This is a genomic window from Flammeovirga aprica JL-4 (assembly GCF_012844305.1).
Lineage (GTDB): Bacteria > Bacteroidota > Bacteroidia > Cytophagales > Flammeovirgaceae > Flammeovirga > Flammeovirga aprica.
On sequence record NZ_JABANE010000014.1, the window covers coordinates 57,672 to 106,486 of the forward strand.

The window sequence follows — 48,815 nt, forward strand, 5'->3', positions numbered from 1 at the left end:
GGCTTTCGACTCCTCTTCCGTCAACAATGCAGTGACGTAAACTGCTGAATCTGCACTTGTAATCACAAAAGTGATCAATAGGATAATTGCCAATAATGAAAGAAGTATAGGGTATTGAAATGAGGTGAAAAAAGTAAATATCCCTTGTGTGTAATCTTCCATGACCACTGCCTGTATCTGAGCATAATTGTTAACAATGCTACTTCCTCCTCCAAAAGCTACAAACCAAATCATAGAGAGTAATGTAGGGACACCGATTACACCCAATAAAAATTCCCTAATCGTTCTTCCTTTGGAAATACGAGCAATAAACAACCCTGTAAAAGGTGCCCAAGCCACCCACCAAAGTAAATAAATGATTGTCCAGCTTCTTGACCATTCGGTATTTTCTGGATTGATTGAAAAAGAAACTTCAGGGAGGATGAATATATAGTCAATAAACTCCTCTAAAAATAAATTCAAAAGAGGAATTACACCTACTGTTAGTATGACAATAAGCAATAAGACTGAAGCTAATAACACATTAAAATTACTCAGTAACTGCACTCCTTTTTTTAAACCTGAAAGTGACGAAAGCGTAAAAATAATCGCGATAAACAGTAGAAGGACAATTCTAAATTTCAGTCCAAACTCTATACTTTCAAAAATAGAATTCAACCCAGTTTGTATTAAAGCAATTGAATTGGCCAATGTTCCAGAAACTCCGAACAAAATTGAAAAAACGGCCAAAACATCTACACTTCTCATTAAAACGCCAACTTTGGGAGTTAAGGTGTAAGAAATTGTCATTTTTCGGCCTTTATTATAAGTAAACCACGCAATGATTAAACCTGAAAATGCATAAATTCCCCAAGCGTGAAGTCCCCAGTGGAAATTGGTTAGGCTCAATGCGGTAATTATGTCACGGTTTGGATTTAAAGGAGATTTCAGATGGAAAACAGGTTCAGCAACACCCCAAAATATCAAACCTGATCCCATTCCAGCAGCAAATAGCATAGAGAACCAAGATAAATTGGAGAATTCTGGACTCGAATTCCCCAATTTTATATTTCCATATGGAGAGATGATTAATAATAGACAAAGCAAAAGGATTGATGTAATTACCAATAAAAAGAAGGAATCAAAGGTTGATAACAACAATCCTACAACATTGTTTACAAACTCAATGCTTTGAGCTGGAAAAATAAAAAACAGCAGTGCTACCGCAATACTTAAAGTCAGACTTAAATGATTAAAAGTAACTTTCATACAATCAGACTAAGTAACTGTTAAAAGCATCAGTATTATAAGCTAGTTTTTCTTTTGTTTTTTGATTAAAATAGAAATCCAATCGTCCTAATTTGATTCCTGCATATCCAACCTGAGTGATTAATACATCCTTATCCACTGCATTTTTCTTTACCACAGGTTCATCTAGGAATGTATGTGAGTGACCTCCAATAATCACATCTATATCTTTTGTTTTCTCTGCTAAAATCAAATCAGAATAGTCTCCTTCATGAAACGCTTTAAAACCTAAATGAGATAGGCAGATTACAAGATCACAGTTCTTTTCCTGCTTCAATAACTTGGTCATTTCCTGTGCTTTTTCGATGGCATCTTGGTAAACCGTTTCTTTATAACATGTTTTAGAAACTAGTCCTTCTAACTTAATACCAACACCGAAAACACCAATTTTAACCCCTCCTTTTTCAAAGATTTTATAAGGTTTTGTCTTTCCATCTGCTGAGGTATTCTTCAAATCGTAATTACTAACCAAAAAATCAAAATCAGCATGAGGCAACATCTCAGAAAAACCATCAATCGTATTATCAAAGTCATGATTTCCCATCGTCGCCGCATCATATTTCATATCAGACATGGCTTTAAACTCTATTTCACCCTTGAAAAAGTTAAAATAAGGCGTTCCTTGAAAAATATCTCCAGCATCCAATAATAATACATTTTCCTCCTCACTCCTCACCTTTTCTACTAAAGTTTTTCGCTTCGCAACACCACCTAAACCACCATATCTTTTATGATTTTCAGGGAAAGGTTCGATCTGACTATGAGTATCATTGGTATGTAAAATAGTAATTTTCACAGGCTTTTGATCTGCCGAAGCCCATGAAACTGGCATCAATAAACCTAAGGCACTTAATGCAGAACCTTTAGCCATTACTTTGATAAATTCTCTTCTATTGTTCTCCATTTTATTCAATAATCCTTGGTTTATTATCTACAATTATGCCGTTGGGTTTTGATTTACAATATTCTAAAAGTACATCTCTGATCATCAACTCATGATCCATAAAACCCGTTCCATTTTCCAAGAAAGTCATATTATCACCTCCATGATAAAGGTAGTCAGAAGTCAAAATTGTATATTCTTTATGAGGATCAAAATCAGTTCCATTGATCTTCGCTTCTACGATTTCATCTTTATTTAGCTTCACTACCAAACCAGAAGTTGCTTCTTTATTCTTCGCTACCATGTTGATTAAGCCCAACATCAACTCTCCTTTTAACTTTATAGTAATCAACTGATTATCAAAAGGCATTAATTTATAAATATGACGTGTAGTGATATCTCCTTTAAAGATATTTGACCGCAAGCCACCATTATTCATCAAGCAGATATCCACCTTGGTATCAGTGTGATTTTCAACATACTCTTTTGTGGCATCACATACAAAATTCCCTAATGTATTGACACCTCCCCAAATCACAAGATCTATAGATGTAGACGAAAGCACTTGATTCATCTTTTTATCCAATTTTTCCTTATAGGGTTTTACTAGATTGGTGAGTGAATCATCAGGAGCAATTGTGTTATCAACAGAAGTTGGTTGATATGTTATTTGTGTAAGGTTTTGCTTCTCGGTTTTGCACCCTGCTAGAAGAAACGTTACGATTAAGAATTGGTAAAATTTGTTCATTTTGAACATTGAGATATTAAAATATTTAACGACCGATAAAAATAGAATAGTTGAACAGGTTTATCAAAATGGATTTGATAATTGATTTAAAAATGAGCAAAATCATTCAATTTTAACATTTATTTGACTTTTCTTCTTCTCTCAATGCAATTTTTACCCAGATTGATATGATTATAGAATCTTAAATAGTATTTTGCGTAACATTCATTTTATAATAATCGTTAACAAAAACGAGCTACAATTTAAATTCATCAGATCATAACTAACATGACGAATAAGATACATTTCTTTTTTATTGCTCTTTTCACGTTTTTATGCTTCAGTGTTAATGCACAAGATGTTATCATAGAAAAACAAAATGGACGGCTGACGGCACCTGCTGGAGAAGAGTCAGCATTTGGAAATAAAATTCTTTACTCCAATTCAGACGACTTGATCATTACGCATAATGACCAAAAAGTTTTCACCTACCAAAGGAACAGTAATGGTGATTTTGAACTTCTAAATACAAGTTCGGATTATACCAAATACAAAGCACAAACTATCACGTTAAGAGTAAATGACGAAGGTGGTTCCACAGATATTAACTTTGTTGAAAGTGACTACAAATACACGGTCAGAGATGAAATGGAAGTCGAATTTTTTGATTATAACGAATCAACAGAATTTCCTGTAATGATAGGTTATGATGGTACAGATTGGTATTACAGGATCTATCATAATTCAATTGGAGAATATATTCACTTCAAATCTCCTGATCAATTCCCTATCTTTTATCAAAAGAGTATCAATGAATTTGGAGAATATGATCCTGATTTTAGTCAGTACCTTCCATTTAATAGTAGAATTGTTTTCGGTACAGAAAATTTATTAATTCACACAGACGGTGGAACAACTTACACTTTAACAAGAGCTAAAGATAAAGATACTGGTGAAGATATATATACAGAGATAGAATCTATTGGAGATGGAGCTATTGATGTCTACCCAAATGCAGACAACCCTGTATATGAAGCATCTTATAATGACGGCGAATCTGATCACTATTTATATTATGTATATGAAAATTGGGAAGAAGAAAGATTTGTGTTGTTTGACACTCCTTTTCCTACTTTCGAAGATTTCATCGCTAGTTCTGCACCTTATCTTCAACAATTTTCAGGCTCATACAAGAGTGAAATACCAACTGAAGAAACAACGTTATCAAGAACAATTTCAGCAATAGAGTTCAATAACGACAATCAACAACTTTTACTAGGTTTTGAAGACCAATATTTTTACCAAGGTGTAATCGAAACTTATAACCTCTCAATGGAGTTATTCGAAGCTGAAGGCACTTTATGGGATAAAAATAAAATTTATACTCCAATTAACCCTGTATCAGGTTTTGGTAGAAGCTTTGACCTAGGAGGTAATATTGCGATTGCAACAGATCAAGGTTTAGAGCTTCAAGATATTTCTACAAATACTCTTATTAACTTTGCTGGTACAAATTCACAATCTGGTGGAGTTAAGTATTTTAGTGACAACAGCTCTGTATTGGTTTGGACAGAAGATGAATTAGCCATTTACCATGAAAACACTTATTCAAAGGAAATGTCTTTGGCAAGTGTGACCACTTTCACAGATGTAATTAATGATGTAGAAATTATAGAAAATGGAGATGATTTTGTTATTCTTGTCACTTATGAAAATGATGAAGTAATACATTCATTCCGTAGTACTTTTCCAGCTTCAACAGGCTCATTTAGTCTACCTATTACACCTTTAGCAACTGTGACAAAACCTAATTCTTCTCCTGGAGCTAATCAAAATTTTATTTTCTCTCCTAGTGATTATGGTTTATTTGGTTTATCAAGAGATCTCCAAACTCTTTTTAAAATAGATTATAACTTCGAATCTGACATCCTCAATTTAAATCAAGTTGATGTTATAGCTGGTATTGAAAATGCTACGCAATTTGGTGCAGACATTGGCTTATATTCTAACTTATTCATCTCGACTTCAAATAATTACATTACTGAATATACTTTCCAATATCAAACTGAAAACGATGGTAATTGGTCCTCTACTACAACTTGGAAAAACGGATTTATACCTTTAGGCCTTGACAGTGATGTCATCAAAATCAATAATATTGTAACTAAAGATGACAACATAAATATACAAGCCTCTAAATTTGAAATTGCAACAACTGGTAATTTAACTATTCCTGAAGGCAGTACAACAACAACCAAGGTTGATGAATTTACTAATAGTGGTACTTTGAATATTGGCAACAAATCTCTATTCGAATTTCAGGCAGGTGCCAATAATACCGGTGCACAAATCTTCATAGGAAGTGATAATCAAACTGATTTCACAGGAGCACTTTTTATCTTCATTCAATATGACAATGACCCTCGAATTTTTGTAAACGATGGACTCATAACAATTAATGAAAGTGGATATTTTAGTATAGGAGGTAATTGGAAAAATAGTGCCGCTAACAATATTACATTTACTTACGATGCTTTAGAAAATGATTATGAGTACGCTACTCTTGAAATTTATGGAGAAGAGCATGATATGAATGTTGATTTAATCGAAGTCTCTATCCCTAATCTTACTTTCTACAATTATTCAGGAGACCTTTCAGTAAATGGCGATCTTCATGTACGCCACCAAATTTCAGCAGATGGTGAAAATGATTATATAAATACTGAAAGTGCAAACCTTTTCATTGACGCACCTATTTATGATAATGATAATGTTTATTTAAGTATATCAGACCTCACATTCAATAATCTTGTAATTAATGATGAAAGACATTATGCTGATTACTATGGTTATATTTCAATTAAAAATCAGCTTATTTTAAATGCTGACTTTAATGCTGATGGTAATATTGATTTAGAGATTAATGAAAATGTAGAACCAATTGTAGGAGATTATGGAATTAAATACTTATCATCTGACTTACAGTTTTATTTAAATTTAAAAAACGAGCCCAGTAGTTTTTCAGTAGATATTCCATTTTTAGTTGGTGTTGGTTACGAAGTAATTAGTAATTACTTCAATCTACCTTTATCTCTTGTCGATGTTACTCCAACCTACCCTAGTGCAGCAGAAGGAGATAGTAAAATAAAAATTTATCCTAATAACTATTTTGGATCAGATGAGGAATTCTTTATCGATGATATAAATTATTATGGTTATAAAAATAGAATTTGGCATATAGACTTTGAAAATTTAGATCAGTTATCAGCCACTGCCAAAACACCATTAGATGGTGCAATTCCTTATTACATTGATGAACTAACAGATTATAACTTTGTGCTCCGTGATAATTTCCTTGAAAATCAATCACTTTTATCTGGTCATAGTTTCGTAAATGATTCAATTTCTATTGACCTTACTCTAACTTCGAATACTATAGATTTAATCTTAACTTCTTTAAAAGACCAAAAACTTTTCCATTCCATCACTGATGGTCAATGGGATTACGATGAGACTTGGGATATTTATGATACTCCATCAAGTAATGATAGTGTTGTTATACGTCATGATGTCTCAGTTCAAACATCTGGTTATCTTGGTGAAGGAGGTGAACCTACTGTAGGTGAGTTTAATGTTGAAATTCAAGAACCAATCATCATTGGCGGTATTACAAGTACTAAAGCTGTAAAAATTACTTCAAGAGATGTTGAAGGTGAAAATGTTTATGGTGACTTAAACCTTGATGATTACAATGGACCAGTATTATTTGTATGTAGTAATTTAATAATTGATGACAACTGTTCGATATCACTTTCAGATTATTCTACAATGATTTTAGATGATGTTGAAAATTATTCTGGAGGTGAAGAGCCTATTTTTGAATTTAAAAATGCATCAAACCCAACGATTAATATCAACGGTGAAATCTATATGTCAGGATCTTCATATTTAGAAATCCATAGAGATATAAATTGGAACGGTACCCTTTTCGATGATGCTAGTAGTCAATTTTCATTTTATGGTGATATTATTTCAGGATCTGAAACGCTATCAGTATCCAACCTGACATTTAATGAATTAGATACTGATGACGACCGTGTTATTAACGTTAATGTCCCAATTTCTATTAGTGATAATGGTTCTATCCAAAGTCAAGGGCAATTAGGAATTAACTTCAACAATGGTTTTTCAATGGCATCGAATGCTGTCATTAACAGCCTAGGCTATGTAACAATAAATGGTAACGCAAATGATGATACTGATATATTAAACATATACACTACTGAATATATCCCTAGTGAAGTTGAACCTGTTGTCGAAGAGCTTTCTACACCTGACAACTTCCTTAGTCTTATCATCAATGATTATGAAACTGTTAATTTCAATAACAGCTTTACTGTAGGTAAGAGTTTAACTTTCAATAATTCAAATGACAATCTAACTACTATCGAACACGATGGAGATTATATAAAAATAAATAAAGACGGTTATTCTCTAGAGTCTCCAGAAAAGATCCTTTCGCTTAATAATGTTACTTCAATTAGAGGTAACCTAGATCAAGTAACTGAATTAGAAGTTAATTGGAAAGAATTTGGTTATAATAAACCTGTATTTGATAATTCTATTTCATTTGGGAACTTTAATAGTATTGGTGATACAATATTTCTAGTTAACCCTGTTTATAATGATTTAATTGGCAACTTTGCTTTATTAGCACAACAGCCAACAGTCTTACACCGAGAAAAACAGTTGCCTGATGATTCTTTTGTTCGTACTAATACAATCAGATCTGATGAAGATTCAATATACCTCTTGATTTCAGTCAATACGCTTTCTGCTACAAGAGATACTATTTATAATGATGAGCAATTGAATGTCTATTTCAATACAGATTCAATAAGTACAGGAACTCAAGTTACATCAGTTGAATTAGATAGAGGAGGTACAAAAGTAAGAGCATATTCTTTCCCTAAGAGTGCTTTTCCAGACCTAAACACAAATCTCTATCAAAATGTGGAATTCTCAATTGCTTTAGAACATGATTCCGTTACAAATTCTGAAACTACAAAAGTACCTATTACTTTCTTGAATATTCCTAGTGGATATATCCATGAAGTGGACAGAGAACCTTTAGTTAATTTCATCAATGAATTAGAATTCATCAATGATGGAAGTGTTTTCACTGAGTTTGGATGGGAAGCTGATAGTATTACTTCACTATTTAATAATGGTACAGTGTCATCTTTGAAAGGTCTTGCTGATTACATTGTTCTAAATGGCGAAGGGCGAGTTCTAAGTATTGATTTTAGTAATAAAAATATCAGCGGTGTAAGCTTTGCACAGCTCTCTCCTGTTATTACACCTAGTTCAGAAGGCGAAGAAATCATCTTAACTGACACTGAGTTATTAAATGTGCCTGTATTAGGCATGGAGTATTTAGATACTGTAACACTAGAAGATAATTATTTAGATTTTTCTGATTTAAGTGTCTATGGTGAGGGTGACTTTGATTATAACTTAGAATACACTACTCCTGCTTCACCGTTTGATTCTTATAGCTTTAACTTTAAGAGAGATCTCTCTCAGGCATTTTATACTTTCAATACTGGAAATACATACTCATTTGATGCTATTTCAGTTGTAAATGTAGATGATCCTGGTGAAGTAATCACGATTAATGCAGAAGAAAGCGGAGAGTATACCTTTACATTTGATTATTCTAGTAAAGCTGAAGGCTCTCATAATTATATCATTACAATTGAAAATACGGGTGGTTTTACCAATCTAAACAGTGTACCTGAATTAGAATTTGCTTTAAGTGCAACCATAGAAGACGGAGAGGTAGAGAAAACAATACTCTTTAATTTCTTAACAGCTCTTGGTGGTTATGAATCAATCTCTATGGCAGATAATATGCGTGATTGGGCTGATCCAAATGATTTTAAAATTGATCAATTTGGATATGTAAAGGAAATTAATATCAGTAATTTAAACCTCACAAGCGTTCCATCTGAGATCCATAATTTCACAGCTCTTGATGAACTAAATGTAAGTACCAACCAACTATTCTTTGATGACATCGATGCCTTAGTTGCTGGTTTTGCAGGTATGGAATCTCCTGTAAATATTACATTAGGAACTTCTCAAACTTATATTTTTACTGCTGAAACATCTAAGATTTATAGAGGTGAAGATTCTACTTTTGTCCAAGACTTTAGTAGTTATACAGGTGAAACAGACCTTATTTATAACTGGTACTATGATGGTAGCCTTGATGCAAGTTTTACAGGCAACTCTTACACAGTTCCTAGTGAAAATGAATCATACAATAACAAGAAGCTTGAGTTAATATTAGCTCACAATAATTATGATGGTTTAGAAATCAAAGTAGCAGATTATACTTTTGAATACTCTCTAGGCCGTGAAGACTCTGTTACACTTTATAACATATTAGTTGAAATTGGTGCTACACCTGACCTTACTCAGAACATGAGACAATGGTTAGATGCAGATACAGAAATAGATGAATATGGTAGAGTTAAAGTATTGGATTTAGCAGGTTATGACCTTGCTTCTATTCCTTCGGATGTTGCTTCTCTTAATTATTTAGAAAATGTAGATATTTCTGATAACAACTTACAGGATATCACATTAAGTACGTACATCAATATCAGAGGTGAAAAAATTCAATTCAAAGTAGATGACAATCAATTATTCTTTGATGACATCTTTAGTAATATTGATTTTATTAGCAGTTACGATATACAAACCTATGATAGTTTCACCACTGAAAATGATATTATTACATATGGTGATTCTTACAGTTTTGATGGCACTATACCTGGTTTAACATTGAATTATACGTGGACCAAAGAAAGTGATAATTCTATATTATCGTCTCCTGCATTGTTTGAAGTGTTATTTATGGATCCGACATTTGCAGACAGTTATATTCTAAATGTAACTTCTAACGATGTTGCTAACCTTTCAATTGAGGTAGCAAGAGTTAACCTTGGATTTACTTTGGGACAGGAAGATTCAGTAGCCTTATATAATCTTTTTGTTGATTTGGGAATTACGCCGGATCAAAGCCTTGAAATGAGAGAATGGCTTGATCCTAATAATGATAGCATTGCAACAAAAATTGATGATTACGGTAGAGTAATTTCATTAGATTTATCAAGCAGAATGTTGTCTAGTATTCCAGCGGATGTTGCGTCATTCAATTATTTAGAGACTGCCAACTTCGCTGATAATCAATTGGAGGATATTGATCTTACAGGATACATTAATAACAATTCTCAAAATACATTATTCAATTTAGACAGTAACTACCTGTTCTTTGATGAAATCACGGCAAATAATGCATTCATCAGCAGTTACGCTATACAAACTTACAGCGGTTATGATACACTAACCGACACAGTTACTTATGGTGCTAGCTTTACTTATGATGGAGACCTCAATGATCAAACCTTAAATTATAGTTGGATTAAAGTCAGTGATTCTTCTCAAGTGAGCCAAACATCTGCTTTAGCAATTCCATTTATGGAAAGTCAAAATGCAGGCAGTTATAGATTAAATGTCACATCAAATAATGTAAGTGACTTGAATATTCTTACTAAACAAGTTGATTTAATTTTCACTTTAGGACAAGAAGATTCATTGCTTTTACATCAGATGTTTACAGAAATTGGTCATACCGCTTATGACCCTTCTACTGAGTTCAGAACATGGATGCCTGACAGAATTGATATTGATAATTATGGTAGAGTTACAGCTTTAAACTTAGCTCAATTCGGTATTAATAACGATGACGCTAACCTACTAAGCAGTCTGCCTTCACAATTAGGTTCTTTTGCTTACTTGACGGCATTAAATATCGAAAACAATCACCTTGACTTTGAGGATTTAGCCACTATTGATGCATTAATTGGTATCACTAGCTATACTCCACAATTGACACCTCCATTTACGGAAAGTCATTTTGTGATTCAGTACGATGAATTCTCTAAGGAATATGCATCAGATAACACAAGAGAGTACGCCTGGGTATTTAAGGGTGATACATTGAGCAAAGCCAATAATGCTTTACTTGAAGTATTCTCATTTGACCCTTCTAAAGAAGGTGTTTATCAATTGGTTGAAAGTGCTCCTTCTACCCCTTGGGATGAGTTGAAACTGACAATCGGTGAAATAACATTAAACTACCAAAGCTTGATCTCTGAAGCGGATTCAATAGCTCTACATCAGCTTTTCACTAGAATGAGTGTTGATTTTGATGACAATGAAAGAATTATTGATTGGCCAAGAATGGAATATAACCTTGACGGTCACATCACTGCTTTGTTCTTGCATGAGTTGAACGGCACGGATTCACTGCCAAACTTGATTGCTCAGTTTGATGACTTAGAAACATTGAAATTATACAACAGTAATATTTCGCATATCAGTGACAGTCTTTGGAACATCAATACACTAGAATACCTTGATTTATCAGATAATAATCTATTTGATGATGATGTTAGTGGATTGAGTAAATTGAGCAACCTGACAACGCTGTGGTTGAGTTTAAATAACCTTTCTAATATTCCAGACATCACAGGCAATTTCAGCTTAAGGTACCTGATTATGGATGACAATAATATCAGTTCAATCGGTGCTGAATTCAACAGTTTATTCAACCTCATTGACCTGTCATTCGCTGGAAATAATATCGAAAGCATTACTACTGATTTCAGTCTGTTGATCTCATTGAAGAAACTAGATTTCTCAAGAAACAACTTAACGGAATGGACAACTCAACTTCCTGAAAGTGTAGAGGAGCTTCTGTTGTATACAAATTCAATTTCTTCATTGGACAGTATTTCGAATACAATCATTCTGAATGTAGCCGATAATAAATTGTTCTATAATGACCTTGTGAATTTCCAAAAAGAGTTCTTGAATTATTCACCACAACGTTATGATGTTGTGTATGAAAACGTAGCGATGATTCAAGGAGAAAATTATAGTTTCTCGCACAACTTTGAAGATGAAGACTTGATTTATATCTGGTTTAAAGATGGTGTAATCATTGACACACTTCAAACTAAAGATATCAATCTTGTAGATATGAAAAATGCAGATGCAGGGGTATATACATGTTTCGTATCTCACCCTTACTGGACAGACCTTTCTATTCAAACTGCACAAATCAGCATTGGTATTAACTGTGGAAATGATTTGAATGTCAGCATTCAGACCAACTCAAACGAATGGTTCTGTGAAGGTGAGGATATTGATGTACAGATTGAAGCATTGAGCAGTACTGCTGACCTTACTTATATATGGTATAAAGGCGACGAACTACTTCCTTTACTTAATACGGCGGTAGTGAGTGTGCATGAAGCAGGTAAATACTCGGTGAAAATTCAGAATTCTGAAGGGTGTACTTCATTCTCTGACAGTATTGAAGTTAGAGTTTCAACGCCTATTGCTTCTCCATCGATCATCAACACAGGTGATTCTTTAACAGTTGAGACTGTTAATAATGATCTTCAATATTTCTGGTATGTAGATGGTCAGCTGATAGAAGAAAGTGGATCAATTATTCCAAAACGTGTGAGTGGTAATTACACTGTTGAGGTAGTCAATGAATCTGGCTGTTCAGAAGTGTCAAATATGATCAATGTTCTTCCTTCTGAAATCATCACCAACCTTGACGAGGAACTGCAAGAGTTGATCAGCTTGTATCCTCAACCTGCAAATCAATTGCTGAATATCTCATTTGATGCCTTTATACAGGTTGATAAAATCAGCTTGATTACAACTTCAGGCACGAAGGTAAATGTTGATTTCACTCAAAATCAAAACAGTTACGAAGTACCTACAAAAACACTGAACAATGGTATTTATTTACTAGAATTAGTGCAGAAAAATGGTCTTACTTCTTATCATAAAGTACTGATTGCCCATTAAAAAAGAAAAGCAGTAGTTCTATCCAAAAGATAGTCCTACTGCTTCAACTTTAGACTAAAAAAGAAGTCCTAGCTGCGAGCCATATGCATCTAGGACTTTAATTATATTACAGAAAACAGTATTGAGTTATGATTCTATTATTTGATAATGGATTATTCTACAGAAATCACATCAATTGATGATTTATTTGCTTTGACAGTAATATCTCTTTCTTCACCACTATGCATCGCATTCAACATTGAGAATAAACCGATTAAGAATATCAATGCTAAAATTTTTATTAATGCTTTCATGGAAAAATTATTTTTTAATTTACTATCAACTTTATAACAATTAGGAACGGGTAAAAGACAAAATAATATAAGTTTTTCTACTAATTAATTGAATAATACAACCATTATCTTCAAATAGTTCAATTCACACCCTTTATCCCAATCTGATAATTCTTCATTTTCTACTCATTTCTATTTTTTGTTCCTATTTCAAGAGTAGAATATTAACTTTCTTAAAAAAGAGAATTATATTTATTATTGAATGAAAATTAAATCACATCATCTACTCTAATATGTTGAGAATTCTCTGTCTTGTTTCATTATTAATCAGTTGCTCTTTATCTGTTTTCAGTCAAAATGATTCTACTTTGACTAAAACCTTTTTTCCAGATAAAGGAAATGCTTTACATACAGCGAAGCAAAATTTCAAAATTGCTGAGAATTGGTTGAATGAATACAACAGCCTAGACAGTGCGATCCTCTATTATGAAAAAGTAAATGCTTTTTGTTCCAATATCAGTGATGTCAATTACAAATTAGGATATTGTAACCTTCAGAAGGGCAACCTTACCTTAGCTGACTCTTTTGCTACAAAAGCTTATCAGTTAAAATCTACTTTGCCTGTTCTTTATCTTAATGCAAGAGTAAATCATTATTTAGAAAACCCCGAAAAAGCTTTAGTCTTCTACCAAAAATATTTGGAGCAGTACACCCCTACTGCTTCACCAGATAAAAAATATGTAGAACAGTTGTTCCAACATGCCAACGTAATGCTTTCTTCAAAAAATGAACAATATCAAATCAACACAATTGACAGTTTGAATTCTGAAGAGGATGAATTCTCCCCGTTATTCATTCCTAATACTTCTCAGCTTTTCTTTTCTTCCAATAAAAAATCAATGAGCAGTATCAATGAAGAAAGTATAAATATTTATTACTCATTTTTTAAAGACGGAGAATTTCAAAAAGGGAAAATTCTGAACAACAGGAGTATTAATATACGAGGTAATAGTGGTATTTCATCTATTTCAAAGTCAGGTAAGACAATGGTCATTTACCATGGTTTCAGTGTGGGCAGACTCTATTATGCTAAAATTGATTTAACGAAAGACACTAAGCTTCCCAATCATAAAAAGAAATTACCCTCTCCCATCAATAATTACTTTTATCAAGTAATTGGAGGGACCTTTACTCCTGATGGAAAAGCATTTTATTTCTCTTCAAAAAGAAAAGATGGAGTGTTCAACCTTTACTATACAAAAAGAAATGGGAAGAAATGGGTGGACCCAATTTTATTAGAGAAAATAAATTCTAAAGGGAATGAAATAGATCCTTATTTTTCAGCGAATGGAGATACGCTGTATTTCTCTTCTGACGGTCCGAATAGTATTGGCGGATATGATATTTTCCAATCTGTCAAAACCGGTGATCATAGCTGGTCAAAACCTTTTGGCTTACCAATGCCTATTAATTCAGCTTATGATGAAAAAACACCAAGTACTAATGACGATGGAAGCTTGATTTTATTTAGCTCGAATAGACCTGGAGGAAAAGGTGGTTTTGATATTTATTCTTCTTCTTATCAAAAAGAAAAAATGGAGGAGGAAGAACCTATGGTCGTATCAGAACCTCAATTCCATACTTTAGATTCTATATTGGATGAAAATTTACTAAATACTCAGTTGCATATTCTTAGCAAAAAAGATTCTAGTCAATTATCAGGTGCCAAGATTACGATTTATACTTTCCCAGAAAATATTGTATTGAGGAGAATAGTATCAGATACAAATGGTGTTGCTAAAATTAATGCAATCCCCAATGACCATACTTTTGGAGTCAATATTGTCAAAAAAGGATACGACCTCTTCTCTCTGAAAGTACATATCGACTCATTAAAGACTGATTATACGCTCTATCTTGACTCTATTGAGTTAAACCACAACATCACATTAAAAAATATCTTTTTCGATACCAACTCAAGTAAAATAAAGAAGTCTTCTTACAACGAACTTGAAAATGTTTTATCCTTCTTAAAGGTAAATTCTAATGTCGTGATTCAAATTGAAGGCTATACTGATAATACTGGAGATTATGACATCAATATGATGCTTTCTCAAAAAAGAGCGGATGCTATTGTTGCCTATCTGATTGATGCTGGTATTTCCAAAGAACGCCTTATTAGTAAAGGGTTTGGAGAGGAAAACCCTGTAGCAGATAATAAAACAGAAGAAGGGAAGGCTCAAAATAGGAGAACGGAATTCAAGGTCATTAAAAACTAATTCTACCTATTTTGTTGATCAAAGAAAATGATCCGTTATCTTCGTGAAAAATTAAAAAAAATAGAACAATGATAGTTGTAACAGGTGCTGCCGGATTTATCGGTAGCTGTATGATTTCTAGATTGAATGAAGATAACTTCAATCATATCGTTGCAGTAGACGATTTTTCATTTCCTGAGAAAAATAAAAACCTTGAAGGAAAAAAAATCTTAGAGAAAGTGGAAAGAGAAGAATTCTTTGAGTGGTTGGATAAAAATCACTTGGAAGTTGAATTTATCTTTCACTTAGGAGCTAGAACAAGTACAGCTGAATTCAATAGAGATATTCTTGCTCATTTGAATACTGATTACACAAAGAAAATGTGGAATGCTACTATTAAGTACGCTATTCCATTAGTTTATGCTTCTTCTGCTGCTACTTATGGTTTAGGTGAGTTAGGATATGAAGACAGCGAAACTATTATTCCTGATTTGAAACCTTTGAATCCTTATGGTGAGTCAAAGAATGAGTTTGATATCTGGGCTTTAGGTCAAGAAAAGAAACCTATGTTCTGGGCTGGCTTGAAGTTCTTCAATGTATATGGACCAAATGAATTCCATAAAGAAAGAATGGCTTCAGTGGTTTTCCACGCTTTCAATCAGATCAGCAAAACGGATGGAATGAAACTTTTCCAATCGCATAACCCTGATTACAAAGATGGCGAGCAACAAAGAGATTTCGTTTACGTGAAAGATGTCGTGGAAATCATGATGTTCTTGATGTACCACCGTCAAGCGAAAAATTCAGGTATTTATAATGTGGGTACTGGTGAGGCTAGAACATTCTTAGATCTTACTAAAGCTACTTTTAAAGCGATGGGTAAAGAAGAAAATATTTCTTATATCCCTACTCCTGAAGATATCAGAGATAAATACCAATACTTTACTGAAGCAACTATGGAAAAGCTCAAAAAGATTGGTTATGACAAGCCTTTCACTTCTTTGGAAGAAGGTGTGGAAGATTATGTGAAAAATTATTTGATGGGTACAACACGTTACTAATCATCAATAGATATACTAAAAATGCCTTCGTTTTCGATATTGAAAGCGAAGGCATTTTTTATTTTATAGAAAGTCGATTAATAACTATGTTCGTCTAACTTCACTTTTCCCCAGAAAACTCTGTATACAATAAAGGTATAAGCCAAAACCAGAGGTGTTCCTATGGCGGCAATTGTTAGCATCAAACCTAACCCCTTTTGAGAAGCTGCTGCATTATAAATTGTAATAGAATTATTAGGGTCATTCGGTGCAATCAATAAATTAGGATAAAGTTGAACTGCTACCAATATCAAAAGTAAACTGAAAGTAAGAGATGAAAATACAAACGCCTGCATGTACTTTTGCTTCCTTGCTAAACGTGGTATGTTCGCAATCCCCAAAATTGCAATCAGAGGTAAGAAAAACAAAGTAGGGTGATCTTTAAAACGCTCAGCAAGATGCGGTTGAAAAATAAGCGTAAATACACTGAGTATACCAAACATGATGATAAAACCAATCATACATTTCTCCAGCATTTTCACCACTTTATCAAATAGCTTTCCTTCTGTTTTCAAAGTGAGATAAATGGCGCCGTGCATCATCATCAATGCCAAACTTGTTAACCCCACAAGAATCGAAAACGGATTTAAGAACATCAATAAATTAGGCTCGATAGCTTCATAATTTGAGTCTAAAGGAAAACCTTTCAAGACATTTCCTAAAACGACACCTAATAGAAAGGCAATCATCCCACTAGAAATACTATAAGAAACATCCCACATTGTTCTCCACCATTTCATCTCCTCTTTACTTCTAAACTCAATAGAAATTGCTCTTAAAATAATAAACATAATAAAGAGCATAAATGGAATATACATGGCTGAAAATAGCGTTGCATAGAAAACTGGAAAACCTGCAAATAAGGTGCCTCCACCAATTACGAGCCATACTTCATTACCATCCCATACTGGACCTACCGCATTTAAGGCAATACGTCTGTTTTGATCTCCTTTTATAAATAAGTGCATTGCACCTGCTCCTAAATCGAAGCCATCCAATATGCCATATCCTGAGAATAAAGCGCCTACTACCAAAAACCAAAGCGTAGGGTAATCTAATCCTAAAAATGTTTCCATGGTTGTATTTATTTATTCTGAGAAAAAGTCATTAATGCCTTGCTGATGAGGGCGGTGATCAATTAAATGCGTATCTGAAGGACCATGTTTGATCTTCTTATTCAATAAGTAAATAAAGAGGATAAACAATAGTGTATAGACAAATGTAAACATGATCAATGAGAATAATACTTGATCCGCTTGAACTGCTTTTGACAAAGCATCTGATGTTCTTAGTAAGCCATACACTACCCAAGGTTGTCTTCCCATTTCAGCCGCAAACCATCCAAACTGATTGGCTAACTGAGGCAATATTACAGCAAAAACGAATACCCATAAAAGCCACTTCTGTTCAAATAACTTTCCTCTAATCCAATAAAAAGTACCTAAAACAGAAAGACCTATCAGCATCATTCCTATACCTACCATTAAATGGTAAAACTGGAAGACTGCATTGATTTGCGTAGGGATTTCATCTTCAGGGAAAGCATCTAATCCGTCTACTTTTCCATCAAAATCAAATTGAGTCAAGAAGGCTAATCCTCCAGGGACTTTCACACCATACACTTCTTTGCTTTCTTGGTCTACCCAACCGAACAGATATAAATCAGCAGAGTGATCAGTATAGTAATGACCTTCAAAAGCGGCCAATTTAGCCGGTTGATTTACTGCCACTCCATCTGCCGACATATGTCCTAAAAACAATTGTACAAATGAGAAAACTGTAGCGGCAATTAAACCTAATTTAATACCTAATTTTGAAATATCTTGATGCCTATCTCTTACCAAATAATAGGCATGCACACTGATAAAAAGGAAGGCTCCTGCTAAGAAAGCTCCTACCCAAACGTGTAAAATTCTTTCTACACTTGATGGATTAAAAACCATCTCCCAAAAGTCTGTGATTTCGGCTCTTGCTTCCATCCCTTCTCCTACTATTTTGTACCCTGCCGGTGTCTGTTGCCAGCTGTTAGCGACTACAATCCAAATTGCTGAAAACATGGAACCAAAGAAGACCCCTACTGTCGACATAAAATGAACTTTAGGGCTTACCTTATTCCAACCAAAAAGTAAAATTCCTAAGAAACTACTTTCCAATGCAAAGGCAAAAATTCCTTCTGCTGCTAATGCTGAACCAAAAATATCACCAACATACCTGGAATAGGTGGCCCAATTGGTACCAAACTCAAACTCCATCACAATACCGGTGGCTACCCCGATACCAAAAGTCAAAGCAAATATTTTCACCCAAAAACGGGTCAAAACTTCATACCTCTGATCTTTTGTCTTTAAAAATAATCCTTCTGAAATTACCAACATCAATCCAATACCAATACTCAAAGGCGGATAGATGTAATGAAATGAAACGGTAAACGCAAACTGAATTCTTGATAGTATTTCTACATCCATAGTTAGGCTATATCATAGTGTTTTTACTTTACTAACTTAATCAACTTTTAGTTTATAACCTTTGTTTTTTGATAGTAAAGTGGAAAATGCTGTTGAACATTTAAAATTGGACAACAGCTTACATGTTTGTGCCGCAAAATTACTGTAATTTATTCAAAGAGGAAGCTTATTATAGAATGTTTGCTTTTATTGATATTTAAGGACAATAGCTGACTAGTTTTCTTTTATTTTGGGGAAATAAAAAATGCGATTTCATGACCTGAAACCGCATTATACTTACTCATTTTGGATTTATGATTTTTACTTACCAAGTTGTAGAGCTTAAATCAACTGCAGCTCTAAGAATATCTCTTCTCGATACTTGACCGATTAATTTTCCATTTTTTGTGATCGGATATCTTCTGAAGGAAGAGTTCTCGAACAACATTGCTACTTCCACTACATCTTTATCTGCGGAAATAGAACTTACAGCTTTTGTCATGTAGTCTTTTACTCTACCTTGACTTGCTGGATAATTGAGATATCTGCTTTCAAGAATGACATGCAAACAATCTTTCTCTGATAACATTCCCACCAAATCTCCATCTTCATTGACAACTGGAGCACCTGAAATTTTCTTTTCAACTAGTACTTCCATTGCTTCTTCGATATGCTGTTCGGGAGTAAATACAATCAGTTGTTTAGTCATATACTTCTCTACACTAGGGTAAGGTTTTACGTCATGCGGATTTTCGAGTACTCTTTTGGGTGTAAAATTCATTTTAGTAATTATTTAGTGGTTATATGATGAGCGATTAATACGATAATAGAAAAAATCTCTACTAATAATCTTATTCAGTCTCATAATATACACATTATCAGCATGAAAAGCTAATTTCAACACCAAATAATACAGATGTATGGGTTTTAGACTATTGTGTAATAATAATGACCGCTTACTCAAAAATCTTTAATAATTCACTTCTGTAACTCTGCCCCACCGGCAACTCCACTTCTCCCAAACCCAATACATTTCCTTCCAATGTTTCTATCTCATCTACATTGACGATATAAGATTTATGAATTCGAATAAAGCCTTTATCAGCTAAAGAATCCTCCAATTTCTTTAAGGAGGCTAAGGCCAAAATCGTTTTATCTTTGGTATGAAAAGCCACATATTCTTTTTTCCCTTCCATATAAATCAACTTCTCAAACTTCACCTTATAAAGTTTATAATCTGCTTTAATGGTGAGGCTATCCGATTTTGTTTCTATATAGGAAGTTGTTTGAGGTTCAGGGTGATGCTCCTCTTCTTTTGTTTGATGATTAGATTTTATCAATTCAAACTGTTCAATTACTTTATTGATCGTTTGTAAGAAACGTGGTAACGTAATAGGTTTCAAGAGATAATCAAATGCGTTCAACTCAAAACCTTTGATTGCATATTCAGAATAAGCTGTTGTAAAAACAATCATAGGTCGCTTGGCTTGCATCGTCTCTACAAACTCAATTCCAGATAAATTAGGCATTTGAATATCCAAGAAGAGCAGATCCACATCATTACTCTGCATAAATGTCATGGCCTCAATCGCATTTTTAAATGTCCCTAGCACTTCCAACTGAGGAACTTTTGAAGCATAATCCTTGATTAAACTTCTTGCTAAATGCTCATCATCAACAATAATTGTTTTTATCTTCATTTTAATTTCAGCTATTTTTGATTTCCAACATTACCTCAAACTCCTTTTCTCCTTCATTAATATCCAATTGATGAGCATCAGGGTAAATGAGATCCAACCGCTTCTGAACATTTTTCAATCCAATCCCCCCCACAGCAATTCTACTTACATTATCAGTAACTGTATTCTTCACTTTCAAAGTAAGTTGTTCCTCTTTCTGTTTTAACTCAATGTTCACAAATCCCTCTGGATTTTCCTCCAACCTACTGTACTTGAAAGCATTCTCTATAAAAGGTTCCAATAGCATCGGGGCTATTTTAAATTGGGGATTTTGAATATCAATAACAAAAGAGATATTCTGAAGAGATTCCGTTTTCAGCTGTTGGAAATCTATATAATTATGTAGATAAGTAATGTCTTTTTCTAAAGCTACAATTTCTTCATTGCAATCATAAAGCAAATAACGTAACATCTCTGAGAGCTTTGCAATATTATCAGTTGCTTGAGGCATTTGCATGTAAGACATACTGTAAATATTATTCAAGGCATTGAACAAGAAATGAGGGTTAATCTGAGATCTTAAAAACTTCAACTCCGCTTCGATCTTTCCTTGCACCAATTCTTTTTTCTTCTGACGCTCTCGTTCATCATAACTACTCAGTTTTAAAACAGTACTTACAAGAATTGAAATTAGAATAAATACACTTCCAAAACCAAAAGGCCAAATCCATTCAAAGGTCAATTGTCCATTTAGTTTTTCTTTCAATTCTAAATGTTCGGCAAAAAACAATTCAGGATCTAATAAATGGAATGTTTCTCTACTAAGAAATAATAATATTTTGATGGCTATGATATATAATACAATAGCGGCTATAACATAGAATAAATTGAGATTTCTCTTGATTAATAATTGAGGAACAAGTAATTCAATATTGGTAACAACTACAAAAAGAAAAATACCTGTTGTGATAGTAGCACGGATCAAGGCAAACTGAACACCCAACCAGAAATCTGTACTTAAAAGAAATATAAACAAAGCAATGGTACATAAGGGGAGTACCGCTTTACTTGGTATAGAAAAGTTAAATCGTTCCTTCATTGAAATATATTTTACTTCAAAAGAATAGATATAAAAATTAAAAAAATAGTTCAATCAACAAAACTTCATTTTTTATCGATAAATAACACGATTTCCTCAACGAACGTGGTCATTGATAGAATATCACATTTCATAGAAAGGTTACAGAGGTTGGTTGATTTAATTATGTGTCTGCATTTTGAATGTTTTACTTCGAGCTTGAAAATAAATCAAAACATTATCAAACTATCTAATTTTTATGTCTCGTAAACATCTTATCACTATTGTAGGCATTATCGTTCTTATAGGCGTCGCTAGCTTCAGTTCGTATACAATGCTCAAGAACAAGCCTGTTCCCGCTAAAGGTATTAAGAAAGAGAAAGTGTTATCTATCAAAGCTGAAAAAGCGAATTTTGTTACAGTAGAAAATAATCAGACCTATCACGGTAGAGTCAATGCAGCGAAAACATACATTCTTTCTACGGAAGTTGCCGGAAGAATTATGAATACTAATGTTGCATTAAAAGAAGGTAATACGTTTAGAAAAGGACAAAAATTAGTACATATTTTCAGCAGTGACATTGAAGCTACATTAAAATCTCAGAAAAGTAGTTTTATGAATACAATTGCTTCCATCCTTCCAGATATTAAAATTGATTATAAAGCTGAATATGAGAAATGGTATGGTTTCTTTAAGCAAGTAAATATTGCTGAACCCCTTCCTGCACTTCCTACTATCAACTCTGATCAAGAGCGTTTATTCTTAGCTTCAAGAAATTTGATTACAGAATATTACTCTATCAAACAATCAGAAATCAACCTTGCTAAATATAATATTTATGCCCCTTTCAACGGTACATTCAAATCAGTTCGTTTAGAAGCGGGTTCTATTGCTTCGCCAGGAGCGGAAATTGGGATCATCAGCCAAACGGATGCATTAGAAGTGATTGTAGAGGTTGAACCTAAAAATGCGAAGTGGATCAAATCAGGTGATAAAGTAAATGTGGTAACCGAATCTGAAGATCATTCTGCTATTACTGGAAAAGTGATTCGTAAAGCGAAAATTGTTGACCCACAATCTCAGACTATTAAAATCTATGTTAGAATCAGTCCTAAAAGCAATGACATGATTTATGAAGGGCAGTTTGTATATGTGGAATTTAAAGGAGGCGAATTAAAAGATGTAGTAGAGTTACCAAGAGAGGCTATTACGGATTCTAAATTCATTTTTGTGGTACAAGACCACCAATTAAAGCAGAAAGAAATTGACATCATCAAAACAAATGGTGATAGCTATTATATCAAAGGTGTTTCTTCTGATGACGTGATCGTAACCGAATCCGTTTTCAATGGAAAAGAAGGAATGAAAGTAAATATCAGAAGCTAATCACTACGCATTATAATCCAATATGAAAAAGCTTATCACAACATTTGTGGAGAAACCTTTCTATGCACATATGTCATTACTTCTTATCGTTTTGTTAGGAGGTATTGCCACTTACAGCATGAGAAAGGCGTCTTTCCCGCTTATCGAATCACGTATCATTACAGTATCTGTAATGTATCAAGGTGCTTCTCCAAAAGAAATGGACGAGGGAGTAACTACCTTGATTGAAAATGAAATCAGAGGTATTCCTGGTATTAAAGAAACCCGTTCCGTTTCTGCAGAAAATATGGCTACGGTAACAGTCACTACTGAAGCCAAAGCAGATATTGATGAGGTACTAACGGATGTAAAAAATGCAGTAGATGGTATTTCTAACTTCCCTGCCGGTGCTGAAAAGCCTTCGGTTTCGAAAACAAGAGCCACAACAAGTGCGATGTTTTTGGACCTTAAAGGTGATAATTTAAGAGATCTGAAAAACTATGCACAACGTATAGAAGATGATTTCCTAGCTTCTGGTAAGATCTCTCAGATTGCCATTTCAGGTTTTCCAAATACAGAGATTTCGGTAGAAGTGGATGAAGATTTATTACGCCGTTACAACATCAGTATTGACGATATCAAAACTGCTATTTCAAATAACAACCTTGATATAACGGGTGGTACTATCAAGAATGAAAGAGAAGAAATTGCGGTATTAGCAAGATACCGTTCTTCTGATCCTGAAGATATAAAAGATATTGTAGTAAGAGCTACAGCAGATGGACGTGTAATTAAAGTAGGTGATTTAGCTAATGTGCATTACCAATTTGCAGATGTTCCAAATGCGGTTTGGATGAATGGTAAAAATGCTATTTCAATTCAAATCAGTAAACTACATACAGAAGATTTACAAAATATTTCGGAGTACATCAATGAGTACAAAGAAGAGTTTAACGCTTCACATGATGATGCTGAATTGATTATTGGTTTCGATTTCCTTTCAGTTGTAAATACACGTTTAGATACATTGGTTGAAAATGGCCTATTAGGTATTATCCTGGTAGTAATCACCCTTTCATTGTTCTTAAGTTTCCGCCTATCATTATGGGTAGCTTGGGGTATTCCATCATCTTTCCTTGGCATGTTTATTTTTGCCAGTATGCTGGGTGTTACATTAAACATGATCTCCCTTTTCGGCATGATCTTGATTATTGGTATCCTTGTGGACGATGGTATCGTAATCGGTGAAAACATCTTTACACATTATGAAATGGGTAAGTCTCCAATCAACGCCGCTATTGATGGTACGATGGAGGTAATCCCTGCCGTATTTACATCAGTATCTACAACGATCATCGCCTTTTTCCCATTCCTGTTCTTAGAATCTGGATTAGAAATGATGGCAGAAATGGCACTGGTGGTGATTCTCTGTTTATTGTTCTCACTTTTTGAAGGAATGTTCCTTTTACCTGCTCACGTGAGTTCACCAAAGGTATTAACACCAAGAAAAGATAAATCAAAATTCAATAAAGTACGTAAAGCACTCGACAGTGTGATCTTTACTTTCAGAGATAAACTTTATGTACCAGTTCTTAAGTTTTTACTAGATCACAAATGGTTTGGACTTTCAATTCCTGCTGCCGCGATTATTATTACAGTGGGTTTAATTGGAGGTAGAGTGATTGAATTGACATTCTTCCCTTCTCCTCCCGGTGACTTCTTTAATATTGACTTGGCTTTAAAACCTGGTATTCATCAAGACACTACAAAAACGTATTTGATGCGTTATGAAGATGCCGTATGGGAAGCAAATGAGGCATTGAAGAAAGAATATGATACAGATTTCGAATTCTTTGAACATACATTTGTGAGTTTAGGTAGTGCCTTCAGTGGTTCTGAAAGTGGCACACACACCGGTTCGGTTTTCGTAATTATGGAAGACCTGACTGACTCCCCTATCGATGCTTCTACCATCAAAGCAAAAGTAAACGAAATCATTGGTGAAGAACCTACAGCTCGTAAACTTTCTGTTGGTGCCAACAACATGTGGGGTGCTCCGGTATCCATCAGTTTGCTAGGGTATAATTATGAAGAACTAGAAGAAGCGTCTGAATACCTTAAAGCAGAATTGAACGAGCATACTTCCCTTTACAATGTGATGGACAACAATCAGATTGGTGGGCAGGAAATTCGTTTACGTCTGAAACCAAAGGCTTATGCATTAGGCTTTACAGAGGCTTCATTGATGTCTCAAGTAAGAAATGGTTTCTTTGGTGCTGAAGCACAACGTTTGCAAGTCAATAAAGATGAAATCAGAATTTATGTAAGATATAAGAAAGAGAACCGAAGTACGTTGGGTGATCTTGAAAGAATGCGTATCCGTACTGTTGAAGGTTTATATCCTCTTTCATTATTGGCTGATTTTAATGTAACTCGTGGACCTGTTGCTATTAACCATTACAATGGAGAAAAGGAAATAAAAGTAGACGCTTACATGCTGAATGCTCAAGATCCTGTTATTCCAATTATTGAAGATTTAGAAAAAACGGTATTGCCAGAAATGGGTGGCTTGTTCTCTTCTGTAAGATATGAATATCAAGGGCAATTGAAGAGTTCAAAAGAAGATTCTCAAGAATTAGTCAATACATACGCCATTGCCTTCTTATTGATCATTATGATTTTAATGTTGCACTTCCGCTCATTCACTCAGGCCGGAATTGTATTAGCCATGATTCCTCTAGGTATTATTGGTGCAATGTGGGGACACGGTATTGAAGGACAGACGATCTCAATGTTCAGTATGTTGGGTATGGTAGCACTTTCAGGTACTATTATCAATGACGCAGTAGTTTACCTTTCAAAATTCAATCAGGATTTACTTTCAGGAATGAAATTCGATGATGCCTTAATCAACGCCGGTAAATCAAGATTCAGACCGATCCTATTGACTACGCTGACAACTACTATTGGGCTTTACCCAATGATCTTGGAAACTTCACCACAATCAAGATTCCTTGTTCCTGTAGCCATCTCATTGGCTTACGGTATCATGATCGGTACAGTCTTCATCTTAACTATACTCCCTGTTTTGATCAAAGTGATCAATGATGCAAGAAGAGGTAAAAAATGGATTTTAACAGGTAAAAAGCCTTCAAGAGAAGAAGTGGAAAATGTCTTTACTGAAATTGAAGCATCAAAAGCAATGAAGGCAAAAGATGTACAACAGATAGAAAACATCAAAGCACTAGAGACCTATTAGATCAAAAGATATTCCCTGCTTGAATTCAATTTCAAGCAGGGATAAAAGAAAATGATAATGAAAAATATATTTATTTCGGCACTTTTGTTTCTGTTTACTTTTTCTCAGGTAACAGCTCAAGAACAAGAGGAAGTCGTTGCACAAACAATCACATTGAGCTTAGCGGATGCTATTGCTCAAGGTTTGGAGAACAATTATTCCATCCGTATTGAAGCACAAAATGTGGAAATTGCCAAAACCAATAATACATTGGAAAACGCAGGTCTATTTCCATCACTTAGTGTCAATACAGGCTGGAATCATCAATGGTCACAAGCATTAGGTTCTAGTTTAGGAAGTATTACACCCGATGTAAAAACACAGTTTACCATCTTCAATGGCTTCCAAGTGTGGATCAATAAGGCTCAATTGGAAGAACTGCAACACTTCTCTGAAGGTAATGCTCAAATTGTCATTGAAAATACTATCAAAGACATTATTGTTGGGTATTATGAGGCGTTGCTAGAACAAAATAGATTAGAAGTCGCTCAACGTTTAGCACAGCTATCACAAGAGCGTTATGATTATACTAATTCACAAAAAGAATTAGGACAAAAAGTAACCTATGATGTTTTGCAGGCTAAAGTAGCTTGGTTTGAGGATAGAAAAACAGCTTTGGAACAAAAAAATATCTTACAGGTAAAACTTCGTGAATTGAATTTTATCATGGGTGTGCCTGAAGCAGAACAAGTATTTTATAACCTCACAGAAGATTTTGAAGCAGTAGAAAAAGATTATATACTGCAAGATTTGATTGAGAGATTGAATGCTGACAACTCTACTTTAAAGAATCAGTATGTCAATCAAATTATCAAACAAAAAGACATAGAATTAGCAAAAGCCGCTTTTATGCCTCAAGTGACAGGTAATGCAAGTATTAATTATACAGATCAATATGTTGTAGGCAGTGGAATTCCAAACTTTATGGTTGATGGTATCAATGGCTCTGTAGGTGTTACACTTTCTCTTCCTATATATATGGGAGGAAGCAGAAGAAGAGCCAAGCAGATTGCCACTATCAACAAGCAAATTGCAGATATCGAAACCGCTCAAATGTCGCATAGTTTAAATAATCAAATGATGCAGGTCTATGATACTTATGTTCTTCAAAGAGAGATTTTAGATCTTGCGGAAGAGCAAGTAGCCACAGCACAATTAAACTTAGATATGTCAACTGAAAGATATAGAAACGGACAAATTAACTCCTTTAACCTTCGTGATGTTCAGATTCAATATTTGAATGCACAAAACTCTCGTTTGTCAGCCATCTTTAACTTGATAGCTACAAACACAGAGATCGTTAGATTGACCGGAGGTATTGTTGATGCTTACGGTAATCAGTAAAATTTAGATTGATTTATTTTAAATCCCAATCAGTTCTGGTTGGGATTTTTTTGTACCCTAAGTACTAAGCCAAAAATAAATGATAATTAATTCTTAGTTATTTTTTGTGAATACAACGCTCAAAAACGTATAAATAGTGGTTCTATTTAAAGTTTTTGAAAGGCAGTAATCGGAAAAAATAATATGAATTAGTGTTATATAATTTTGTCTTAGTACTTAGTTGTAAATAACCACATAAGCATTGAGAGAAGTTGCAATATTAATCCACACAAAATAAGGAATAATCAGTAATGACCACCATCGTAGAGCTTTGAAGTAACTGATAAGATAAACATAAATCAAAGCAGTAAGTGCTAGGATAATCACCAAACCGAAAATTGTATTTCTATAATAGAAGAAAATAGGATTCCAACTGATATTAAGAATCACTTGTGCAACGTAAAGCAGAATAAATACAGATCTATTTTCCTTTTTATAGAGCAAAGCTAAATAAACTGAAAAAGTAATCATTATTGAAGTCCAAGCAAAACCAAATACCCATCCCGGAGGAGTCCATGGTGCTTTATTCATTTGCTGATACCACTCTGAAGGCACACCATCACCAGTAAAAAATCCACCTATTGCTAACCCTAAAAAATTAATGACCAAAAATAAAATAACTCTAATCCACATTTGATTTTCTATTAAAAGTTGAATACCACTTTAATAAATATCATAACTCAAGTATTGTTTTAAATAGGGCATTAAAAAGTAGTTTTCATTTCAAAAAAAGCCTAAAAATGGAACTTATTGCATTAAAAGAAGTCTCTTAATAGGGATTTAAAGAACTTTACACATTGTTGAAACCGATGACGCCCCTTCTCTGTTGAAGAAGTACAACAACCTGTTAGACCTAATTTTTTTATGAAAAACCTAAAGCTACTTTTACTCGTTATTACACCCCTCATTGTAATGGCCTGCGATGTCATTAATGATGAAAAAAACTGTTCTTCAGCAACTGTACTTAGGCAATACAATGCCTTAGTCTATGACATTTCAGAAGCCGACAGTGCTGACTGCAAAGCGATTGCTAGTGCATTGGACTCTGCAATTGTTTTTATTGAGGATAATAAATCCTGTGTAATTAACTCTTTTTCTACAGCAGATAGTACACTTGATGCTGTTGCATTTATCAATTCCGAATTAGACAAGTGGAAAACATCAAGAGCACAGTATGATGAATGTGCCGGTTTAGCTGATATTGTCACAGACCCTTGTTCGGCGGAAGCTTTAGAAGAGGTAAAAGATGAATACAAAATAGCTTATTATGATGCTTATGACAGTAGAAACTGTGACGACATACAGCAAGCCATCGATGCTTATATCGCATATATGGAAAATAATAAAAATTGTATTTCATCTTCATCATCTACAGCCGCTGTAAATGCTGAAATTGAGAATTTCGTTTATGCTAAGAAAATAATTACTGAAAGTAACTGTGATCCTGATGTCTTGAAAACATTTAGACTTTTCAGAACTAAAATGGATGTAACAGAAATGAGTTGTATTCAGGCCGCATCAGCTTTTGCCAATGCTGAAGGTCTTTATCAAGATGCTTTGAAAGATCAAAACTGTCATTCATTAGTCTTAAATGCAGAATATATCATTGAGATCTACAATAACAAGTCTGAATGTTTGGTAGAGTTTATCGCTGAGGAATTTGATTTCAGTGAAGAGGAAGCAAGAAATGTTATCGAACAAAAAGTAAATATCATTACTCAAAATTTAGAGCTTACAAAAGCCAATTGCACCGGATTTGATGAATGAGTAAGATTGAAGTAATTTTCTATTGAATTTAATCTATAATAAGTGTTACCGCACTAGCTTTTGGTTATTTTTTTCAGTATTTTTATTATAGATAAAAAATTAAAAGCTCGATTGGTATTACAGGTGCATAGTAGACCAATGTGAGTGGCCTTCCAAGCAATTGGAAGGCTTTTTTATTACCCGTTATTCACTAGGTTCTTAGCCCATTTACCAGAATTCTTTCTCCATAAATAAAGTGCTAATCGCAAGTATTCTTCTAAAGATACTACGATATAAACCCAGAAGATAGAAAGGTCAAAAACGAAAGCTGCTAAAATACCAAGCGGAATGGAGAAGATCCAAGTACTGAACATTCCCAACCCTGTTGTAAATTTGGTATCACCTCCTGATCGTAAAACTCCCGCTGCAAGTATAAAATTGGACATTTTACATGGCAATAGAAAAGCAAAAATATAGCAGAGCTCAACTGTAACTAAAGCTACTTCATCCGTCACTTGATATAATTTGATATATAATGGAGTAAGTAATGTAATCATGACAGCCACTATTAATGACGATATAACTGTCAACTTCAATAGTTTTGTTGCATATACTTTTGCCTTTAATATATTATTCTGCCCTAATTGATATCCAATTACAATAGCCGCCGCTGAAGCCAATCCCATAAAGAAACCAATACTCAGCATCTGAAGAGGTAAAGTCATGGTCATCGCAGCAATATCAACCGTACCCATCTTACCATAAATCATGGAGTAACATGTTTCCCCAATTGCCCAAGACATATCTCCCAAAATCAAGGGTGCACTGACACTCAATAAAGGATAAATGGCAGATTTATCGAAATGGAAAAGATGACTCATTTTGACATTACCAGGGTAGTTTTCCCATTGCATAATTCCCCACAGTGCAATCGCTTCAACCCACATTGAAATCACAGTGGCCCACGCAGCTCCTTCCATTCCCATTGCGGGTACACCAAAGCCACCGAAAATCAGCCAGTAATTCACCACTGTATTGACAATCACTTTGATAAAACTCAATTGCATCACCAATTTAGCTTTACCAATACTTCTTAAAGAAGAGCTATAGGCTGCACTCAATAAAATAGCAGGAAAACCCACCGCAACAATTTGCTGATAAAGCCCTCCATAATGGATTACTTCCTCATCATTTGAGAATAATGACAATACTTGAGATGGAAAAAGCACACTCAAGGCAATCCCTAATAGCATGACTAAAAAACCAATTTTCAGCAGGTCACCCACCAGAAAACTGATTTTATCTTTTTCTTTTTTGCCCCAATATTGAGCAATAAAAACACCTGCTCCATTGGCTAGCCCCATCACTCCCACTGTATACACAAAGGTAAGCCGACCTCCTAGTCCAACTGAAGCGATAATTGTCTCTCCCAATTGTCCTACCATCACTTGATCCACCATTCCCAAAGCATACTGTAAAAGACTTTGCATGGATATTGGCAACGCTACTTCCCAAACTTCTTTATAGAATTTCCTTTGATTGGCTTTTAATGACAACATGCTGTGTAGAAAAAATTGAGTGATTTTAAAAACGATGCAAAACTAAACGCTTAGAGAGAAAAAAGAGGATAAGTTGAGCTTTATTAAACAATGAAAAGACTAAACTTTAGCATGCATTTTTGACAACATCACCCATTGCACAGCAATTAAGGACTTAGCATCTCTTATTTTATCTTGATGATATAAACGTACCATCTCATCAAAAGTAAACTTCACCACTCTGATGTCTTCTCCTTCAATAAGGTTGCCGCCTCCTTCTGAAACTTTTTGATCTAATTCTGCAAAAAACAAAGCTACTTTCTCATTACATCCACCCGGAGTAGAGTAAAAAGTAGATAAATACTGTACATCTTTTAATGAATAACCGATCTCTTCCTCTGCTTCTCTGTGCAAAGCCTGTTCAGGAGTCTCACCTTCATCTACCATCCCTGCCATAATTTCCAACAACAGCCCATTAGGGTTCTTCTCCGTTAAAGTGGGTATTCTTATTTGCTCAACAAACCAGTATTTTTCTTCTTCAGCATGATAAAACAAACCTGCAATAGCTTCATTTCTCACCACTACTTCCCTTGACATCTCGGCAGATCTTGTTCCGTTAAATTTTTGATGATCGAATTCTACAATATCTATTTTCAAAAAACCATCGTAGGCCCTAGAACGCTTTCTTATATTTATCATTACATTATTTTTAAATGATTCTTACCGCTAAAATAATCAACTCATTCCACAAATTTCTAAAACTTTTCACCTCAAAAGGCATGATATTATTATTACTTGAATATGAAATATTTAGATTTTGTCATCCTACAGTAATCAATTGTCATAAACAGACAAATATTCCAGTAATTTCAACAAATATCTTTACCTTACGTATTAGAAAAGATATTTTGAAATGGAGTAATTAAATTTTTAACAAAACTCAAAAGACAGATGAAAGCATTAACACTATTTTCTTTTCTTCTCTTTTTCACATCAACATTGTTTGCACAAGAGAAGTTGCTATTAGATAAGGAATATACTTATAAAATGGATTACAAGGCCTTCAAAAAACTATATAAAAAGGAGGACGATAGAGATAAAAAAGAATTTATAATTTATGATGGATTAAAAGCATATAAGAAAAATATGTCGGGTTATTATGTGGCCTATAAATGTAAATTCAATGCTCAACGTAAATTAATTGGTTTTGATATTCAGTTTGTAGCTGATTCTAAAGAAGATGTTAGAGATATTTCAGTTTCTTATATGCAAGAATTAGTGAATGAACATGGATATGAGCAAAAGAAAGTAGGAGGAACCAAAGTCGCTTATGAAAAAGATATTTTCTCCTACAAGTTCCAGACTTTAGGTTACGATTATATCGATAAAAGACATAAAAAGTGGGTAGCAAAATATCAAATGAGAGCTTACGACCACAATTAAGAATAAACAGCCGGAATCTATATTAAAAGTTCCGGCTGTTTTTTATTTCATCCAATCTCTCCTATTTCTTCAGTTTTATATTCCTTTTGAAAAACAATAAAATAAAGATAGCTTCCCCCTAAGATTCCTAAAAATACCCCAGCCAAAACCAAGTTATAATAGGTCATCGCCAATAAGGAAACTGTTGCAATCACCAACGCAATAGCAGGTGTAATTGGATACAAAGGAACTTTATAAGACCTTTTCAATTCTGGTTTATTGTTTCTCAAAGCAAATAAGCTAAGCATAGAAATAATATACAGTGTCAAAGCACCGAAGCAGGCTATAGTGATAATTTCTCCCGTCTTACCCGTAAAAAGAGCTACAATCCCTATACACATATTGACAATTAATGCATTCATTGGTGTTTTATATTTTGAATGCACTCTGCCTAATCCTTTAGGAGCATACCCTACCCTTCCAAATTCGAAAGTTGATCTTCCTGCGGCCAAAATAATTCCATGAAAAGAAGCAATCAGCCCTAATAATCCAATTCCAATTAACAGCTTATAAAGTATATGACCCTCACTCACTACTTGCCCTAAAGCCAAGGGTAAGGGTGAATCTGAAGCAACTGTAGAACCTGCAGGATAAACTACTTTTTCCCAACCGCCTACTCCTACAGCAGAAAGAAATGTAAGAATACATAAGAATACCAATGTGGCAATGGCTGAACCAAAGCCTAAATAAATACTCCTTTGTGGGTTTTTCGTTTCTTCGGCAACATTTGCAATCCCTTCAATTGCTAGAAAAAACCAAATAGCAAACGGTATAGCAGCAAATATCCCTTCATAGCCGAAAGGCAATGCATTCATCTTTAGATTTTGAAATTCGAAATGAGGTAAAGTAAATCCTGCAAAAAGCAACAATTCAAATACTGCTAAAACTGTAATTATTAATTCAAAAGATGCCGCTAAATGAACTCCAAAAATATTTATGGCTGTAAAAATAAAATAGGCTCCAATGGAGAAATAAATCACATCGATATCTGGATATAAAAGATGAAGATAAGCTCCAATTGCAGCGGCTATTGCTGGAGGAGCAAAGATAAATTCAATATTTTGGGCCATTCCCCCAATAAAACCAAAGTGTTTTCCCAAACCTCTATGAGCATATTCAAAGGCTCCACCTGCTTTAGGAATTGCACAAGATAGTTCAGTATAAGAAAGTGTAAAGGCCACATACATAATGATAATAAAGAAAGTGGCGATCGCTAATCCAAGCGTTCCCCCTTCTGCAAGCCCTAAGTTCCAGCCAAAGTACATACCTGATATGACGTAACCGACGCCTAGCCCCCATAACATCAGGGGTGTTAATGTTTTTGATAATTGTGAGTTGCTCATTTGAAATAGTTTTATTGTGAAAAAATAAAAGCCTCATACATCAACATATGAGGCTTATATAGAATTCGTAAGTATTCTTTATTCAAAAATTACAGTTTCTGATTTATCAAACCAATCACTGTAATACGGACTATGAATTTTTTCTAAATGATTTCTTTTCAACTTTAAAGTTGGAGTCAATAAACCATTATCAATCGTCCAATCTTCTTTCATTACAATTGCTTTTGCCACTTTCTCATAGTTAGGAAGCGTTCCATTCAAACTTTTCAAAGACTCTTGGATAGAAGTTCGCAACGCATCTTGAGAAAGATCTTTTCCTACTTCAGATGGAACGATCAAAGCAATTGGCTGTGGAATTCCCGTTCCGACAACACATACTTGCTCGATATTAGCATTATCTGAAAGTGGTAATTCAAGATGATTTGGAGAAATATACTTTCCTTTATCCGTCTTAAATTGGTCTTTAACTCTACCTACAATAGACAAATAGCCATCATGATCGTATTCTCCCAAATCTCCAGTTCTCAAATACCCCTCATCATCAAAAAGCTCTTTTGTCTTCTCCTCGTCGTTATAATAACCTAATGTCAAGCAATCACTTAGAAGACAAACTTCTCCTTCAGGAGAAAGCTTCGTTTTGATATGATCATATTTCTGCCCTACGGTACCAATCCTATTCATACCTGGGAAATTCATATGCGACACACAAATATCCTCAGACATTCCATATCCCTGATTCACATCAATACCCAATTTCTTGAACCACTCTTGTAGATCAGGTGAAATTGGAGCAGCACCAGATATCACAGAAACAGCTTCTTGGAAACCTAAAGCTGAAGTGATTTTCTTTTTGATGACATTATTGATAATTGGAATTTTGAGCAATAAATCCAATCTACTTTGAGGCATTTTCTTTAAAATACTCTCCTGGAACTTTTGGAAAATTCTAGGAACAGCAAAGAACATATGAGGTTTTGCTTCTGCCAAGTTTGCTGGAAAGGATTCCAATGACTCTGGGAACGCAATACTTCCACCCAAGTAAACACCAATAAATTCATAAGCTGCTCTTTCAGCAATATGTGCTAATGAAAGAAACGCGAAGAATCGAGGATGTCTTGGCAAGGTAAAATGATGCTCAAATTCTGCTACAGCAAATTCAACACTACCGTAACTGTGCATCACTCCTTTTGGATTTCCAGTGGTACCTGATGTATACAAAATTGTCATCAAGTCTTCTTTCGCAGGTTTATGCACATCTTGAATAGGACTTGATTTCTCAACCAAATTATCCCATCCATAATCTTCATTGACACCATGCATTTCAACGCCAATTTTTGGAATACCTTGAATACCTTCCTTCTGGGATGCATAGTCATCTAACTTCCCAACAAATATGGCTTTTGAACCACTATGTTCTAGAATTAATTGAATAGTAGCTTTATCTGTGGTAGGATAAATTGGAATACTAATACAACCGGCCATCAAAATAGCCAAATCGGCCATAATCCAATGCGAACAGTTTTTGGATAAAATAGCGATGTGGCTCCCTTTCTCCATTCCCATGTCCTGCAAAGCAGTGGCCATTCTTCTAATCTGATCCCCTGCTTCCTGAAAAGACAATGTTATTTTTCTACCATGAATATTCTGATGCAAAAAGGGCTGGTTAGGGGTTTCCTTTTCCCATTTCTGAAAAGCATCTAAAACAGATATAAAGCTCATAGTTAAGTTTTCTATTTAATGTTTGAGTTCGGAAATAATGAATAGTAAGTTTAATAAAAATGCTAATATTTAGTAACATTAACAAATCATTTTCTAGAATAATGCAATTAAATTCATACTTCCTATGTGTATACTGTTAGAATCTTCCGATTTTCTACCATCATACTGCACCCTCAATTGCATACCATTAAACAAACTTTGAGTCCACGAAAGATTCCACTTCAAATTCACCCCTTCATTTAAAGCATCCAACATTTCATAACCAATAGCTGAATTTGGATCTCCATCATAAGTTTGCATTATAGCTGAAAAACGTCCTGTAATCGTAAATAAAGAAGCTTTATTCCACTTCGCTTCTAATGAGAATTCTTGAATTTGAGCATTTTCTTCATTGGTCTCTGCATTCACCTCTCCTACTTTTCTCTTAATGCTATAACCTAATGAATAACGCATAAAGATAGAAGGCTGAAAAGAGATAGAAGGTGTTATCCCCACCTCATTAATTCCATAATTTCTATCCTCTAAATAATCTGATCCTGAATTTACAGTTCGTTGAAACCCTTCCAACTTCAAAGTGAGCATTTTACTGACATTCACTCTACCTCCAAGTGTATATCTTATATCTTGTCTTACCTCTCTTCCTTGTGTCAATAATTGGGTATTTTCTAAAGAAACTATTCTAAAGTCTCCTCCATAAAAAGGATTGTTTCTATTAAAAAACAAGGTATTTCTAAAAGCATAATTGTACGCTAACATCTCCTCGGCATTCACACTTCCTGGAAATGGAGAATACCTCCCCCATATATCATCTGTTAAACTTTTTTTATCTACCAATAAGGAAGCATTATTAGAAAACTTAGCCACGATCTTTTTAAGGGATTCCTTCTTTTGCCACTTATTTGGTGTTTTTAAGTTTAACCTTAGATTTAAAGTAGATCGATAAGCAGGAATATAATCATCAGTTGGAGTGTAAAACCTAGCAAATTGTCGTTCATCAGGATTTTGGGCTAAAAAGAACTCATTCTGATCCTGAATCCCGTCACCATTCAGGTCCCTCCAAGTATGCGTTCCTCTACCATCTTCAACACGCACATAAACAAACTCCCTCAACAATTCTCTAGATGACGATACTGTATAAGTACCATTTAGTTTTCCTATTCCTTGACCAAAATTAATTCCACCGACTAAACGTCCTTGTACAGATTCCTCATCAGAAGGTTCCGTTAAAAAATAATCTTTCCACTTCCTATACGTCGCCTCCAATTGAATATTCCCTCTTCTCCCCGACTTTCCCACACTCAACTGATAAGTATTGGCAATAGTCTGTAATTCCATTTTACCATTTTGAGGTCCTTTATCCTCTCTATAAGAATAATTAAAGTTGAAATTCCACTTCAAACTATCTCCATTTCTCAAATAAGCTTTATGTTCTTCAAAATTCATCCATGAATAAACTACTGAATCAGTTCCTATGACTTTTGTAGCTTGCTGATCCAATTTATATTTATAACCAGGAATAATTCTATTACCCTTATAAAAAACAGATCCATTCAACCTCAACCAATCTGCCTGATGATTTTCATTCAATAACTGAGAACTCATGGTATAAGCGTCACCTCCAAAATTAAATTTTCCAAAATGATATTTTAAGGATGCATCGTGCTGATGTCCATTAATAACATTTTCTCTATCCCGTTGTGCAAAATTATAAGCAAGACTTCTATTCTTTTTATCTTTTAATTGGACTCCACCTTCAAAATAAACTTCTTCACCTTGAGGCACTTCTTCATAATTTAAAGCCCAGTTTCGATCAAACTCAATACTTCTAAAACGATCTACTGCATTAAAATTTTCATCAATTTGCATCATTGAGGCATGAGTTGACAAGAAATATTGACTACCTAAAGGTCTATTTTCAGATTGAATACCTACATTTATAGCACCTCCTTGATTATTTTCATTATCAATCGTTGAAAATAAATTAATATCACGGTGAGATAATGCCCCTTCAAAATTTACAGACTCATAATTCGTAATTTTATAACTTCCTCCTGCTGTAATCATCTGTTTACTATTCGGTGCCTCTAATCTTCCAACAGGTAAATAACGCCCTTGCCTCACTCCATTTTCCGGTGAAACCCATTTATAATATCTACCAAAAGAAGTCACCTCATCCAATACATAATCACCATTTCCTTGTCCCACATCTGAAAAACCCGCACTGTACAAAGGATCATCACCTGCATTAGCCCTTCTTAAACACAAAACATTTTCACCTCCAACAGTCACTGTATCTACTTGCGTATACAAAATTCTATTAGGATCATACACTAATACGGTATCTATTGCTGGCACAATTGCATTTTGCAAACTATCCCCAATTCCAGCTAAAACACGCTTTTCTTCATCCGATAAAGAATAAAAAAGACTGCTATTCCGGTCATCTTTCTCCTGATAAAAATTAAAGAAAGCCTCCCACTTCTTCCCTTTCATCAAATGACTAGCTTCCATTATCGTTCGGCTATAATACTGTGTAGCATACTCATAATCAATTCTAATTCTAGTATACTGCGTAATCAAAACTTTCTCAGTAAAAGTCACTTCTGCCAAATTATAATCAATCACATAATCAGCATCAAATCCCCTTTCCAATAGCTTCCCATCAATATATACTTTCTCAGAATTGGCAATCACTACTATATTACTTTCTCCATTTGGTCCTCTCAGTCGATAAGGTCCCAAAACTCCATCTAAAGGAGTGATTTGAGCAGAATAAAACTGTCCTTTAGCAATAGAAATACCTCCTTTTGTAACTGATCTCACCTTAGAAGAATCATTACCCAACATAACCTTAGCCTGAGCACCTTGAACATTTTTATTATATCGAAGGAAAACTCCTGGATTATTTTTCATTACAATATCACCAGCAGATAATTGCGCATTTTTATGATCTAATTCAATATAAACCCTATCAAAATCCTGTATTTGTTGTGTATTCCCTTCCGGTTGAAAAGGTAAATCCTGATCCGTTAGTATTGCAGTCAACTTCACATCATCTGTAATATTTCCCTGTAATTGTAAGTTCATAGCAGAATTCACAAACACATCTTGAGAGTTACCCATTGATATACCCCTAGAAATACTACCTGTTTTCTCAATATTGGGAGCACTAAACAATTCCTCTTTCTTTTGCTTCTCCTCTATTTCTAAAATATACCGATCATTTCTATGATCAAGACCATATCCTCCTGCCTTATAAACTTCTTGAGAACGATGTTGTAAATTATTGGATAAATAATCAGGATAAGTTCTATACTCAATCAACGCTTTGATTGATTGATCTGTAATAATATCACCATTTGCATAAGATAAACGGACAATATTTCTATCATCAATATTAAATTTCAACTGCAAACCTTCAGGTCTAGTTTCTTTAACCCTCAAAGAAGAATGAAATATAGTAGCAGTATCAAGACATACTTCACCAACACCCACCCATTTCTCCTTTAAAAGAGAAGTTTGTGCATCCACAACATTAGAAATGATAAAACAGAGGAGGATTAATAAAAATCTATGCAAGAGTTTTTTTATCAATAAAAATGAAAAGTGTGTCCAGAAAATATTTCCTTCCATTCCCCTCTCATCATCATAAGCCCACGACTTAAGTCGTGGGCTTATGATGATGAGAGGGGAAATCACTTAAGTTTAGACAAATTGATTTTCCAAAGATAGAAAAAATACAATATCCAAGAAAAACACCTTATACAATCGATTTTAAGCATAAAACACAGCATTTAAACCAAAACTTAAACGAACATTCATTCAAAGAATTGAACTAAATAATTTTTTTAGGCTATATTGCAACCTTAAATATTACGGATGATTGAAAAATCTTAATAAACAAACTGAGCTTTACTTTCATTTCATTAAAACTGAATAAACTTTTAGAATACTTTTTGCATGAAAGTTGTTACTGTGCAACTTTTAAGGAAATTATATCCGATAATGTAACTTTGGGTAGTTCTGAAAAAGCTCTCAGTTAAATATTGTTTTTCACTTTTCAGGAACGAAAACTTTTTGGATTAACTTTTTAAATTACAAACACTTGAATTCCAAGAAACTTTTATATTTTTTGATAGGACTTACCCTAAGTGTAAGCAGCTGTGTTTCAAACAAGAAATTAACTTACCTAAAACACGAAGGAGAGCTCAAAGAGGAGGTCACTTATGATTCTGTTTACAGAACAACTCCCAGTGTTCCACTCGCATTAAATACAATACGACCTTTTGATCAGATATTAGTAGAAGTAAAAACGGTTACTCCTCCGGAATATAACCCTTTTGCTTACGTTGAAAGTGTTGCAGGAAATAACGTTGCAAATATTCAACATCCAGAACAAGGTAGCTTATTAGGATATACAATAAACGAAGATGGTGATGTAGATTTACCATTGATTGGAAATATAAAGCTAGCAGGCCTCACTTTTTCACAAGCCGAATTCAAAATTAAGGAAATCCTTAACGAAATGATGGATAATCCTGCTGTAAGGATTAAACTATTAAACTTTAGATACTCAATTTTAGGAGAAGTAATGAAACCTGGCATATATGGTACTTTTAGTAGAGAAATGTCGATTTTAGAAGCTGTTGCTAAAGCTGGTGGAGTGAAAGAATTTGGAGATAGAGCCAAGGTAAAACTTCTCAGAAAAAATGGAGCTACCATGGAAACGATCTATCTCAACTTAAACGATGAATCATTTATCAATAGCCCTTATTATTACCTACAACAAGAAGATGTTCTAGTTGTCCTTCCTATAAAGAGAAGACCAACCTTAGAATACGTACAAAAAAATGTATCTATCGTAGCCTCTGTTACAGCTATGCTAGTTTCTATTGTAACCCTAATTACTGTTAATCGATAACCATCATGCTTAAGGATAAAGATAATTATTTCACTAAAGTACAATCAGACCCTGAAGATAAAGCTATTCAGGATTTCAAGAAGTGGTTCTACTTATGCTTAGAACAATGGAAGTGGATTGTTTTATCCGTTTCAATTGGATTAATAGCCTCTATTCTTGTAAGTTTATACCAAGTAAATCGCTGGTCAATAACTACAGAATTAGTTAAGAAAAGCACTGAATCAAAAGGAAGTTCATCTGATTTTATATCTATGTTACCTATTGATGCTATGGGTGCAGAATTTAGTAAAATCAACCTTGAATATGAAAAAAGATATTTCACATCCAATGAGGTACTTTACAAGTTAATAGATAAACTTGATTTAAATATTCACTACTATGACAAAAAGGTAATCAAGGTTACTGAACTCTATAAAAATAGACCCTTTACAGTAGTTTATGATAAAAAATCAAAGTGGGTCCCTTCTAATGAAAGAATTCATATTAGCCTAAGTGACAATAAAAACCAATTTCGATTAATGGTTGACAGCGACACATCTGCTCTATTTTTTGAAGATAAAACATTTAGTTTTTCAAAAGACTATAATGTTAACGGTTTTAACTTCAAAGTCACGAAAGAGAACATCTCATTTGAATCTTTTAATGAACTTTCTTTTGTTATCAACTCTTATAATTCTGAAGTAAGAAACTTAAGAAAAAAAATAGGCTTTAATATATTAGGTGAAAAAAACACAGACCTTCCATTAATTCAACTAAAAACAGAGGGTAGTATTGCGAATAAAGAAAAAGATATACTTACTCATCTTATTGCTACTGTTCAGCAAAAAGACATACAAGATAAAAATTTCGCAACAAAACAGTCTGCTAAGTTTATACAAGATCAGTTACAAATCATTTCTGATTCTATGCAACTAATTGCAAATCAAGTGTACAAACTCAAGACTGAAAACACTGAGTTAGCGGGTGGTGCTGAACTAGTTTTTGAAAAAATCTATAAATTGGATGATAAACGCAATGAACTTCAACTAAGTATACGATATTGTGATTATTTATTGAACAATATGAAATCAGGAAGTCAAGAAGAGATATTAATGCCTGAAGCTTATGGCATTACAGGCTCTCAACTTACTGAAATGTTAAGTAAATATTCAGAAATGAAGTTAGAGGATGCACTTTCTAATCAAAGACTAAAAAAATCAATCCTTTATCAAGAGGAAGCTGTGGAAAGAGAGAAAGCATTGAAATCATTACGTTTAAAAATTACAGATGCTATTCGTAGTACCAAAAAAGCACTTAATATTCAATTAGAAGAATTGAATACTGAACTTAAAAAGTCAATACAATCTACAAATACTCTTTTATCTGAGGAAAAAACACTTCAAGATTATCAGCGTCTTTTCGAAACACATGAACAGCTTTACAAGTTGTTGCTAGAAAAACAAGCGGAGTATAGTATAAGAGCAGCAAGTACAATAAGTGATTACACGATGCTTTCTGTCCCTGAAAGTAGTGAATTTCCAGTTTTCCCTAAACGCAAACTCAATGTTTTAATTGGTCTTATTCTTGGACTTTCCCTACCAATTGGCATTTTCTATGTGATTGTTTTGTTTGACACGAAGGTAAGAGATGAAGCGGATGTAAAAGAAATTAGTGATAAACCTTACATTGGCAACATTATCTCACAAGACACTTCAACCCTCCTAGATCCTCTAACACGATCCCTAGCCGCTGAAAGCTACAGAAACTTTAGAACAAATCTTCAGTTTATGTTGGGAGATAAAGACAAATTTACTATACTTATTACTTCATCCATAAGTGGTGAAGGTAAGAGCGTCACTTCAGCTAATCTTGCTAACTTCTATACTATATTAAACAAAAGAGTAATTTTAGTGGGTGCTGACTTAAGAAAACCCGTCTTCAAAAAGCTTTTCCCAAAAAATAATGAGAATATTGGTTTATCCAATTATCTAAGTGCAGGAAAAAAAATTGAAGACTATATTCAAAAGACGGACAACGAAAATCTTGATTTAATACTTTCAGGCACAATACCTCCTAATCCAACTGAACTCTTACAGGGAAAGAAAATGGATCAATTAATGAACGAATTAAGTGATAAATATGACATTGTTCTCTACGACACGGCACCTATTGGTATTGTTTCAGATGCAAGAAAGATGATGGAGAAAGCAGATTTAGTCTGCTATTCAATTCGTCAAGGACGAACACCAAAATCTCAGTTAGAAAGAGCTTTACATTCTTTTTTACCATCCAAGGAAATTAATGTGGCATTATTTATGACGGATGTAAATATGAGTAGAAAAGGAGGATATCAATACTCTTACTACGGAAAAGACTATATTTCTTACTTAGAAAAGTAAATTTTTATAAATTTTAGAACAGAAAATATTTAATAGATAGATACAATGAAATCCTTACTACTAGTCCCACTATTACTGTGCTTAAATATAGGTGCTTTTGCACAATCTCATCGATCGCTCAACTTAATTGAAAGAACAAATTACTTTCTTATTGGAGGTAATATAGGTATTGCCTATCATTCAGGTGGGTATGCTAACCAAAGTCCAAGTAAAATAGATATTTCTGCTGCACGTCCGGCACTTACTGGATATCTACAAACTAAAATTTCCAAAAGATGGCATATTAGGGCACAAGGTTCTTTAATGATGTTAACTGCAAAAGATAAGCGTCCTAATTTAGAAACTACAGGACAAAAAGCATTTGAAACAATATTATTCGATTTTTCACCTCTTTTTGTTTATGATTTGGGCGTAAATAAAAGAAACAGAAAAAGATCACCTTATAGTAGAAAAAAAGGTTCTTTGTTCACTTGGTATCTAGTGGGTGGCACCGGTCTTTTTGTTGCTAATGTAAAAAATTATGTAGGAGGAACTTCAGCAAATAAAGTTGGAGGAACTTTAAATGGAGGTTTAGGCTTTAGATATACAATATCTGAAAATTGGCTATTAAATGCAGAAGCACTAGGCAGAATGAGTACAAGTAATGACTTAGATGGGTTAAAAGCTCAAGCTTTACCCGTAGACTTATATTTAACAGGCCAAATTGGTATCGCTTATAGAATTCCGGGTATGCGTATTATGCGCTAAATAAATGACCTCATTCATATCTATAATCATAAGCCTATAATTAAATTTATAGGCTTATGATGTTTTTGAACTTATAAATACTAAATAACAACAACACCAAATGACTATCAAAGAAACTAGACAATGGATGGTAATTTATACCAAACCAAAGTCTGAAAAGAAAGTTGCTGAACGCTTAAATAAAAAAGGATTCTCTACTTACTGCCCTACCTTTACCACATTAAGACAATGGAGTGACCGTAAGAAAAAAGTAACAGTACCTGTTATCCCCTCTTATGTGTTTATTCAACTCAATGAATTGGAACGATGGGAAGTATTAAAAGATCCTGGCATTCTAAATTTTATATTTTGGCAAGGAAAACCAGCCATCATTCAAGAAAGTCAACTTAATGCTTTCAAGTCCTTTATTGAGAACACATCGGATCCAGAAAATATAAAAATTGAAGATCTAAATATAGGAGACCGGGTATTAATACAGAATGGTGCTTTTCAAGAGCAAAGTGGATTAATTCAATCGGTTCAAAAAAATAAGTTGGAACTTATCTTACCAGAATTAAACTTAAAAGTGATTTGTGCACCAAATCAAATCAGAATACAAGAAAAAGTTGTAGATTAGCCTACAGATAAAAACCTATGATATTAATATCATAGGTTTTTATCTGTAGGCTAAATTTTATACTAAAAATGAAAAATATTTTAATCACAGGAGGAGCTGGATTTATTGGCTCTCATGTCGTAAGACAGTTTGTTAATAAATATCCCGAATATCATATCTTTAATCTTGATGCTCTCACCTATGCAGGCAACTTAGAGAACTTGAAGGATATTGAAGAAAAAGAAAATTACACATTCATAAAAGGAGACATTACTGATGAGGCTTTTATAAATGAGCTCTTTAAGCAACATAAATTTGAAAGCGTTATACATCTTGCTGCAGAATCTCATGTAGATCGTTCAATCAATGATCCTTTGGCCTTTGCAAAAACAAACATATTAGGGACTATGATTTTGCTGAATGCTTTTAAAAATGAAGTTGACTACACAAAAGAAGGTGCATTATTTTATCATATCAGTACTGATGAAGTATATGGCACATTAGGTGAAACAGGTCTATTTACCGAGACAACTTCTTATGATCCTAACTCCCCTTATTCAGCCTCAAAAGCAAGTTCTGATCACTTCGTAAGAGCTTACGGAGAGACATACAATCTTCCATATGTTATCACAAACTGTTCTAACAATTATGGAGAGTTCCAATTCCCAGAGAAATTAATCCCTCTTTGTATTAATAATATTATTAATAATAAACCTCTTCCCATTTATGGAGATGGTAAATACACAAGAGATTGGTTATATGTAGTCGATCATGCAATTGCGATAGACTTAGTATTCCATAAAGGTCAAAAGGGTGGCACCTATAATATTGGAGGGTTTAATGAGTATCAAAATATTGATCTTGTTAAATTGCTTTGCAAGCAGATGGATCAAAAATTAGGTAGAACAGAAGGTTCTTCAGAACAATTAATCACATTCGTAAAAGATCGCCCAGGTCACGATTTAAGATACGCTATTGATGCTACAAAAATCAATAAAGAGTTAGAATGGTCTCCATCAGTTACTTTTGAAGAAGGACTAAGTAAAACAATTGACTGGTATTTAAGCAATCAGGTGTGGTTGGATAATATTACCCAAGGCACATATCAGAAATATTACGGTCAACAATATTCTAAATAAGATGAAAGGTATTGTATTAGCTGGAGGGTCAGGCACCCGTTTGTATCCTATCACCAAAGGCACTTCTAAACAGTTGCTTCCTATTTATGACAAACCAATGATTTACTACCCTATTTCTGTTCTAATGCTTGCAGGAATAAGAGATATTTTGATCATTTCCACTCCTCATGATCTACCTAATTTCAAGAAATTATTAGGTGATGGTGAAGATTTAGGAATTAATTTCTCTTACAAAGAACAACCCTCTCCCGATGGTTTAGCACAGGCTTTTATTTTAGGGGAAGAGTTTATAGGTAATGAGGACGTTTGCCTTGTATTAGGAGATAATATATTCTATGGTCATGGTATGACAGACCTTATAAAACAAGCTAGAATTAATATCAAAAGAGAACGAAAATCTACAGTTTTTGGCTATTATGTAAATGACCCAGAAAGGTATGGAGTTGCAGAATTTGATGGGGATGGCAATGTTGTAAGTATTGAGGAAAAACCTGATCAACCAAAATCAAACTACGCTGTTGTAGGGCTTTACTTTTATACCAATGATGTTGTTGAAATTGCGAAAACAATTGAACCATCAGAAAGAGGTGAGTTAGAAATCACTACTGTTAATGAAATTTACCTTAATCAAGAACGCCTTAAAGTCGAATTGATGGGTAGAGGTTACGCATGGCTAGATACAGGTACTCACGATTCCCTTTTAGAGGCAAGTAGTTTTATACAGACCATTGAAAAACGTCAAGGCCTTAAAGTCGCCTGTCTAGAAGAAATCGCCTTCGATCAAGGATTTATCAATAAGGAACAGGTCGAAAAATTAGCAAAACCTCTTCTCAAAACAGGATATGGCCAATATCTTTTAAAAAAGATTAATGCAGGTACAACCTTGAATAGAACTTAAGAAAACATCCTCCATTACTAGCCCACGACTTAAGCCGTGGGCTAGTGATGGAGGAAAGCGATATCATTATGAACATCATTGAGACAAAAATAAAAGACTTATTTATTCTTCAACCTAAAGTATTTGGAGACAATCGTGGCTACTTTATGGAAGCCTATAAACAAAATTGGTTTAAAGAACACTTCCCTCATATAAATTTCATACAAGATAATGAATCCCAATCTACAAAAGGAGTATTAAGAGGTTTACACTACCAAGTAGGGGAATTTGCTCAAACTAAATTAGTTCGTGTAATTCAAGGAGAAGTACTGGATGTAGCTGTAGATTGCAGAAAAGAATCTCCTACTTATAGACAACATGTAAGTGCTATTTTAAGTGCAGAAAACAAGACTCAATTTCTAATTCCAAAAGGGTTTGCTCATGGATTCTTGGTCTTAAGTGATACCGCTATCTTTTCCTATAAAGTAGATGCACCTTATTCACCAGAAAATGAATCTGGTATAATTTGGAATGATCCAAACCTCAATATTGATTGGAAATTAAAAGAAGAGGAAATTTTTTTATCAGAAAAAGATAAAGAATTACCTTACTTTATTAAAAAATAGTCACCATCATCAATAGCCCACGACTTAAGTCGTGGGCTATTGATGTAGATATAAAGCAATTACCATGAATATTCTTGTAACTGGGAAAAATGGCCAATTAGGTTCTGAAATTAGTATATTAACTAACCAATACCCTAACTTCAATTTTGTATTTACCGATATTGAAGAGTTAGATATAACTGATAAAGAAGCAGTACAAAACTTCTTCATTCAGCAAAAAATTGATTTAATCATCAACTGTGCTGCCTATACAGCTGTCGATAATGCTGAAGATAATTTTGATATTGCGAATAAGGTTAATAATATTGCTGTTAAATATCTTACAGAAGAAGCTGAAAAACATAATTCAAAAATCATTCATATATCTACCGATTATGTTTTCAATGGCAATAACTACCTCCCCTATAAAGAAGAAGACCCAACATCTCCTATTGGTGTATATGGAGAAACAAAACTTCAAGGAGAACAACACATTCTCAATTCAAGTACTCAAGGTTTAATTATTCGTACTTCATGGGTTTACTCTACCTTCGGCAACAACTTTGTAAAAACAATGCTACGTTTGGGTACTGAAAGAGATAATTTAGGAGTTATTGGCGATCAGGTTGGAACTCCTACCAATGCAAGAGACCTTGCTTTAGCATGTCTTGAAATTGCATCAAAAACAGAATTATGGAGTAAAGAAAATGAAATCTATCATTTTTCTAATCTTGGTGTATGTAGCTGGTACGATTTTGCTTTTGAAATAATGAAACTATCAACTCTTGACTGCCAAGTCAATTTGATTGAAACAAAAGACTACCCTACTAAAGCAAAAAGACCACAATACTCTGTGCTTAACAAGGCAAAAATCACAAAGCAATTTGGTGTAAAAAATAAGCATTGGAGTATTTCCTTAAAAGAGACCATAGAACAATTATAAAATTTACTGAAAAGTCCCACGACTGAAGTCGTGGGCTAATGATAAATCAATTTATCAACTATTCTAGTCTCGTCTGCTGTTTGAGATCAGAGTTTCAACTTCTAAAATTGTCAAACCTGTAGCTTCAACCACTTTTTGTACTTTGAACCCCATACTCAATAACTTCTTGGCTGTTTTTATTATTGCCTTCCTCTCCCCTCTCTTCTCACCAATCTCGATCCCTTCTTCCTTTTTTGTCTTCAAAGTATTCGCATAATCTCGAAAACGTTTCACATCTTGATCATACTTCATTTGATCATTCTTTGGTAAAGCCATATATTCTGTCATCTTAAACACTCGTCTAAAAATACGTTCTTGCAAAACAGATGGCATCTCTTCAAAGTTTTTCAATAAATAAAGCCATTTATCAAAATTACTTTCCAAATCACTGTCCTTCTTATAAAACTTTGGAAGTTCAAGATACACAAACTTCAACTTATCATAAAAGACTTGATTATTCTGATTTTTCAATTCTACAGTATGATAATAATGCTCTCCAGTATCATCAAATACAAAATCCATAATTGATATAACATATACCCCATGCAATTCATAATTCAAAGACATACCCTTTTCAGCTTGCTCCTGAATAGGAAAATTTGAGTAATAAATTGTTCTGTCCTTAAAAAAGGTCTGAGAGGCACGCTGTAACTCCACAATAAACCTTTCTCCTCGTTCATTTCACAATACAAATCATAAATAGCTTTTCGATCTGTATCATTCTTAGGAAGATGCTCTGTCTGTTTATACGTCAAATCATAAATATGATCTTTAGCTGGTAAAACCGAATTCAAAAAATCGATCAAAATTTCCTTACTGCTTTCCTCTCCAAAGATTTTCTTAAAACCAAAATCTGTAAATGGATTGATATAACGAGATGTACACATTTCTTTTAAATTGGAGATTTTACGCTTCCATCATCATCAGCCCACGACTTAACCTTAGGTTTGTATATCAATCATTACTTGTAATATTCCAAGAAGGAGGTTTACTTAGTAAGAGGGTTTA

General features: G+C 34.0%; 31 protein-coding genes and 1 pseudogene (1 of these 32 only partly in view). 16 read left to right on the forward strand and 16 right to left on the reverse strand.

The genetic code is table 11. From position 1 onward, the window contains the following. The 3 genes in view from HHU12_RS07245 to HHU12_RS07255 are tightly spaced (at most 4 nt apart) and all read right to left on the reverse strand, a layout consistent with a single transcriptional unit that may run on beyond the window. Positions 1 to 1,248: the 5' portion of a BCCT family transporter gene (locus tag HHU12_RS07245; RefSeq protein WP_169656082.1), read on the reverse strand. It extends 186 nt beyond the left edge of the window; the window shows 1,248 of its 1,434 coding nt (coding positions 1–1,248); it begins with the start codon at positions 1,246 to 1,248; its stop codon lies off the left edge, out of view. A gap of 4 nt (positions 1,249 to 1,252) precedes the next feature. Next, positions 1,253 to 2,191 carry a bifunctional metallophosphatase/5'-nucleotidase gene (locus tag HHU12_RS07250; protein WP_169656083.1) on the reverse strand — a complete coding sequence of 313 codons (939 nt, stop codon included), beginning with the start codon at positions 2,189 to 2,191 and terminating at the stop codon, positions 1,253 to 1,255. Position 2,192: 1 nt separating this feature from the next. Beyond that, the gene (locus tag HHU12_RS07255; protein ID WP_169656084.1) at positions 2,193 to 2,918 is read right to left on the reverse strand and encodes a 5'-nucleotidase C-terminal domain-containing protein; all 726 of its coding nucleotides are present in this window, start codon (positions 2,916 to 2,918) and stop codon (positions 2,193 to 2,195) included. A 267-nt stretch (positions 2,919 to 3,185) separates the two neighbouring features. Between HHU12_RS07255 and HHU12_RS07260 the strand changes: the two genes are divergently transcribed. After that, positions 3,186 to 12,857, forward strand: coding sequence for a T9SS type A sorting domain-containing protein (locus HHU12_RS07260; RefSeq protein WP_169656085.1), 9,672 nt, complete (start codon positions 3,186 to 3,188; stop codon positions 12,855 to 12,857). Positions 12,858 to 13,009: 152 nt separating this feature from the next. On the opposite strand, the gene HHU12_RS07265 is transcribed toward HHU12_RS07260, so the two are convergent. Further along, complete coding sequence (locus tag HHU12_RS07265) at positions 13,010 to 13,150, reverse strand: hypothetical protein (protein ID WP_169656086.1); 141 nt, start codon at positions 13,148 to 13,150, stop codon at positions 13,010 to 13,012. Positions 13,151 to 13,422: 272 nt separating this feature from the next. Between HHU12_RS07265 and HHU12_RS07270 the strand changes: the two genes are divergently transcribed. Together HHU12_RS07270 and rfaD are read left to right on the forward strand one after the other, a co-directional pair. Further along, on the forward strand, positions 13,423 to 15,408 hold the full coding sequence (locus tag HHU12_RS07270) for an OmpA family protein (RefSeq protein WP_169656087.1): 1,986 nt from the start codon (positions 13,423 to 13,425) through the stop codon (positions 15,406 to 15,408). Between the two features lie 68 nt (positions 15,409 to 15,476). Beyond that, positions 15,477 to 16,448: an ADP-glyceromanno-heptose 6-epimerase gene (rfaD, locus tag HHU12_RS07275; protein WP_169656088.1), complete on the forward strand. Its 972-nt coding sequence runs from the start codon at positions 15,477 to 15,479 to the stop codon at positions 16,446 to 16,448. 77 nt (positions 16,449 to 16,525) lie between these two features. Here rfaD and cydB read toward each other — a convergent pair whose 3' ends face one another. The 5 genes from cydB to HHU12_RS07300 form a co-directional block, all read right to left on the reverse strand. Next, the gene (gene cydB / locus HHU12_RS07280) at positions 16,526 to 17,563 is read right to left on the reverse strand and encodes a cytochrome d ubiquinol oxidase subunit II (protein ID WP_169656089.1); all 1,038 of its coding nucleotides are present in this window, start codon (positions 17,561 to 17,563) and stop codon (positions 16,526 to 16,528) included. 12 nt (positions 17,564 to 17,575) lie between these two features. After that, positions 17,576 to 18,952 (reverse strand): cytochrome ubiquinol oxidase subunit I, encoded by a 1,377-nt coding sequence (locus HHU12_RS07285; protein WP_169656090.1) that lies wholly within the window; start codon positions 18,950 to 18,952, stop codon positions 17,576 to 17,578. Positions 18,953 to 19,256: 304 nt separating this feature from the next. Then, a complete protein-coding gene (locus tag HHU12_RS07290) occupies positions 19,257 to 19,712 on the reverse strand; it encodes a CBS domain-containing protein (RefSeq protein WP_044208309.1) in 456 nt (151 codons plus the stop codon). A 175-nt stretch (positions 19,713 to 19,887) separates the two neighbouring features. Continuing rightward, positions 19,888 to 20,631 (reverse strand): LytR/AlgR family response regulator transcription factor, encoded by a 744-nt coding sequence (locus tag HHU12_RS07295; RefSeq protein WP_169656091.1) that lies wholly within the window; start codon positions 20,629 to 20,631, stop codon positions 19,888 to 19,890. A gap of 7 nt (positions 20,632 to 20,638) precedes the next feature. Further along, complete coding sequence (locus HHU12_RS07300) at positions 20,639 to 21,709, reverse strand: sensor histidine kinase (protein ID WP_169656092.1); 1,071 nt, start codon at positions 21,707 to 21,709, stop codon at positions 20,639 to 20,641. Between the two features lie 238 nt (positions 21,710 to 21,947). Between HHU12_RS07300 and HHU12_RS07305 the strand changes: the two genes are divergently transcribed. From HHU12_RS07305 to HHU12_RS07315, 3 genes are read left to right on the forward strand one after another with little or no spacing between them, the layout of a single operon-like run. Next, positions 21,948 to 23,075 carry an efflux RND transporter periplasmic adaptor subunit gene (locus HHU12_RS07305; RefSeq protein WP_169656093.1) on the forward strand — a complete coding sequence of 376 codons (1,128 nt, stop codon included), beginning with the start codon at positions 21,948 to 21,950 and terminating at the stop codon, positions 23,073 to 23,075. 22 nt (positions 23,076 to 23,097) lie between these two features. Next, the gene (locus HHU12_RS07310; RefSeq protein WP_169656094.1) at positions 23,098 to 26,313 is read left to right on the forward strand and encodes an efflux RND transporter permease subunit; all 3,216 of its coding nucleotides are present in this window, start codon (positions 23,098 to 23,100) and stop codon (positions 26,311 to 26,313) included. A 57-nt stretch (positions 26,314 to 26,370) separates the two neighbouring features. Continuing rightward, complete coding sequence (locus HHU12_RS07315) at positions 26,371 to 27,696, forward strand: TolC family protein (RefSeq protein ID WP_169656095.1); 1,326 nt, start codon at positions 26,371 to 26,373, stop codon at positions 27,694 to 27,696. Positions 27,697 to 27,912: 216 nt separating this feature from the next. Here HHU12_RS07315 and HHU12_RS07320 read toward each other — a convergent pair whose 3' ends face one another. After that, positions 27,913 to 28,368 (reverse strand): TspO/MBR family protein, encoded by a 456-nt coding sequence (locus HHU12_RS07320; RefSeq protein WP_169656096.1) that lies wholly within the window; start codon positions 28,366 to 28,368, stop codon positions 27,913 to 27,915. A gap of 231 nt (positions 28,369 to 28,599) precedes the next feature. Here HHU12_RS07320 and HHU12_RS07325 point away from each other — a divergent pair, with 231 nt between their 5' ends. After that, positions 28,600 to 29,502, forward strand: a complete 903-nt coding sequence (locus HHU12_RS07325) for a hypothetical protein (protein WP_169656097.1) — start codon at positions 28,600 to 28,602, stop codon at positions 29,500 to 29,502. 176 nt (positions 29,503 to 29,678) lie between these two features. On the opposite strand, the gene HHU12_RS07330 is transcribed toward HHU12_RS07325, so the two are convergent. Together HHU12_RS07330 and HHU12_RS07335 are read right to left on the reverse strand one after the other, a co-directional pair. Then, positions 29,679 to 31,040, reverse strand: coding sequence for an MATE family efflux transporter (locus HHU12_RS07330; RefSeq protein ID WP_169656098.1), 1,362 nt, complete (start codon positions 31,038 to 31,040; stop codon positions 29,679 to 29,681). A gap of 99 nt (positions 31,041 to 31,139) precedes the next feature. Next, positions 31,140 to 31,718, reverse strand: a complete 579-nt coding sequence (locus HHU12_RS07335; RefSeq protein ID WP_169656099.1) for an NUDIX domain-containing protein — start codon at positions 31,716 to 31,718, stop codon at positions 31,140 to 31,142. A gap of 252 nt (positions 31,719 to 31,970) precedes the next feature. On the opposite strand from HHU12_RS07335, the gene HHU12_RS07340 reads away from it, so the two are divergent. After that, the gene (locus HHU12_RS07340) at positions 31,971 to 32,462 is read left to right on the forward strand and encodes a hypothetical protein (protein WP_169656100.1); all 492 of its coding nucleotides are present in this window, start codon (positions 31,971 to 31,973) and stop codon (positions 32,460 to 32,462) included. Positions 32,463 to 32,509: 47 nt separating this feature from the next. Here HHU12_RS07340 and eat read toward each other — a convergent pair whose 3' ends face one another. The 3 genes from eat to HHU12_RS07355 form a co-directional block, all read right to left on the reverse strand. Then, positions 32,510 to 33,844, reverse strand: coding sequence for an ethanolamine permease (gene eat, locus HHU12_RS07345; protein ID WP_169656101.1), 1,335 nt, complete (start codon positions 33,842 to 33,844; stop codon positions 32,510 to 32,512). A 78-nt stretch (positions 33,845 to 33,922) separates the two neighbouring features. Next, positions 33,923 to 35,563, reverse strand: a complete 1,641-nt coding sequence (locus HHU12_RS07350; protein WP_169656102.1) for an AMP-binding protein — start codon at positions 35,561 to 35,563, stop codon at positions 33,923 to 33,925. A 93-nt stretch (positions 35,564 to 35,656) separates the two neighbouring features. Continuing rightward, the gene (locus HHU12_RS07355; protein ID WP_169656103.1) at positions 35,657 to 39,142 is read right to left on the reverse strand and encodes a hypothetical protein; all 3,486 of its coding nucleotides are present in this window, start codon (positions 39,140 to 39,142) and stop codon (positions 35,657 to 35,659) included. A gap of 553 nt (positions 39,143 to 39,695) precedes the next feature. Between HHU12_RS07355 and HHU12_RS07360 the strand changes: the two genes are divergently transcribed. The 8 genes from HHU12_RS07360 to rfbD all read left to right on the forward strand — a co-directional run bounded on the left by HHU12_RS07360 (position 39,696) and on the right by rfbD (position 47,768). Beyond that, complete coding sequence (locus HHU12_RS07360) at positions 39,696 to 40,484, forward strand: polysaccharide biosynthesis/export family protein (protein WP_169656104.1); 789 nt, start codon at positions 39,696 to 39,698, stop codon at positions 40,482 to 40,484. A 5-nt stretch (positions 40,485 to 40,489) separates the two neighbouring features. Next, entirely contained in the window at positions 40,490 to 42,862 is a 2,373-nt protein-coding gene (locus tag HHU12_RS07365; RefSeq protein WP_169656105.1) for a polysaccharide biosynthesis tyrosine autokinase, read from the forward strand. Between the two features lie 45 nt (positions 42,863 to 42,907). After that, positions 42,908 to 43,609 (forward strand): outer membrane beta-barrel protein, encoded by a 702-nt coding sequence (locus tag HHU12_RS07370; RefSeq protein ID WP_169656106.1) that lies wholly within the window; start codon positions 42,908 to 42,910, stop codon positions 43,607 to 43,609. Positions 43,610 to 43,709: 100 nt separating this feature from the next. Further along, positions 43,710 to 44,225: a UpxY family transcription antiterminator gene (locus HHU12_RS07375; protein WP_169656107.1), complete on the forward strand. Its 516-nt coding sequence runs from the start codon at positions 43,710 to 43,712 to the stop codon at positions 44,223 to 44,225. Between the two features lie 68 nt (positions 44,226 to 44,293). Beyond that, entirely contained in the window at positions 44,294 to 45,343 is a 1,050-nt protein-coding gene (gene rfbB / locus HHU12_RS07380) for a dTDP-glucose 4,6-dehydratase (RefSeq protein WP_169656108.1), read from the forward strand. A 1-nt stretch (position 45,344) separates the two neighbouring features. Then, the gene (rfbA, locus tag HHU12_RS07385; RefSeq protein ID WP_169656109.1) at positions 45,345 to 46,241 is read left to right on the forward strand and encodes a glucose-1-phosphate thymidylyltransferase RfbA; all 897 of its coding nucleotides are present in this window, start codon (positions 45,345 to 45,347) and stop codon (positions 46,239 to 46,241) included. Positions 46,242 to 46,288: 47 nt separating this feature from the next. Beyond that, entirely contained in the window at positions 46,289 to 46,846 is a 558-nt protein-coding gene (rfbC, locus tag HHU12_RS07390; protein ID WP_240970878.1) for a dTDP-4-dehydrorhamnose 3,5-epimerase, read from the forward strand. A 64-nt stretch (positions 46,847 to 46,910) separates the two neighbouring features. Beyond that, on the forward strand, positions 46,911 to 47,768 hold the full coding sequence (gene rfbD / locus HHU12_RS07395) for a dTDP-4-dehydrorhamnose reductase (RefSeq protein WP_169656110.1): 858 nt from the start codon (positions 46,911 to 46,913) through the stop codon (positions 47,766 to 47,768). A 63-nt stretch (positions 47,769 to 47,831) separates the two neighbouring features. On the opposite strand, the pseudogene HHU12_RS34995 reads toward rfbD, so the two are convergent. Then, a pseudogene (locus HHU12_RS34995) lies at positions 47,832 to 48,694 on the reverse strand (Rpn family recombination-promoting nuclease/putative transposase). Between the last annotated feature and the right edge of the window lie 121 nt (positions 48,695 to 48,815).

Excerpts from the sequence above, each read along its gene's own strand:
- HHU12_RS07335 (WP_169656099.1), bottom strand. The coding sequence starts at position 31,718 with ATGATAAATATAAGAAAGCGTTCTAGGGCCTACGATGGTTTTTTGAAA.
- HHU12_RS07265 (WP_169656086.1), bottom strand. The coding sequence starts at position 13,150 with ATGAAAGCATTAATAAAAATTTTAGCATTGATATTCTTAATCGGTTTA.
- HHU12_RS07315 (WP_169656095.1), top strand. The coding sequence starts at position 26,371 with ATGAAAAATATATTTATTTCGGCACTTTTGTTTCTGTTTACTTTTTCT.
- HHU12_RS07330 (WP_169656098.1), bottom strand. The coding sequence starts at position 31,040 with ATGTTGTCATTAAAAGCCAATCAAAGGAAATTCTATAAAGAAGTTTGG.
- rfbD (WP_169656110.1), top strand. The coding sequence starts at position 46,911 with ATGAATATTCTTGTAACTGGGAAAAATGGCCAATTAGGTTCTGAAATT.
- HHU12_RS07365 (WP_169656105.1), top strand. The coding sequence starts at position 40,490 with ATGCTTAAGGATAAAGATAATTATTTCACTAAAGTACAATCAGACCCT.
- HHU12_RS07340 (WP_169656100.1), top strand. The coding sequence starts at position 31,971 with ATGAAAGCATTAACACTATTTTCTTTTCTTCTCTTTTTCACATCAACA.
- HHU12_RS07255 (WP_169656084.1), bottom strand. The coding sequence starts at position 2,918 with ATGAACAAATTTTACCAATTCTTAATCGTAACGTTTCTTCTAGCAGGG.
- HHU12_RS07290 (WP_044208309.1), bottom strand. The coding sequence starts at position 19,712 with ATGAATTTTACACCCAAAAGAGTACTCGAAAATCCGCATGACGTAAAA.
- rfbC (WP_240970878.1), top strand. The coding sequence starts at position 46,289 with ATGGAGGAAAGCGATATCATTATGAACATCATTGAGACAAAAATAAAA.
- cydB (WP_169656089.1), bottom strand. The coding sequence starts at position 17,563 with ATGGAAACATTTTTAGGATTAGATTACCCTACGCTTTGGTTTTTGGTA.
- rfaD (WP_169656088.1), top strand. The coding sequence starts at position 15,477 with ATGATAGTTGTAACAGGTGCTGCCGGATTTATCGGTAGCTGTATGATT.
- HHU12_RS07310 (WP_169656094.1), top strand. The coding sequence starts at position 23,098 with ATGAAAAAGCTTATCACAACATTTGTGGAGAAACCTTTCTATGCACAT.
- HHU12_RS07320 (WP_169656096.1), bottom strand. The coding sequence starts at position 28,368 with ATGTGGATTAGAGTTATTTTATTTTTGGTCATTAATTTTTTAGGGTTA.
- HHU12_RS07370 (WP_169656106.1), top strand. The coding sequence starts at position 42,908 with ATGAAATCCTTACTACTAGTCCCACTATTACTGTGCTTAAATATAGGT.
- HHU12_RS07305 (WP_169656093.1), top strand. The coding sequence starts at position 21,948 with ATGTCTCGTAAACATCTTATCACTATTGTAGGCATTATCGTTCTTATA.
- HHU12_RS07295 (WP_169656091.1), bottom strand. The coding sequence starts at position 20,631 with ATGAAGATAAAAACAATTATTGTTGATGATGAGCATTTAGCAAGAAGT.
- HHU12_RS07325 (WP_169656097.1), top strand. The coding sequence starts at position 28,600 with ATGAAAAACCTAAAGCTACTTTTACTCGTTATTACACCCCTCATTGTA.
- HHU12_RS07300 (WP_169656092.1), bottom strand. The coding sequence starts at position 21,709 with ATGAAGGAACGATTTAACTTTTCTATACCAAGTAAAGCGGTACTCCCC.
- eat (WP_169656101.1), bottom strand. The coding sequence starts at position 33,844 with ATGAGCAACTCACAATTATCAAAAACATTAACACCCCTGATGTTATGG.
- rfbB (WP_169656108.1), top strand. The coding sequence starts at position 44,294 with ATGAAAAATATTTTAATCACAGGAGGAGCTGGATTTATTGGCTCTCAT.
- rfbA (WP_169656109.1), top strand. The coding sequence starts at position 45,345 with ATGAAAGGTATTGTATTAGCTGGAGGGTCAGGCACCCGTTTGTATCCT.
- HHU12_RS07285 (WP_169656090.1), bottom strand. The coding sequence starts at position 18,952 with ATGGATGTAGAAATACTATCAAGAATTCAGTTTGCGTTTACCGTTTCA.
- HHU12_RS07270 (WP_169656087.1), top strand. The coding sequence starts at position 13,423 with ATGTTGAGAATTCTCTGTCTTGTTTCATTATTAATCAGTTGCTCTTTA.
- HHU12_RS07350 (WP_169656102.1), bottom strand. The coding sequence starts at position 35,563 with ATGAGCTTTATATCTGTTTTAGATGCTTTTCAGAAATGGGAAAAGGAA.
- HHU12_RS07250 (WP_169656083.1), bottom strand. The coding sequence starts at position 2,191 with ATGGAGAACAATAGAAGAGAATTTATCAAAGTAATGGCTAAAGGTTCT.
- HHU12_RS07375 (WP_169656107.1), top strand. The coding sequence starts at position 43,710 with ATGACTATCAAAGAAACTAGACAATGGATGGTAATTTATACCAAACCA.
- HHU12_RS07260 (WP_169656085.1), top strand. The coding sequence starts at position 3,186 with ATGACGAATAAGATACATTTCTTTTTTATTGCTCTTTTCACGTTTTTA.